This window comes from Bacteroides sp. OF03-11BH (assembly GCF_003604005.1).
In the GTDB taxonomy this organism is placed as follows: domain Bacteria; phylum Bacteroidota; class Bacteroidia; order Bacteroidales; family Bacteroidaceae; genus Bacteroides; species Bacteroides ovatus.
In genome coordinates, this window is sequence record NZ_QTMW01000015.1 from 57,672 (window position 1) to 115,342 (window position 57,671).

General features: G+C 41.9%; 37 protein-coding genes and 3 tRNA genes (1 of these 40 only partly in view). 4 read left to right on the plus strand and 36 right to left on the minus strand.

Features of this window, described 5'->3' with window-relative positions:
* The 17 genes from DXA54_RS13155 to DXA54_RS13245 all read right to left on the minus strand — a co-directional run.
* Positions 1–499, minus strand: partial view of a RagB/SusD family nutrient uptake outer membrane protein gene (locus tag DXA54_RS13155; protein ID WP_120079674.1) — the 5' end (the start) only. Its footprint begins 1,196 nt before the window's first position; 499 of the gene's 1,695 nt are visible here — the first part of the coding sequence; it begins with the start codon at positions 497–499; the stop codon falls past the left edge of the window.
* 21 nt (positions 500–520) lie between these two features.
* Positions 521–3,736: a SusC/RagA family TonB-linked outer membrane protein gene (locus DXA54_RS13160; RefSeq protein ID WP_120079676.1), complete on the minus strand. Its 3,216-nt coding sequence runs from the start codon at positions 3,734–3,736 to the stop codon at positions 521–523.
* A 40-nt stretch (positions 3,737–3,776) separates the two neighbouring features.
* Positions 3,777–6,323 (minus strand): DUF4962 domain-containing protein, encoded by a 2,547-nt coding sequence (locus tag DXA54_RS13165; protein ID WP_120079678.1) that lies wholly within the window; start codon positions 6,321–6,323, stop codon positions 3,777–3,779.
* Between the two features lie 130 nt (positions 6,324–6,453).
* Positions 6,454–8,007 carry a hypothetical protein gene (locus DXA54_RS13170; RefSeq protein ID WP_120079680.1) on the minus strand — a complete coding sequence of 518 codons (1,554 nt, stop codon included), beginning with the start codon at positions 8,005–8,007 and terminating at the stop codon, positions 6,454–6,456.
* A gap of 48 nt (positions 8,008–8,055) precedes the next feature.
* Positions 8,056–9,066: a DUF6562 domain-containing protein gene (locus DXA54_RS13175; RefSeq protein WP_074559875.1), complete on the minus strand. Its 1,011-nt coding sequence runs from the start codon at positions 9,064–9,066 to the stop codon at positions 8,056–8,058.
* A gap of 37 nt (positions 9,067–9,103) precedes the next feature.
* Positions 9,104–9,841: a DUF3575 domain-containing protein gene (locus DXA54_RS13180; protein WP_120079682.1), complete on the minus strand. Its 738-nt coding sequence runs from the start codon at positions 9,839–9,841 to the stop codon at positions 9,104–9,106.
* Between the two features lie 26 nt (positions 9,842–9,867).
* A complete protein-coding gene (locus tag DXA54_RS13185; protein ID WP_008650434.1) occupies positions 9,868–12,471 on the minus strand; it encodes a DUF4962 domain-containing protein in 2,604 nt (867 codons plus the stop codon).
* A gap of 910 nt (positions 12,472–13,381) precedes the next feature.
* Entirely contained in the window at positions 13,382–17,479 is a 4,098-nt protein-coding gene (locus DXA54_RS13195) for a hybrid sensor histidine kinase/response regulator transcription factor (protein WP_120079684.1), read from the minus strand.
* A gap of 195 nt (positions 17,480–17,674) precedes the next feature.
* On the minus strand, positions 17,675–18,883 hold the full coding sequence (locus DXA54_RS13200; RefSeq protein ID WP_120069194.1) for a glycoside hydrolase family 88 protein: 1,209 nt from the start codon (positions 18,881–18,883) through the stop codon (positions 17,675–17,677).
* Between the two features lie 257 nt (positions 18,884–19,140).
* Positions 19,141–19,632, minus strand: coding sequence for a DUF4488 domain-containing protein (locus DXA54_RS13205; protein ID WP_004305582.1), 492 nt, complete (start codon positions 19,630–19,632; stop codon positions 19,141–19,143).
* Between the two features lie 139 nt (positions 19,633–19,771).
* A complete protein-coding gene (gene asnS, locus DXA54_RS13210) occupies positions 19,772–21,175 on the minus strand; it encodes an asparagine--tRNA ligase (RefSeq protein WP_008776681.1) in 1,404 nt (467 codons plus the stop codon).
* A 105-nt stretch (positions 21,176–21,280) separates the two neighbouring features.
* A complete protein-coding gene (locus tag DXA54_RS13215; protein WP_120079686.1) occupies positions 21,281–22,774 on the minus strand; it encodes a pseudouridine synthase in 1,494 nt (497 codons plus the stop codon).
* A gap of 74 nt (positions 22,775–22,848) precedes the next feature.
* On the minus strand, positions 22,849–24,195 hold the full coding sequence (gene purB / locus DXA54_RS13220; RefSeq protein WP_049701810.1) for an adenylosuccinate lyase: 1,347 nt from the start codon (positions 24,193–24,195) through the stop codon (positions 22,849–22,851).
* Between the two features lie 142 nt (positions 24,196–24,337).
* Positions 24,338–24,442: transfer RNA gene (locus tag DXA54_RS13225), tRNA-Val, on the minus strand.
* A gap of 221 nt (positions 24,443–24,663) precedes the next feature.
* Positions 24,664–25,089: a hypothetical protein gene (locus tag DXA54_RS13230; protein ID WP_048697546.1), complete on the minus strand. Its 426-nt coding sequence runs from the start codon at positions 25,087–25,089 to the stop codon at positions 24,664–24,666.
* A gap of 576 nt (positions 25,090–25,665) precedes the next feature.
* Positions 25,666–26,301 carry a recombinase family protein gene (locus DXA54_RS13235; RefSeq protein ID WP_060451305.1) on the minus strand — a complete coding sequence of 212 codons (636 nt, stop codon included), beginning with the start codon at positions 26,299–26,301 and terminating at the stop codon, positions 25,666–25,668.
* Between the two features lie 283 nt (positions 26,302–26,584).
* Positions 26,585–27,610 carry a DUF3871 family protein gene (locus DXA54_RS13245; protein ID WP_117611317.1) on the minus strand — a complete coding sequence of 342 codons (1,026 nt, stop codon included), beginning with the start codon at positions 27,608–27,610 and terminating at the stop codon, positions 26,585–26,587.
* Between the two features lie 761 nt (positions 27,611–28,371).
* Between DXA54_RS13245 and DXA54_RS13250 the strand changes: the two genes are divergently transcribed.
* Both DXA54_RS13250 and DXA54_RS13260 read left to right on the plus strand, forming a co-directional pair.
* Positions 28,372–28,566, plus strand: coding sequence for a hypothetical protein (locus DXA54_RS13250; protein WP_120079688.1), 195 nt, complete (start codon positions 28,372–28,374; stop codon positions 28,564–28,566).
* A gap of 258 nt (positions 28,567–28,824) precedes the next feature.
* On the plus strand, positions 28,825–29,643 hold the full coding sequence (locus DXA54_RS13260) for a helix-turn-helix domain-containing protein (RefSeq protein WP_120079690.1): 819 nt from the start codon (positions 28,825–28,827) through the stop codon (positions 29,641–29,643).
* Between the two features lie 150 nt (positions 29,644–29,793).
* On the opposite strand, the gene DXA54_RS13265 is transcribed toward DXA54_RS13260, so the two are convergent.
* The 9 genes from DXA54_RS13265 to yaaA form a co-directional block, all read right to left on the minus strand.
* A complete protein-coding gene (locus tag DXA54_RS13265) occupies positions 29,794–31,611 on the minus strand; it encodes a DEAD/DEAH box helicase family protein (RefSeq protein ID WP_120079692.1) in 1,818 nt (605 codons plus the stop codon).
* The gene (locus tag DXA54_RS13270) at positions 31,608–32,063 is read right to left on the minus strand and encodes a hypothetical protein (protein ID WP_128131327.1); all 456 of its coding nucleotides are present in this window, start codon (positions 32,061–32,063) and stop codon (positions 31,608–31,610) included. Before DXA54_RS13270 ends, DXA54_RS13265 begins: the two co-directional genes overlap by 4 nt.
* 55 nt (positions 32,064–32,118) lie before the next feature.
* Entirely contained in the window at positions 32,119–32,628 is a 510-nt protein-coding gene (locus tag DXA54_RS13275; protein WP_060451281.1) for a hypothetical protein, read from the minus strand.
* A 188-nt stretch (positions 32,629–32,816) separates the two neighbouring features.
* A complete protein-coding gene (locus DXA54_RS13280) occupies positions 32,817–33,665 on the minus strand; it encodes a hypothetical protein (RefSeq protein WP_131797394.1) in 849 nt (282 codons plus the stop codon).
* 67 nt (positions 33,666–33,732) lie between these two features.
* Positions 33,733–34,941, minus strand: a complete 1,209-nt coding sequence (locus DXA54_RS13285; protein WP_060451283.1) for a site-specific integrase — start codon at positions 34,939–34,941, stop codon at positions 33,733–33,735.
* Between the two features lie 119 nt (positions 34,942–35,060).
* Positions 35,061–35,135 (minus strand) — tRNA-Val (locus DXA54_RS13290).
* Positions 35,136–35,169: 34 nt separating this feature from the next.
* Positions 35,170–35,244: transfer RNA gene (locus DXA54_RS13295), tRNA-Val, on the minus strand.
* Between the two features lie 186 nt (positions 35,245–35,430).
* The gene (locus DXA54_RS13300; protein ID WP_004305590.1) at positions 35,431–35,976 is read right to left on the minus strand and encodes a sugar O-acetyltransferase; all 546 of its coding nucleotides are present in this window, start codon (positions 35,974–35,976) and stop codon (positions 35,431–35,433) included.
* A gap of 3 nt (positions 35,977–35,979) precedes the next feature.
* Positions 35,980–36,753, minus strand: a complete 774-nt coding sequence (gene yaaA, locus DXA54_RS13305; RefSeq protein WP_120079694.1) for a peroxide stress protein YaaA — start codon at positions 36,751–36,753, stop codon at positions 35,980–35,982.
* A 138-nt stretch (positions 36,754–36,891) separates the two neighbouring features.
* Here yaaA and DXA54_RS13310 point away from each other — a divergent pair, with 138 nt between their 5' ends.
* Positions 36,892–38,874: a family 20 glycosylhydrolase gene (locus tag DXA54_RS13310; RefSeq protein ID WP_120079696.1), complete on the plus strand. Its 1,983-nt coding sequence runs from the start codon at positions 36,892–36,894 to the stop codon at positions 38,872–38,874.
* 101 nt (positions 38,875–38,975) lie between these two features.
* Here DXA54_RS13310 and carB read toward each other — a convergent pair whose 3' ends face one another.
* Positions 38,976–42,197 (minus strand): carbamoyl-phosphate synthase (glutamine-hydrolyzing) large subunit, encoded by a 3,222-nt coding sequence (carB, locus tag DXA54_RS13315; RefSeq protein WP_004297184.1) that lies wholly within the window; start codon positions 42,195–42,197, stop codon positions 38,976–38,978.
* Between the two features lie 428 nt (positions 42,198–42,625).
* On the opposite strand from carB, the gene trpS reads away from it, so the two are divergent.
* A complete protein-coding gene (gene trpS / locus DXA54_RS13325; RefSeq protein ID WP_004297181.1) occupies positions 42,626–43,720 on the plus strand; it encodes a tryptophan--tRNA ligase in 1,095 nt (364 codons plus the stop codon).
* 90 nt (positions 43,721–43,810) lie between these two features.
* Here the strand turns inward: trpS and DXA54_RS13330 are convergent, their stop codons facing one another.
* The 9 genes from DXA54_RS13330 to guaB form a co-directional block, all read right to left on the minus strand.
* Positions 43,811–46,156, minus strand: a complete 2,346-nt coding sequence (locus tag DXA54_RS13330; protein ID WP_120079698.1) for a DUF2339 domain-containing protein — start codon at positions 46,154–46,156, stop codon at positions 43,811–43,813.
* Positions 46,157–46,874: 718 nt separating this feature from the next.
* Positions 46,875–48,062, minus strand: a complete 1,188-nt coding sequence (locus DXA54_RS13335) for an OmpA family protein (RefSeq protein WP_004305595.1) — start codon at positions 48,060–48,062, stop codon at positions 46,875–46,877.
* A 103-nt stretch (positions 48,063–48,165) separates the two neighbouring features.
* Positions 48,166–50,067, minus strand: a complete 1,902-nt coding sequence (gene mutL, locus DXA54_RS13340) for a DNA mismatch repair endonuclease MutL (protein WP_074559962.1) — start codon at positions 50,065–50,067, stop codon at positions 48,166–48,168.
* A 17-nt stretch (positions 50,068–50,084) separates the two neighbouring features.
* Positions 50,085–50,384 carry a hypothetical protein gene (locus tag DXA54_RS13345; RefSeq protein ID WP_004297174.1) on the minus strand — a complete coding sequence of 100 codons (300 nt, stop codon included), beginning with the start codon at positions 50,382–50,384 and terminating at the stop codon, positions 50,085–50,087.
* Between the two features lies 1 nt (position 50,385).
* On the minus strand, positions 50,386–52,149 hold the full coding sequence (locus tag DXA54_RS13350; RefSeq protein ID WP_004297173.1) for an OstA-like protein: 1,764 nt from the start codon (positions 52,147–52,149) through the stop codon (positions 50,386–50,388).
* Positions 52,150–52,171: 22 nt separating this feature from the next.
* Positions 52,172–53,554 (minus strand): peptidylprolyl isomerase, encoded by a 1,383-nt coding sequence (locus DXA54_RS13355; RefSeq protein ID WP_004297172.1) that lies wholly within the window; start codon positions 53,552–53,554, stop codon positions 52,172–52,174.
* Positions 53,555–53,563: 9 nt separating this feature from the next.
* Positions 53,564–54,409 (minus strand): hypothetical protein, encoded by an 846-nt coding sequence (locus tag DXA54_RS13360; protein ID WP_004308632.1) that lies wholly within the window; start codon positions 54,407–54,409, stop codon positions 53,564–53,566.
* Between the two features lie 54 nt (positions 54,410–54,463).
* Positions 54,464–56,008 (minus strand): peptidylprolyl isomerase, encoded by a 1,545-nt coding sequence (locus DXA54_RS13365; protein WP_120079731.1) that lies wholly within the window; start codon positions 56,006–56,008, stop codon positions 54,464–54,466.
* Positions 56,009–56,111: 103 nt separating this feature from the next.
* On the minus strand, positions 56,112–57,590 hold the full coding sequence (gene guaB, locus DXA54_RS13370) for an IMP dehydrogenase (RefSeq protein ID WP_004297169.1): 1,479 nt from the start codon (positions 57,588–57,590) through the stop codon (positions 56,112–56,114).
* Positions 57,591–57,671 lie beyond the last annotated feature (81 nt).

Sequence of the window (57,671 nt, forward strand, 5' to 3'; positions counted from 1 at the left end):
AATAAGATGTTTTGAAAGGCACATCTCCCCAATATCTCACCAAATCAAATGCGAGGAAAGCACGCAGAAAGCGAGCTTCTGCTTCCAATGCTTTCAGACGGGTATTTTCTGCGTATCCTGTCATGCCACAGATTCCGTCAATGGTGAGGTTAGCCCGGTCGATTCCCTCATATTTCAGTTTCCAGATACTTTCAATCCATGTGTTCGTGGAGTTTAGCTGATAATGTGCAATATCGTGAACCTGATTGTCAGACTGCGTACGAGCCGTATAATAGGTATCGTCCGATGCGGGAGAAGCCATTTCGTACCAACCGTAATGATTAAAGTCCGACAATGAACTATATATTCCCATCACTGCCATTTCCGCTTTATCTTCCGAATCGAAATAGCGGTCCCGGTCATATTTTGAGTTAGGTTCTTCCGTTAGCAAATCCTCGCAAGAGGAAAATCCTGTTGCCAACAAGGCGAATACGGCATATAATAGATGTATCTTTTTCATGATTACTATGTATTTGAAGAATTAAAATGCTACGTTGAGACCAAAAATAAAAGAACGGCTAAGCGGATACGCTCCGAAGTCAACACCCGGTGTCAAACCGCTTTTCATCGTAGAGACTTCCGGATCGAAACCTGAATACTTGGTCCAAGTCAACAGATTATTACCAGTGGCATACAAACGCAAGTTTTTCAATCCCACCCTTGCAATCAGATTTTTAGGGAATGTATATCCCAAAGTCACATTACTTAGTTTCAAATAGGAAGCATCCTCCACTGCCCATGAATGAATATAATTATCTCCTTGTTGAGCATCATGATAAGCGGCTACGGTTTTACCAGCATTCAGAGCAGCCAGTTCTCCGGGATCTGTCACTTTCTGTCCATCCGAATTGATGGTCATCCAGCGATTGGAACTACTCATCACATCCAATGCATTGTAGTTCTGACTACCTACCTTGCTAGCGACCATCTTAGTTGCATTCAGAACTTCATTGCCATAGCTGAAAGTCAGGAATATACTTAAATCAAATCCTTTGTAAGTAAAAGAATTGTTCAAGCCTCCGTAGAATTTCGGTTGAGCGTTACCAATGACCGTTTTATCATTTTCATCAATCACATTATCATCTCCGGTCAAGTTCTTAAACTTCCACATGCCCGGACGAATCTGGCCTTTATCACCATGATAAGGTATACCATCTTTCAGGGTATAGGTCTGCGTAGAAGCATCATAATTGAAATCATCTACCTGATACAGCCCCTCGGTGATGTAACCATAGAACTGTCCTAATGGTTCTCCGACAGCAATACGATGGGTATTTTGATTAAAGCCGAACTTGGCTTCATAGAGTTGCACCGCCTCACCGGTCAATGCTTTCACGGAATTTTTATTGTGAGACAGCGTCAGTGTAGTATTCCAACTAAACTTCTTTGTAGAGAAATTCACAGTATTCACAGTCAGTTCCACACCTACATTCTTCGTTTCTCCGGCATTAATCAACATACTCTGATAACCGGAAGAATAAGGCAACTGGGCGTTAAGCAGCAAGTTACTACTCCTATTTATATAGAATTCAGGCGAAACAGTGATGCGTTGATTCAGAAATCCTAAATCGACCCCCATATTAAAAGTCTTGTTCGCTTCCCATTTCAGGTCGGGATTCGGTATCTGCTTGGAAGCATAACCGGGAGTAAGCTGATCTCCCATAGCTGTGATGATGGAAGACATCAAAGCAAGGCTGTTATAGCTACCGATTCTGTTGTTCCCCGCCAAACCGTATCCGATACGGAATTTCAAGTCGGAAAAAACATTCAGTTTCTTTATAAAATCCTCTTCACCTACACGCCATGCTGCCGATACAGCAGGAAAGTATCCCCATTTATTATTCTTTCCGAATTTAGAAGAGCCATCCGCACGGAACGTCGCAGAAAACAAATACTTATCCGTAAAGTCATAATTGAGACGAGCAAAGAAAGAGAGCAGATTATCATCATAGTTTTCATCGGACGAAGCAACGGACGGAGTACCCAGACTCATATCTCCCAAAATGAACTCATCGGTAGGCAACCCACTGACACCGGATTCGAGCACACGAGTCCAGCGTTTTACAAATTCCTGTCCCAATTGTACCACTACTTTATGTTTTTTCTGAAAACGTTTGTCATAAGTCAGGACGTTAGAGGTCTGAAAACTTCCGGTCTCTGTATTTCTGATAGAGCCGTAAATACCGTTGCGTCTTCCCATTATAGATTGGTCGCCATAGAAAAGCTCCCGGCGATAAAGTTGATAGCGCATACCCGTATTGTTGCGGAAGGTCAATCCTTTGATGATTTTGAAAGTCAGTCCGCCATTGGCTTGCAAAGTGCGTGTTTCCTTATTATCCTTTTCTTCAGCGGCGGCAATCAATGGATTCTGCATCACGTTTCCATCCGCATCGCTTAATACAGGATCTTCTCCTGCCAACAAATCCGAATCACTACCACGTATACCAATAGTAGGACGGTATTGCAAAATCTGAACCATTTTATTAAACTTTGCATCTACATTGCTTCCGCCCTCATTCGTACCATTTCCGGCAACACCAGCTCCATACACTTTCAGATAATCGAAGTTGATACGTCCTGTAACGGAGAGCCGCTTATTCACTTCGCTTTTCACGCTAAGCGCAATATTATGTTTGTCGCTGCCGCTATATACCATCGCACCTTCATCCTTGAAGTAACCATAAGACATATTGTAGTTCAACTTATCATTACCACCGTTGACGCCTACCCGGTAATTTTGCGTAACGGTAGTGCGTCCCATCGTACGATCCAGCCAATCGATACCTTTACGATTGCCATAGTTCTCATGAAGATCGACAAAACCACCATAACGATTCTGCCATGACCGCATACTTTCCTCGGGATCAGTAGCATCTCCTAATGTTCTTTCATAATCCGCCAACACAAATTCCTCTACACTTAATACATCCAACCGCTTGGCAAGCGTACGCACACCTACATAAGAATCGAAAGTAAGTGTTGCTTTTCCTTCTCCTTTCGCACCGCTTTTGGTGGTGATTACCACTACGCCATTCGCTCCCCGGGCGCCGTAGATGGCTGTTGCCGAAGCATCTTTCAACACGTCGATACTTTCAATATCGGCAGGATCAAGGCTGGACATGCCATCTTCCGTCGGAAATCCGTCGATAATATAAAGCGGTTCGTTGCTTTGCGTAATTGATATACCGCCACGAACACGCACTGACATCGTAGCACCGGGCTGACCGTCTGTTTGTATAATCTGCACACCCGCCATACGTCCCGCTAAAGCTTGGGTTACATCAGACGAAGGAACTTTGAGCAAATCGCCGCTTCTCACAGAAGCTACAGAACCGGTCAGGTCTTTACGCTTTACTGTTGCATAACCGATAGCTACCACCTCATCCAACAATACCGACGCAGCTTTCATGGTCACATCAATCTGTTTCCTTCCTTTCACGGCTACTTCCATATTTTCCAATCCGATAAAAGAGAAGACCAAGACATCTTTCTGCGGATCACTAACGGTAATGGTGTATTTACCATTGATATCGGTAATGGTACCCGTGTTTTGTTTTCCTTTCACGGTTACATTTCCTCCAATCACTTCCAAGCCTTCGTTGTCCACCACCTTACCGGTAACGGTCAAACTCTGGGCATAAATGCCGGATACACCGACAAGAAGCAACAAAATGCAAATAATTCTACTTTTCATCATATTCTGTTTGTTATTTATATTCACTATGTTTCATTGTTTATCATTGATTTACTACCCGAGTAGATATAGGACTCCGGTCGGTCATTTCAACCACCTGATAAACCCCGTCTATCTCATCGTAAAGCAACGAGGAACCCGTATATTGTCGAGAGTAAAAATTGCCATTCAACGCAGGATTGTCTGTTCCATAACTAAATACTGCTTGTTCGGTGCGATGATTCACTGTCAGTTCCGGTGCCTTGGAAGCATCCAAAACCGCTTTGATCGTCCAGTCGCCTACGTTAAAGGTATCACCATCACGGTTAATAATAGAAACAGCCTCATCTCCTACCTGAATTATAGCCAAGAAACGGGTGGCAGAACAACCGTCAACCCGTGCAGTCAAATGCCACTGGTTGGGATACTCCGCTCCGGTGATGGCGGGCGGCACTACAAAACGGTCCGTTTGGGACAGCGTAAAAACATGTCCTCCAAAAAGTTGTGTCACAGCCACCCATCCTTTGGCCTTATTATCTGTAGACAACGTTTTCTTTACCGCATCGATCTTAAATTCCGTAGGACTATGCAACAGCCACTCCCAGCGGACAGCCTCCGATGCCTCCAGCTCATCATACACAATCACCGTATGAGGATGAAGCATCAACACATGTCGGCGGTATTTAGTCAACGGGGTGGCACCGAATCCATTTTCCGGTGTCTGCTCAATACCTGCCTGCTTGAAGTAGCCAACCCACATCGGGTCATTGCTGATACCTCTGTAAGCATGTGAAGCATCTCCCAAACAGTAACTGATATGCTGCCCGCCCATAGCACGCATCACACTGCCGTAACCTTCGGTAGAATAAGGTTGTCCGATACCGTTTACCAACAGTGAATTATGTGCCCGCGTATGGCGATAGGACATCAGATTATGAGCATCGCTGAAATTCTGATAATAACCCGTGCTGCGATACACATCGACACCCTTATACAACAGGTTAAAAGCATTCTGACTGGCAGTAGTGTGACTGCCGGACCCGAATGTACTGGAACGGAACGAGAGTGCAAGATCCCTTTCTGTATCTTCCGGGGCACTGTGCATGGCTACTTCACCAGCGTCTTTATACCAAACCATTTTATCAGCCCCGGCAGGAAAAGTTGTATTGTAATCCTGATCGGTACACATCCGGTAAAGACGCAATTCATAATCCCGACGCAACAGGTCCCGACATTCTCCGGCATACCATCCGGCATAGGAATTACCCGTTTCACACGCCAGATAGTCAGCAAAAGCGGCAATCAGCCGGTTGGGTTCGCTCCCCTTTTCACTACTGTCACCAAAGCCGTTACTTTTCGATCCCGGCGGGCAAGTATAAACCAACGAACGTCCAACATTCTGATACCACGGATGCGATAGAAAATCGTACTGACTGATGAATGAAAGAAGAGACGGCATATACGCCAAAGTCAATATATTGGCACTGAAATAACCGGTGCCATTGTGCCATATACCATCACGATTGAAACCGGAGGCAGGAGCTCGGGCTGTCCACAATTCATAATAATACTCCATCATGGGCAGCACTTCGGAAGAATAGGTCGGTTTATCATAAAGCGACAAAGCCACTTGAAAGAGGACGCGCATATTCTGCTGCCAAAAATGATTATCAAAGAGATGGTTTTCCTGAAAACCGCAATTTACCTTGTAATAGTAACGTGCCACACGCATCATCAGTTCTTCGGCAGCAGTACGATCGGAAGCAGACAAGTTATTATAAAGCAGATCGTAGGCTGCAACAAGACACCATGTGATGTTGCTGGCAGTAAAGTTGGATGCAAAAAGTTGTCCATCGGCAGGGGGAGCGACAATCAGAGCTTCGAGAAGCTGACGCAACTTTTCGGCATAAATTTCTTTTTGGGTCAGGTGATAAGCCTGATAAAGATAAGTGGCATGTTGCCGGAGTTCTTCTGCACGACTATACAAATCAGTCATTCCAGTGTATTCGGCGTTCAATGCCAGAGAAGCACGACTTTGTAGTTCTTTATATTCAGGGTGTGAAGTGACACGGTTACGAGCCCCCTCAATACGGTCGTCTAAAAAACAGTAAATACGAGGATGCAGACGGGGAGCATTTGCTAAGAATGTCTGAAAAGAAGGTGTTACAAATTCCGGTGTATCATTCTTCACTTCGAAACGATAGATAGCACTCCATTCACCGGGCATCGTCCCATTAAGATTAGTGGAACGAAAGCGCCAATACCATGTGCCAACTTCCAAGCGGCGATGAAGATTATACATACACCATTCCTGCGGTTCGGAAAGTAGCGTTTCGGAACTGTTGAAATCTTCAGTACGTGAAAGGGAAAATTGCAGTCTTTCGCCCGTCTTCATGGCTTGAGGAACAATAAGAGGAGCAGGATTCAGATACAATTCATTATCTCCTTTGGGATAAGGTTGCGTCCGTATCTTATCCTGATAGGCATCGGGAATTCCGGCAGGCGTCTCTGGCTGCGTACTGTCCGGTTCGGGCAGCGAGTCAGATGTACAGCTACAGAACAACTGTACTATGAACAAAAGAAAAACCGATAGGCGAAATGTGGTGTGCATATTATTTTCTTTTCTAGGTATAAGATTAGAGGGCTATTTTCAAAAGTTTCAATGTAAGAAGAAGGTAAAGCGGGACGGGGGAATCCCACTTTCCTTGAATTTCTATTGAGTAAGGTCGAATATTCAGTGACTATTTAAAGATTGTAATCATGGGGCGGCAAAGAGCTTGTTGGTTAGCAGCTGTTTTAACAGCAATACCCGCTTCTTGTGCATTAGTTACGGCACCACTGGGCACATTAATACGTACACCAGAAACATTACCTTGGTTATTGATAGTACTAGAAGCATAGTTTACCGTAGCAATCGGTTCTCTATCAAACATTTTACCATTGACAAACTCAAACTCCGACATGTTTCTGAAGTCCTCACTACCACTAGCAGGTACCTCTTTCATAGTAAACAATGTACCCATAAACGCACTCAATTGCGACAATGTAGGAATATACCATGCACTCAAATTCTCACTATCAGGAGCATGTTCTCCCACCCATTTCTCATAAGTTGTTTTAAACGCAACATCTCCAAGACCTGTTAATAAAACGTCCGTAGTCTGTGTTCCATTTGTCATACCTGCAGCTGTTTCAGCCAAAGTAGTCAATAATTCCGTATTAAGAGTTTGACGAGCAGTCGCTACATTCTCAATCGCTACCGCATATCCGGCAATTGTCTTGCCCTGAAGTGCTACAGGATAATTAGCCGGCACATCACTACCGATAGCCTCCATTTTGAAAACAATACCGACAGCATCCGCTGCATCACGTACCACTTTACCTTCAGCATTGATATAGCTACCAACTTTCATTTCCAATGCTTCATAATCCGGATCCACTCCTACTTCAATGTCAAAGTTTCCATCTCCGATTTCAAATTTAGCCATAATCTGCATATTAGCATCCAAAGGTAATGTATTTGCCGGTATTTTAATCTCTTTACTATATCCGCCACTCAATGCCATGGTTATTTCTTCTGTAAATTTACCTACATTTGAAGGAGCAAAAAAGAAATTAGCGAACCAATTGCCATCCGCAGAAGCAAAACTTGCATTTGTAAAAGTCACAGGAGCCGTAGCAGAACATTTACCCTCTAAAATATCATATCCGCTCAAAGCGTTATATTTTATTTCCAGTTTATTAGCTGCCGCAGCTACTTCCGGATTCTTCGGTTTTACGCTCACATTAGCGAACGGGCGTTTCAATGTCACACTGGCATTACCAATCGTTTCCAATTTTCCGCAAAAAGCGTCGCTGGCTGCCATCAACGCTTCATTTGTCAGATCGAATGATGCAGTATTATATCCTACTGCTCTCAAATCAGCAGTGTCATATACTTTATTAGCAGCACCACTTTCCGGTACGTATTCAGCCCAAAACAATGCTTTCGACACTTCTTTTTGTTCATCTACGGAAATGGTGAAAGATACCTTACCATCCGTAATCGGTTTAGTTACCTGATCGCCTATCTTATCGCCATCAGCATTCAGTAATTGCATGATACATTGCATCGTATAACCGGTAGGGATGGTAACACCCGCACGGCTAAAGACGTCATTTACAGGAGCCTGTACAGAGATAGTAACAGGAGCATTGATTTCTGTTCCGTTGTCCGAAACGATTTCTTCTTGTCCACAGGATGCGAAAAGCACTACGAACAAAGCCATTAGCGAATAAAATAAGTTCTTTTTCATGATCTTAATTGTTTTATGGTTAAGCTATTTTTAATTGATTTGTCTATTTTATAATTCTCCAAGATCTACCTCCAGATCACCTTCATAATCGGGGTCGATCCCTATTCCTCCATTGATATCGGAAGTCAGGAAGTTACCGCGTACCGTTGTGTTTTTACCCCGTTCACAAGGAATACGGAAAGCAGTACGTGCCAGCACTTCATTCTTCTCATTCAAGATTTCCAGTTCTACAGGAATAGAAACGGTTTCTCCGGCATCGGTTAATACATAGTCGAATCCCAGTTTCAGCTCTTTCGTACCATCGGCAGGGCGTTCAAAGGCCACTTTATATTCCATGTACATGAGCGAGTTCTTAGGTACATCGTCCCACAAATTGTAGCCGGTAGGCAAATAATCACTGTACTTCACACGAGCGGTAAAACTTTCACCTTTCAGTCCGCCTGTGGACAGTTTATTGAGGAACGTTGCCACATCTTTAGCCACCAGTTCATAGCGTGCTACGGGGCGATACAGTTCAACGTCAAGACTTGTTTCAGCTCCCCAATGATTGCGGAAAGAAGTCAGGTCTGCCATAGCAGAAGCAGCAAAAACATCTTTATAACGGCTATTCCCTATATACTTTCCGGCAGGAAGGATAAAAGCTAGATTCTTGGCATCGTAAACAAGTCCCTGTTCAGGTGTCTCCGCATTCACATAATCGGCCCACACCAGGATGCGGTAATTACGGGCGTGCAGCTTCATACTAACAGACAGACTGGCACGGTTAAAATCCTCTTCGTATACCGTTTGCCGTGCCGCCACCTGTCTATCCAGATAGGCTTCTACGATGAAACGACGCAGATAGTTGGTTTCCGACGCACGGGTGATAGTCACCGGTGCTCTTTCTGCCAAACTTAGATTCATTGCAAGATTAAGGTTGAGTGTTACAGCTGTCGGGTCCACTCCCAGTTCTCCTTCGGGAGTCATTTCCGGTTCTTCGTGCAGGCTGCATCCATTCACCAGCAGGGTGATGAACAACAGGAAAGTGCACTGTGCCAGTATATATAAATTTCTTCTCATATTGTTATCTTATTTATATGTATGTTCCTATCTTAGGTTAGAAGCGGTAGACCAACGATGCTCCCACACGGGTTATCCCCCAGTAATGACGGACACGCGTATCCAGCAGTGCGCCGTTGTCTACATTATAATAGGTGTTATACTTCATGTTGGCATATCCCACTCCCAGATTAAATTCCGCTCCCCAGTGTTTGGAAAGGGGGAGTTTGTAACCGTAGCTTATTCCGGCTCCCAACAGCGGACGATCAGTATCTTGATAACGGTCATCGTTCCACTTTACGTTAAACCATGCCACGTGGGCGTGTAGTCCGACAAAGTGTCCCCGTCCTGTCTCATTTCCTATCCACCAGCGGGCTTCAGGTTGCAATGCTACCGTACGCACGCCGTGCTTATCTCCCAAGTCCCACAAACTGCAAGTCAATGGCAACTCTACTGTGATCTTTTTATGTACCTGCATTTCCACGGCAAGGTTCAGCAAAGCACAAGCATCATATATTACATTCGTTTTCAGTGCCAGATAGCGTTGACCATCAAAGGCAGCCGCTTTCTTTCCTGTATTCTCTTTGCCGGATTGGCGTTTATCCTCCTCCTTTTTTGAAGAAGTCGCAACTGCTGTTTCCTGCTTTTTTCCGCCGGACTTGTAAACCGTAGTTTCCTCCGGAGCTGCCGAAGTCTGTACACGGGGTTTACCGGGAGTCTGTGCCGACAAGACGGTTATGCCCGATAATGCAGCCAACAGACATATAGTTCTCATATTAAAAGTAGAGTGTCTCATATATTCGTATCTTTCATGTTCATTGATTAGATTTCCAGTTCGGGCACTGTATCCCTCATTACCGTTTCGTACCCATCCTCATTGATGACAGTAGCTTCACCTTTATAAGTGATATTCACCTTCTCTTGAGTGCTGCGGATAAAGAATGAAGGAGCACCGTCGGATTTCAGGTTTACACTAATCAGCCATCCGCCTACTTTGATACGTCCGTCGGACAAGATTTCGGGATCTTTGGCAGGATATTTCAGTGCATGTGTATTGATGACAGTGGCAAAACGATATACTTGTGCCTTTTCCGATGTAGCGGTGAAATGCCAGTGATTAGGATACTTCTTGAACACCCCTTTGTCATCAGCACGTAGCCAGTTGACTGCCGGATAGAAAAAACGGCTCGTCGTATCAGTCTGCAATGTTCCGGTGGAGAAAAGATAAGCGTCTGATGCTCCTCCGCGGTTCGTGGCTTGAATATGCACGAAGCGATGATTCGATTTATCCACTGTCATGGGATTTTCTGTGGTATGCAGCAAATAACTCCAGTTTACAGGTTCGTCTGCCACTAGTTCGTCATAGATAAAGATGAGTCCTGTCTTTCCCAAATTGACAATGTGACGGCGGAAAGTTTTCACATGATTCTCATCCCAGCCATTTTCGGGCGTATAATGCACCTCCGACTGTTCGCCGCGTGTCAGCCAAAGCGGTGAAATCACTTTTCCGTAAGCATTGGAAGCATCACCCAGCACATACCCGATCTTCTCGCTGGCATAATAACGGGGAATCCATCCATATCCTTCCGTACCGATACGTTGTCCCATACCGTTCACCAGAATCGTATTGTGAGCACGTGTGGCACGATGGCACAACATACTATGTACGTCGGTAAACTCAATGTGGTGTCCGCTACTGTAAAATAATGGTTTTCCACCATAGAACGTATTGAAAGCATTCTGATTGGCAAGTGCATGAGAGGTAGAACCATAAGGGCTTGACCGGAAACTCCACATCGCATTTCCACCTACTCTATCCCAGTTCGTCTGGAAAGAGGCAAGTCCTGTTGCGGGGAAGACGTATCCTGCAGGGAGTGCAGTCAATCCTTCACCTTCCGGCAGAGGTTTATCACATTGCAGGCGGAACCAGGCAAGATCACCGGGCTTATTCAATAAGGCTTTCTTCATATAATCCGGTTCCACTTTCAATGTGCGGCGGACGAAATCAGCGGCATAAGTGTTTCCGGTAAGGCGTGCCAGCGCATCCAAATATCCTATACGGATACTGTTTGGACGTCCCACATTCTGATGAGAACTTCCGTTTCCTCCGGATTTGGAGAAAGGAGGTTGCTGGAAGATGGTATACATGATATTTCCCTGATACCAAGGATCGGAAAAGAAGTCGTAACCGGTCAGTTTGCTATAATAGTAAGGTACTTCTACTAATGTACGGGTATTGACCGTAAAGTAAGAATCGCCATTGTGCCAGCCACCGTCTTTGTTCAATCCGGGGAAACGTGCCAACCAGACGTTATAGCAGTAATCCACCCATGTGTTGGCTTCGGGCAGATCGCCATATACACTGAATGCCGCCATTGTAAGGATGCGAAGTGTCATCTGCCACACATGATTGTCGGCGATGTGATTTTCCATCCGGTTATTAAAGTTCTCATACATTTCACCACCTTTATTTTTGATGGCTTCCAGCAATGCTTTCTTTTGTGATGTATTCAACCGGTCGTAGAAAGAATCATAAGCCATAGAGCAGAGAGACAATAAGCTAGAAGCATTAAAATCTCCTTTCACATTCTTATCTTTATCCCAGTCGGCCATGATAAATACCCGTTTGATGGCTTCGTCAGCATATTTAGTATCCTGCGTCAGCAACCAGGCCCGTATCAATGCTTCGGTGTTGCCCTCTTCCGCATCGATGATGCGACGGCTTTCACGAGTGAGGTATGAATTTATCTGCATCTCGTTCTTCAGATTCTTCACCTGCGAGACATTAATATCTTTCACTGATTTCATTGGAGTCTGAAGTACCTGATCTGCACGCTCAAGATACCATTGTCTTTCTGCCTTTTGTTTGCTGTGATTTATAAAGTCCTTCCATTCGTTCTTCATGATCCACACACGCGGATGGTCGGCTGGTAGTTTTGCCAACACTGTTTTCAATGAAGGAGGACAGAATTTGCCCGGACGATCTTCTACGGTGACTTGCTGTGTGCTTCCCCAAGTCACTTGTCCGTCTTCTACATAACCGAACTGCCAGTACCATACACCCGGCGCAAGCGGTTGTTCCGGATTATAGAACGGCCAGCGAGTTTCCACTTGAACAACTCCCGACTTCAATCCGGCATCCTGCGAATAACGTAACCGATAGGTAATCTTTGTTTTATCTACCTTCTTTACTTTGTGTTCGAATCCATCCAACGGACTGTCCTGCGAGTTCATGTCCGAACGGAGCGGCCATTGGAAAGAAACCGCGCGGTCATTAACCACCGCTTTATCAAGAGGATAAGGAGTGGCACGCATTTCGTGCATCAATGTCTTCTCCGTCAGCTTAATAACTGCTTGTTTTTGCGCATGTGTCATCTGTGCAGTCACAGACAAGATTACGAATGAAATCAATAATACTTTTTTCATGATATCAAATGATTGGTTTTTCTGTAGGCAAATGTAGATAAACCGTCCGAAACGGAACTTTCAATTCATTTCTTCCTTCTCTGATACTGTCTAACAGGACTTTATTTTCGTTCATTTCAACTTAAAATTCGTCCAAAACAAGCGTTACAGGAAGCTACAAAGAGGGTAAAAGGGTAAAATAGCCCCCAAAACGGAATGACTGGAATTGATAGAAAGATGAAGGTTATTAGTTCTTGTTTAGGTTTTCACCACAGAGGACGCGGAAGACACAGAGGTGAATTTGGTTTATGACTTACAGTGGTGACCCTAATTTTGATGCGTAATCCTCCTACCATAAAGTTGAAAAAATATAAAAACATCTGCCACCTGCAACCAAACGCGTGTAACACACTAATTGACAAATAGTTGGAGCGTTGCAGATACCTGCGACAGATAGGTTGCAGATAAAGTATCTGCAACACAGTATAAACCTTGCATAAGCCAATTCTCCAGGAGGGCAAAAGTTTATTGTATGCATTAACTTCCCGTTTCCAGGCGGGGAACTGTCGTTTCCGGCATTAGAAATTACAGTTTCCACGGCAGGAAACGAGAGTTTCTAAGGCGGGACACTACAGTTTCTACGTAAGGATACTGTCGTTTCCCCGTAGAGACACCACAAATTATCCATAGAGTCACCCCAATTATCCCATAGCTTTGCATAAAGGAATCAAGGCTTTTTCTTTGATTATATAACGCGTTGCAGATACTTTATCTGCAACCTATCTGCCACAGTATCTGCCACGTTCCAACTATTTATCAATTAGTGCATTACACGCGTTTGGTTGCAGGTGGCAGATGTTTTTATGTTTTTCAACTTTATAGTAGACAAAAAAATCTCATTCATTTCTGCACCTGCATGAACAAGCAACAACTACTTAGTATGCTGCTTCACATACTCCGATGGCAGACAACCGACATACTTCTTGAAACTGGTAGAGAAATAAGAAGAAGATCCGAACCCTACCATTCCGCTAATCTCCGAAATGGAGTAGCGCCCTTCAAGCAACAATTTACACGCCTTATTAAAACGGATGCGCCGGATAAAGTTGGCAGGCGGTTCACCGGATATGGAATTCATCTTGAGATACAGTGATGAACGGCTCATACAAAGCTGGCTTGCCAACTCATCAGAGGTGAAGTCTTCATTACTGATATTTTCTTCTACTACCTGAATAGCTTTGCTCATGAATTCCTCATCCAGATTATTCGAAGTCATTTTAGCAGTATCTATATCAATCGTATTCGAATAATAGTGTTTCAACCGCTGGCGTGCTTTCAGTTGATTAGCAATTTTTCCTTTCAATAAATGAATCGAGAACGGTTTGGCAATGTAATCATCCGCTCCAGCCTGAATACCCTCCGTCTGTGCATCGACACTTCCTTTGGCAGACAACAGCAGGACGGGAATGTGACAGGTTTGCAGATTTCGTTTAATAAGCTGGCAAAGTTTGATACCGTCAATACCCGGCATCATCACGTCGGAAAGGACAATATCCACACGATGCTCTTTCATAATAGCCAATGCTTCTTCGCCGTTTCCGGTGGTAAGTGTCACATAGTTCTGCCGGAAATTATCTTTCAGGTAATCCACCATTTCTTTATTGTCATCTACCAACAAGATAGTAGGCCGTTCTTCCTCACTGCCGGCTTCTATCTGATCACCGTCCGATAGTTCTTCTGCAACTATAGCCGACGCATCACCAGAGAAATATTCATCAGCCACCGGAAGCTCCCGGAGAGAAGTAGATGTTTCGACTTCATGTGCCGGCAATTCACGCTCTTTCTCTGTGAAGGCAGCCATATCAGCAGGTAGCGTGACTTTAAATTCGGTATATTGAGCAGGTTCGCTTGCTACCATAATAGTGCCGTGATGCTTTTCTACAAGCATCTTCACCAATGACAGCCCGATACCCGTCCCCTTTCGCTGACCGTCTACCTGATAGAAACGTTCGAAAATGTGGGTTAGCTGTTCCGGAGACATACCGATTCCGCTATCTCTTACCGTGAAGCCATAGGTATCTCCCTCTGTCCATAAGGAAAGCGAAATACTTCCGCCGTCCGGTGTAAACTTAAAGGCGTTAGACAACAGGTTCATCAAGATAGTCTCTACATACGTCCGGTCCGCCGGAAACAATCGTCCTTCCAGATCGGATTTTATATGAAAGCTGATAGCACGCTTCTGCGCATTTTCTTTAAACAGGGCAAAAGCATCTTGCAACAGTCCTTCTACATTCACCTGCGCAACATGAATGGGCATTGCACCTGCTTCGGCTTTACGGAAATCCAGCAACTGGTTGACAATGTGCAACAACTTACGACCGTTCTTATAAACGTAATCCAGTTTCTGCTGTACCGGAGTTCCTTTCAGATTGCTCTGCCCCAAGAGTTCCTCCAACGGAGCCAGTATCAGACTCAACGGAGTACGCAACTCATGAGACATATTCATGTAAAAACGTACTTTCTCCTGACTGATTTCTTCTATCTTGTTTCGTTCTATCTGTTCGATCCGGACTTGCATCTTCATTTTGGCACGGGCAATAAAGAAATAAATCACAAAGACGAGAAGCCCTACAGAAAAGAAGATGAAAAGTGTCTTTGCCCACCAGGTCTGATACCACATCGGAATGATATGCACAAAAAATTCAGTGGTCGCCTCACTCCACTTTCCATTGTTGTTACATGCCTTCACCTTGAATACATACTCACCGGGCGGGAGATTGGAATAACTTGCCCGTGCAAAGGAAACATGGCGGGAGTAGTTCCACTCGGTTTCAAAGCCTTCCAATTTGTAAACGAACTGGTTCCGTTTGCCAGCCAAATAGTTGATAACGGCAAACCGGATATTAAAAAGTTTCTGATCGGAAGGGAACGACATACCCAGCATCCGCCCTTGCTCGTCCTGATAATAACGTACCCGTTCACTTTTCATATCCGTAATCACCTGATTTAAGACAACGGCTCCTGTCACTACCGCATCCGGGGAATATGGATTATCACCCAATTCGTATGGCTTGAAATAGGCAACGCCCCCAAGAGACCCCAGAAAGAATGTACCATCGTGCGCTTTGCAAGCTCCGAAATAGTTAAACTGATCGTGAGGCAATCCGTCCTGCTTCGTATAGTTGAGGAAAGTACCCTCCTCCGTATTGAAGCAAGCCAGTCCCTTGTTAGTTGTCAACCATAAACGCCCCCGTTCATCTTCCAGTATATTATAAATAAAGTCGTTTGGCAAACCGTCTTTCATCGTATAGTGTTTCCAGGCAGTCGGTGCTCCTTCCTTATAGCAATATAATCCTGTGGAAGAACCGATCCAGATTTCATGACGGCTATCCTCCTGTACACAGAAAGCCTGTATCAACCCATGCAGATAAGCCGAAGAAGAAAGATGCAGTTCTTCCAGTTTCCCGCCGGCATACAAAAACAGGCTCTCTTCCGTACCAATCCATATTCTTCCTTTCGAATCGCGAAACAAGGTATATATCAATACATTCTCCAACTTTTTATGCTTTTTAGCCAACGGATGCTGTGAAAGTTCGCCGGTCTGTTTGTCGAAAAGGTAAAGCCCGCTCATGCCGCCTACCCAAAGCGTTCCATCCGTTCCGTCCAATAAGGAGTAACAACTGTTAGTCAGGGAAGTAGAATGGGGAAAGGAATATGTTTCTATCCTGCCACTCCGGTGATGCAGACGACTCATTCCCCCTCCATGAGTGCCGATATAGACACTTCCATCCTTGTCCGTCCATATACATTTTATATTGTCCGACTTTAAAGCATTGGCGGAAGTACCCGTCCGGTAATACGAAAAGACTCCGGTTTTCCGGTTATAATAATTTAATCCGCCGTCGTTCGTACCGATCCAGAGATTGCCATTATCCGGGTCTTCGGCAATACAACTCACCGTGTTATCACTTAACGAATTCCTCCAAGCGGAATGTTGCAAGCGTCCGAATGCCGGAGCGAGAGGATGATAATAATTAAGCCCGCCGTAAAATGTACCGATCCACATTCCCCCTTGATTATCTTTCAAGATAGAACGGATGGAATTATGCCCCAAGGTAGTCGGATCTTCAGGAGAAAAACGGCAGATACGGAAAGTTCCCGTCTCCGGTTCAAGGATAAGCAAACCTTCCATGGTTCCTATCCAAACCCTTCCTTTATCATCTCCGGACAATGTCCTGACCGAGTTCGTAAGGAAATAAGCAGGAGTATTTTGCTTGTTATAATGATGTTTTATTTGAAAGTTGTTATCCACACAATACACCCCGTTTGTCAATGAAGCCAGCCAACAGTTGCCGGTTTTGTCGTCATAGAGCATATCGGAGATGGTTTCTCCTTTCAATTGGAGAAGAAGCCGGGTCACGTTTTCGTTGCGTACATAATAGAAATAGACACCTTCCGAAGTTCCCAACAGGAAACCGTCATTCATCCGGCAAACAGAATAGATCGTTTTTCCGGCAAGTTCCGGCTGCACTTTCATCCGCCCGGTCTTTTTATCAAAAATCACCAGACCGATATTGGTAGCAAGCAAAAGCCGGTCGCCTTCCTCCGGTTCTCCGATAGCCAATACTTGCATCGGCTGATTGTCCGGTGAAGAATAATTGGTGAAATTATTCCCTACTATATTATAACGGGATAAACCGACCTGTGTGCCTACCCATACCGTACCTTTCAAATCGGTATGAAGTGAATAGACATGATTGTTTGCCAGACTGGTCGTATCATCCGGCGCTTTATAATACGAAACGAAACGGGAACCTTCATACCAGTTCAGTCCGTCTATGGTGCCTACCCAAAGCTTATTATTATGATCTTGTGTCAGAGCGAGCACAGTATTTTGCGACAACCCGTCATCCACGGATAATCGCTTAAAATGAATGAAGCTGTCGGCGGCCGATACAGCCAAAGGAAAAAATAAAATGCAAACGGTTAATCCGAATAGGTATCTAAATAGCAAATGTCGGTCTTTCATGAGCTAATATTGAAGAATTTATCGTAAAGATAAGTATTTTCAATTCAATCTGATAAATGAATCCCGTTTTTTAACTCATATAAAGGACCGGTATCGGCTCAAAACAGGGTAACCGCGCCAAAGTCCGACAGTTACGAATTCATATTTTAGACGCGGTTGCCCTGAATTTTATTTTTTTTACGGTTTCTCTTCAAGTTAGTAAGACGGATTTTCTGATTTTTCTTTCAGATCTTTATAACGCTTCAAGGCTTCCAGATAATAATAATCAGCATAATTGAGCGGAGTATCAATTTCACTGTCGTGCGGGAAACTGCCAACCGAATGTAACAGGATGAAGCCATGATTTTCTCCTTCCTTGGCCAAATAATCATCAGAGGATAACTGTTTCAGGATATGCTCCGCATAACGGAAATATTCTTCCCCTTGTTTCTTGTCGCCATAACCACTCAACTCCAGCAATGCAGAAGCTGTTACGGCAGCTGCAGAAGCATCCCGCGGTTCATTCGGAATATTGGGAGCATCATAATCCCAATAAGGTACATAGTCATTTTCGGACGGACGGTGATCGATAATGAACCGCGCTATTTTATGAGCGGCATCCAGATAGTTCTGCTGCTTAGTGAAGCGATAACACATGGTATAACCATACACTCCCCAAGCCTGTCCACGCGCCCAAGCGGAAGAATCGGCATATCCCTGAAAGGTTCCTTTCGACTCTACCTCACCGCTATCTGCCAGATAGCTCACCACATGGTAAGAGGTCATGTCCTCCCGGAAGTGATTCTTCAACGTTTTGTCAGCATGAGAGATGGCTATTTCACGATATTTCGGATTATTGGTTTGCTCCGAAGCCCAGAACAGCATTTCAAGGTTCATCATATTATCAATAATCACCGGATAACTCCAATCGCCGAAATCCCACGAACGAATCAGTCCGACTTCCGGACGAAAACGGGAGCACAAGCTTTCTGAAGAATGAATCAGAATCAAACTGTCCGTTGGCTCCGGTTTCAAACGGATGCCCTGCCCATAACTGCAAAACATCATAAAACCCAAATCGTGATTACCTGTATAATATTGCATATCCTGCAGACGGTCCGTATATTTACGCGCCTCTTTTGCGAGAGCCTCATCACCGGTCAACTCGTATGCCAGCCACATGGAACCGGGATAGAAACCACTCGTCCAATCTGTGGGGTGCTCCAGTCTGTACTTTCCTTCTTTGATAGAACGGGGAAAACAGGCGGTATCCGGTTCATTCTTCAATTGTTCTGCCATATAGAGCAACTGATGTCCCGATGTTTTCACTGCATGATCGAACCATGCCATCTCATTTCCTTTTGAAGCATCGCAAGCAGTCAGGAGCGCCATACTCCCTACCGCTAGTAAAAGTTTGTTTTTCATTGTTCCACTTTATTTTGTTACTGTATTCTATTACTGGCAACAAAGTTAGAGCAAGTCGCGGACAAACCCTTTGCAAATCTATTTTTTCATTTTTGTTTCTATTTCTACGGACTTTGATTTTGTCCAAAAGTGCTTTGTTTTTATCTTTTATAGAAAAACAGGCACGGATTTTACCAAATAAGCTGTTGTCAGGCATAACCAAACAACTATGCAGCCTTTTGCAAAATCCGTGCCTCCACCAAAAAGTACGCGCTCTTCTATCTCACAATATCTTCCGGAAATTTAGCCGGCATCTCCACCCTCTTCCAGGTTTCATAATACCAGGTGTTCAACTCATTTCCATTCAAATCATTCTTGATAAAATATTTCAGATGGAGATAATCATTGTCTTTAATCTCAAATTCCAAAATATTGTCCTGATTGTCCAGCATCGGGAGATGAATGTTCTTCTCGATACTTTCCTTATAAGAATCGTCCGTGAGTTGTTTATAAGTACCATATCCAGTAATAATCGCATCCGCACCGGGAATAATGGTAAAGTTAACGATTTGTCCGTCATCACTCAACACTTTAAATGTATTACTGGGTTTCAACGCTCCCGGAACATCGGGAGACTCGGATACATAATGGCAGAGCTGCCAAATACCTTTCAAATCGGCCGCTTTGAATTTGGTTTTCTTCTGGGCCGTCGCACCTGTTACCGCTAACAACATTATTGAAAGCATGGTAAAGAAATAGAGCTTTTTCATTGTTGTATTATTTTAGTTAACACTCTCGAATGCGTATTTCCAAATATAAAGATTTATTTTGAGAATACAGCAATTCAGAGCATAAAAAAACTCGCATAACCTGAAGATTATGCGAGTTTTACATAAATATACCGAAATATTAGAAATCAGCATTTCTTGGTGTACGCGGGAACGGTATCACGTCACGGATATTCGCCATACCTGTTACAAACAATAACAGACGTTCGAACCCTAATCCGAAACCGGAGTGAGGACAAGTACCGAACTTACGGGTATCCAGATACCACCACATATCCTTCATCGGGATGTGCATTTCTTCAATACGGGTCATCAGCTTGTTATAGTCGGCTTCACGTTCGGAACCACCGATAATTTCACCAATTTTCGGGAAAAGAACGTCCATGGCACGTACAGTCTTACCGTCTTCGTTCTGCTTCATATAGAAGGCCTTGATTTCCTTCGGATAGTCAGTCAGAATCACCGGACGTTTGAAGTGTTCTTCCACTAAGAAACGTTCGTGTTCGGAAGCCAGGTCCACTCCCCAGTAAACCGGGAATTCGAACTTATGTCCTTTCGCAACAGCTTCTTCAAGAATCTTGATACCGTCTGTATAAGGCAAACGTACGAAATCATCTTTCAATACACCTTGCAGACGTTCAATCAAGCCTTTGTCGAACATATCGTTCAGGAACTTCACATCATCCGCACAGTTATCCAACGCCCATTTCACACAATATTTGATGAACTCTTCTGCCAAGTCCATGTTGTCTGTAATGTCGTTGAAAGCCACTTCCGGCTCAATCATCCAGAACTCTGCCAAGTGGCGGGGAGTATTGGAGTTTTCGGCACGGAACGTAGGACCGAATGTGTAGATAGCTCCCAAAGCAGTAGCTGCCAACTCACCTTCCAGCTGACCGGAAACAGTCAGACTTGCCTGCTTACCGAAGAAATCATCTTCGTATGAGATAGAACCTCTCTCGTCTTTCTTCAAGTCATACAGGTTCATGGTAGTCACCTGGAACATCTGTCCGGCACCTTCACAATCGGAAGCCGTAATGATCGGCGTATGGAAATAGAAGAAGCCCTTTTCATGGAAGAACTTGTGAATAGCAATCGCCATGTTGTGACGGATGCGGAACACTGCACCGAATGTATTGGTACGCGGACGCAAGTGAGCAATCTCGCGCAAGAATTCCATAGAGTGGCCTTTCTTCTGTAATGGATATGTATTATCGCAAGTACCCAGCACTTCGATTTCACGAGCCTGTACTTCCACTTTCTGACCGGAACCTACTGATTCTACCATTTCTCCGTTCACGCTGATACAAGCGCCGGTAGTAATCAGTTTCAGCATCTCTTCATCGAAACCAGCCAAATCTACTACGATCTGCAAATTATTTATTGTAGAACCGTCATTCAGTGCGATAAAGTTTACTTGTTTGCTACCTCTACGGGTGCGAACCCATCCTTTCACATTGACCATAGCGCCAATATCTGTGCGCTTCAACAGGTCAACAATTTTTGTTCTACCAATCTTTTCCATTTAACTTTTTCTTTTTAGATACAAGAAGACGAGGTTTCAAATGCAGGATGAATTCTTTCCTGCTTTCTTTCCCCGTCCTCTGTCAAGTTGTTATTTATTGACTTATTACTCAAACGAACCCATGCGGAGGTAGTTTACTTCTGCTTCCGACAGGTAACGCCAGTCTCCGCGACGCAGACCTTTTTTGGTCAGCCCGGCGAAGAATACACGGTCGAGTTTTACTACTTTATAACCCAGTGATTCGAAAATACGGCGAACGATACGGTTCTTACCGGAGTGAATTTCGATACCTACCTGGTCTTTCTTGAAATCATCTGTATAGCTGATTGCATCTGCATGGATTTCACCATCTTCCAACTGGATACCAGCTGCAATCTGCTCCATATCTGCTTTAGTCAGGTTCTTGTCCAGATGAACATGATAAATTTTCTTCTTCAGGAATTTCGGGTGTGTCAGCTTGGAAGCCAGATCACCGTCATTCGTCAGTAACAGTACACCAGTCGTGTTACGGTCCAGACGTCCTACCGGATAAATACGTTCGTTGCAAGCGCCTTTCACCAAATCCATTACTGTACGGCGTTCCTGCGGATCGTCCGATGTAGTAACGGTATCTTTCGGTTTATTCAGCAATACGTATACCTTGCGTTCGATGCTTACCGGTTCGTCGTGGAACTTAACCACATCCGAACGTTTGATCTTCGTACCCAATTCCGTTACCACTTCACCGTTTACAGAAACCACACCTGCTGTGATAAATTCATCAGCCTCACGACGGGAGCAAACACCTGCGTTAGCCAGGAACTTATTCAGACGAATCGGTTCATTCGGATCAACGAACTGTTCCTTGTACTCGATCTGTTTCTTTACGCTATACTTAGCGTTCGGATCATAATCGCCGGTACGCGGACGAGGACGATATCCTCCTTGACGGTCGTTATTATATCTCGGACGATAACCTCCACCGCCGTTGTTGCTGCGATAGCCGCCACCTTCACCGTTATTGAAACGGGGACGATACGGACGATCACCACCTTCACGGTTGTAAGAAGGACGTTGAGGACGGTCGCCACCTTCACCGTTATTAAAGCGGGGACGGTAAGGACGGTCGCCACCTTCACGGTTGTAGGAAGGACGTTGAGGACGGTCGCCATAAGACGGACGCTCACCACCTTCGCCGCTATTGAAACGGGGACGTTGAGGACGGTCATAAGAACCACCTTCACGATTGTAAGAAGGACGTTGAGGACGATCATAAGAACCACCTTCGCGGTTGTAAGGACGTTGCGGGCGTTCGCCTCCTTCATTGTTGTTATTGAAGCGAGGACGATACGGACGATCGCCACCTTCACGATTGTAAGAAGGACGTTGGGGACGGTCGCCATAAGAGCGGTCACCGTACGAACGCTGCGGGCGTTCGCCTCCTTCACTGTTGGCATTAAATCGCGGGCGATACGGACGATCCCCGCCTTCACGGTTGTAAGAAGGGCGATACGGACGTTCTCCACCTTCTCTGTTGTAAGACCTGTTACCATCACGGCCGGCACCTGTATTCTCTTCATTGAAAGAATTTTCGCGCCATTCTTCGTTTTCTGTGCTCATTTTTTTATTCGAATAAAATTAGACTTTGGCCTCACGGCCTATTTAAAAAACACGTTTATTATATAAGTAAACAATTAAAGCCCCGTATATGTATGGGGAGTGATTGCTCTTAACTCTTTTTTAATATCTTCGCTTACATTCAATTCTTCGATAAACTCTTTAATAGAACTTTCTGTAATAGCTTGGTTGGTGCGGGTTAACGCTTTCAAAGCTTCATACGGATGCGGATAAGCCTCACGGCGCAGGATTGTCTGAATAGCTTCTGCCACTACACTCCAGCAGTTATCCAAATCACGATAAATAGCCGGTTCGTTCAATAACAGTTTGCGCAATCCCTTCAAAGAACTCTGGATGGCAATCACGATGTGACCGAAAGGTACACCGACATTACGCAACACCGTTGAGTCTGTCAAGTCACGCTGCAAACGGGAAACAGGAAGCTTCACAGCCAAATGTTCCAGAATAGACGTTGCTATGCCCAGGTTACCTTCCGCATTTTCAAAGTCAATCGGATTCACTTTATGCGGCATGGCACTCGAGCCTACTTCTCCGGCTTTGATCTTCTGCTTGAAGTACTCCATAGAGATATACTGCCAGAAGTCACGATTCATATCCACCATAATGGTATTGATACGCTTCATAGCATCAAAAACAGCAGAGAGGTTATCATAGTTCGAAATCTGCGTTGTATATTCTTCGCGTTCCAGTCCCAGCTTTTCTGCAACAAACCGATTGCCGAATTGTTTCCAGTCATATTGAGGATAAGCCACGTGATGCGCATTGTAGTTTCCGGTAGCACCGCCAAACTTAGCAGTAAGCGGACATGCTTTCAACATAGCCAACTGACGTTCGAGACGGTAAACAAATACCATCACTTCTTTACCCAGACGGGTAGGAGAAGCCGGCTGACCGTGAGTTTTGGCAAGCATCGGAATGTTAGCCCATTCTGTCGCATAGGTTTTCAACTGTGCAATCAGCTCTTCAATCAACGGGTAATAAACCTGCTCCAATGCCTCTTTGATAGAAAGAGGAACAGACGTATTGTTAATATCCTGAGAAGTCAGTCCGAAGTGGATAAACTCTTTATAGTCATCCATTCCGCCCATTTTGTCAAACTCTTCTTTCAGGAAGTATTCTACGGCTTTCACATCGTGGTTAGTTACACTTTCGATATCTTTAATGCGTTGTGCGTCTGCTTCGGAGAAGTTACGGTAGATATTCCGTAAAGTTTCAAACACGCTACTATCGATTCCTTTCAATTGCGGCAAAGGAAGTTCGCACAAGGTGATAAAATACTCCACCTCTACCTGTACACGGTATTTAATCAGTGCAAATTCAGAGAAATAAGCTGCCAAAGCTTTAGTTTTGCCTCTATATCGACCATCAATCGGGGATATGGCCGTTAATACATCAAGTTCCATACGTTTTCTTAGATAATTATCAGACTGCAAAATTAACTCTTTTTCCTGAGTTATAAGGTAAAAGGAGAAAGAAAGTTTGTATAAAAGAGGTAAGAAATAAAAAAAGTCTCACGAATTTCTTCGTAAGACTTCCTTTTTTGTGTGGGCGTTGACGGATTCGAACCGCCGACCCTCTGCTTGTAAGGCAGATGCTCTGCTTCGGCTTCGAAGGCTAACGCCTTCAAAGCTACCAGCCAGCTAAACGCCCTTTTCGCAGTTTTTATACGATAGTCTTACGACCTCTTTTTGCCACTGGTTTACATATTGGTTTACACCGCCATGCAATCAAGATAGATTAATACTAAAATTTATCGTTAATTACTATATGCAAAGATAACTCTATTTCTCCGTGTTTGCACATAGAAATCAATAAAAAAACAGCAAATGAATTTCTTCAAATGCTGTTCTTTCTATGCACGATAGGATGATTTACCTTTTTATCATCTCATAGTTTTCTTCTGAATTCTCATCTGTAGCAGTAATATGTAACTCTGTCTTAGTCAGTTTAGTTATCGTTATCGACTTACCCGCTAACCAACCAGAATCTCTCAAAATAAGCTTATTACCATTAATAGAACTTGCAAAATAATAAGTATGGCTACCGTCACTATATCCTCCATTGCCGTCTGTATCTTCAAAGAAGATATATTCTCCAGAGACATCCTCTGTCCAATTCTCCTTTTGATTATTGTCATCATACTCCCAACCATAACATTTAATCATATCCCAAGTACCTTGAAGATTAGCCAAAGAAATTTCGACTGAATTTTCTTCTTCATCATCGTCGCTACAAGAAGTAAAACCTGCACATAAAGCAATAACCAATAAAGTTGCAAAAAATCTAAATGTTTTCATATTCTGTAAATAATCTTTTCGTTAATAATTTAATTTGTAGTATAAGCTGCTCAAAAAATGAGTTGGCTACTTAAAAGATAGTAGCAAAAGTTGTTTCTTAATGTCTGATTCGTAGTTATATATCGTTTTATCTACCCTGTTCCCTTTGGATAGTATTATACAATGAGAAAAGCGTGGGAACTTGAATATCACAGTTCAGAGGTATCGCCAAACACCCACAACTCAATGATAAACAAGCCCACGCCAAACGATATATAGACTATCTTAACAAGATAGGTATATAACATTGACGTGAGCGTTCTTGCTTATCACCTTGAGTTGTTCATTAAATTGGCGATTTTCTGAACAAGGTAATATCTTAAACGCTCTTCGTTAACTAATATGTCCTTTCAGCCCCAACACATTAGGTATCTGAAATTGCCACAAAGTTACGAAAAGCGTTTGTAATAGCAAGAACTATTGTTTATTAAAAGTTGAGAGCTGTCTCTTCTTAGTAAATCCAAGTAGGTAGAAAATTTGTGATTGCCTATATAAGAGCAAAATCTTAAAATTTTCTACCCAACTGATAATTTATACCTATGGCTTTATAAACTGATTTTTTATCCGTTGAACGGTGGAAATACCAATACTTTGTAGCTTAGCTATATTTCTGATTGAATAGCCTTTTCTTAGTAAAGCAATGACTTCTTTATATTCCTCTTTTTTCTTATCATCCGTTTTGGTTGAACCTGTCTTTCTGCCAAGTTTACCACCTTTGGCAATATAATTTGCCCTACCACTATTCAAACGGTATTGGATATTACTTCTTTCGATATTTGCCATTTCCGCAAGTACTGTCACCATGATAGATGCTATTGGATTAACTTCTCCATTTGCTTGCAAAGTATATAAGCCCAAGTTCTGTATGTAAACCGATACTTTCGATTCATGCAATATATCTAAAGAGCGAAGAACCTGTAATGTACTTCTTCCTAGTCTTGACAATTCAGACAAAAGTAGAATATCCACAGATTCACGTTTACAGTATTTCAAACATTCTCCTAAAATCTGTCTTTCCTCTATTTTCTTTGCACCTGAAATATGCTCCTGGAATATGTTTACTATTTCTATATCCTGTGAGATAGCATATTTCTTTAAATCCTCTATTTGTCTGCTCGTGTCCTGTCTGTCATTACTTGACGAAACACGAGCGTATATTACGGCTGTTTTCATTTTATTCTTTGATTAAATTGATAACATGAAAGAATGTGTTCAAACCACCTTTGCAGATTTATTTGAACACATTCCAGTTTTGAACACTAACGAGGTTTATTCGCTTCCTCAATATCCCATAAGCCAACTAAAAGAATAAGCAAGATTAACGGAACACAACCTGTTATAAAAGACAATACCACCCAAAAGAGCCAAACAAGTATCTTATAATAAAACATGATTTTTTGTTTTACGTAGTTAATAAAATAGGAGAATACCCATTTCTGAATATTCCCCTGTTTAATCAATCAATAAACCACTTATATTTAGTGTCTCCATGCAAAGCGGCATTTATTCCCGTTGCTATTTCGGTTGCATTTACCGCTCTATCCAAGAATGAATCTATATAACTGCTCTTGTTTGCTCCTGTCAATAGATTGTACAATTTCCACATACTAATATCATTCCCCAAGCTCCCAAAATTCTTATCATTGATATATGCTTTTGCAACTGTATTTATTTGTGAATCAGTGATAAGCATTTTAGGAATATCTTTTTGATAACCTTGTGGTAATGATTGATAAAGTCTCATTCTACCAAGTAATTGGCAAAATTGATGTTCTGTGAGATATGAGTTACCAAGTGTTTGCATTAAGTGTAGATGTTTTGCAGGTTGGTAACTCTGAAACATTTCCAATACTGCTTGATATAAATCTTTGGTATTAGTAACTTCCAAACAACTAAGAAAACCGTCTGTTGATACACACAAGTTTGTACAAACTTTACAAGTAAAGCCAATAAATACCTTAAACCTTTCTGCTCCTTTCTTTGAATACAGATTTGTGTGATTATAAGCTCTCACACCACCAATAGTAAGAGTTAGCTTATTTCCGTTCACCGTTTCGTAAATCGTAGGAATCTGAATAATAAAAGCACATCTTTCGTAGTAGATAGTCTTGTCACTTTCAAGAAGTTGATTTGCAGGTTTGTGTATTGCTTCGGGGATTCTTCCCTTGATAATGTGACTTACACGAATATCGGGCTTATCAATGCTTTCACCACTGAAAAATGCATTTGCAGCGTCATAAACAGTATCAATAAATGCAGGGTGAGGAATTGTAAGCTCATTGTCTTTGGCAAATACGGGTGTAATACAATCTTCTTTTAAATGTTGCATTGTTACCTCCAGCGTATTGGCTTCCAAGAAATGAGGATTTTCTTTTTTAACTTTTGGTTGTTCTTCGATTATTACCGCTTCTTCTGCATACTCACCAAAGTTACTTTCTCTTCTTACCTGTGGCACATTGCCAATAATTTGTAGATTTCTCATAACGAATAAAATTTTAAATGATTTATAAATTGATTACGTGGATTGAAATATATTTCATTTCTCTCCAACTACCCTCGGGGGGCGTAAAAGTGTACTCTTCACGTGTTCATGTAACTTTCAATTCAGTAAATCATAGGAGAAATGAGCTGATATATATTTAAGCTCTTATTTTTATAGGTAGGGGGGATTATATATAAGTACCTGTACTTTATTGCACGCATATCTTTCTACTCTCCACAAATGGAACTACTTTAGACCATTACAGAATGTGGCATAACCATATAACCAATGTTTGAAGAATGAGTATCATTCATTTTTTAGCTTCCCCAATTATTCGTAAATTTGTGTATCCCATGAAGGAAGGATTACCGTATTACATTGAGGGCTTTTTATCTCCATTTCCCAATTACTATCAATGTGGTAAATTCATTTCTTCGCAGTCTTTCATAGATAAAGCCATGTCTGATAGATTTTATTGCAGTCGCCTATATACTAGTATTAGACGACCTTTTTCATTTTTGTAGCATAACCATAAAAAGTAGGGCAATTTGACGTCTGCCCTACCGCTTGTGGTTATGAAAATTTCTTCTTATTACCTACCATGTCAGAAGTATATACCTATCAAGAATTACGTGAATTAGCCTTGAAACACGGAATCAGAGATAATAAAGTCCATATCGGTGTATGGTTACAAACACAAGGCTATCAAAAACAGAGAATACAGATTAACCACATTAGAAAAACATTTTATTTAAAATCCCATGATTGAGACAAGAATCCCAATAGTACCTGACACAAGTACCACCCTTACAGATGAAACAACAGAACACATTGTAAATCGCAAGGTAACAATCAAAATAGACAGAGATTATTTAAAAAAGAAGTATGCAGAACTATACGAGCAACTGGCAAAAGTTGCAGAAAAATATCCTTATACTCCGAAAAACAACTTGTAAAAAAACAGGGGCACGCTCATGTAAAAAAACAGGGTGGACTATACTACTAACCATTGGAAAATAACTAATAAGCATTGCCTTCTTTCAGAAGTCAAAAGCACATTCTAAATCTTATTTTTTTCATGTATGTAAATCAGCTAACCAATGAAACTTATATAGACAGAAAGGAAGCCAAAATAAGTCTCGGAACTTCCAATTTCAACAGATTATTAAAAAAGAAGATTATTTATTTTATCAACGGACAACCATTTGCCAACTATGGGATACAGAATAATACCAGCAAGCCTAGCCATAGGGCTTACAACAAATGAAGCATATACTTATTTTTGTTTATTAGCGAAATCTGATTACAACACTTACATTTCACACGTAAAGCTTGAAACGCTATCCCAATTGACAGGAATAAGCAAGACCGAATATATATCCAAGCATATCGAGAAACTAATAAAGAAAGGGTTACTACGGAAAGATACACAACAGAACATTGGCAACAAAGGTGTGTTCAATACCTGTACGTATTATCTATACAAACCACAAACTGACTGGATTAGAATTGACTTGGATTTATTGGAAGAAAACATTCCTAACAAACTCAAAGCTTTCCTCATCTTATTAAAATGTATCTGCCTAAACAACACCAATTACACAGGATACAACAAAAGTGAAATCTGCAAGAAACTAAATATATCCCGACCGACCTTAGATTCTTATCTCAATCAGTGTATCGACAAAGAACTGATAAAAGAAGAACAAGACGGATACACACTTACAAATACACATTTATTCAAAATAGATATTGTCAAAGGAAAGGATGATGACGAAGTTTATACAAAGGTATATATACCAATGGCTGATTTTTTCGCATCACAAAACATTACAATACCACCATATAATAAAAAAATAGTAGGAAAAATCATCGACCATTATAGCGCATTACCATTTTTAGCAGCAGCACTAAAAAAACGAAAAATACCGGAAGGAACTGTTTGTACTTGGAAGTATTTAACTAAAGTCTTGAAGGTAAATATCGTGGAAAAACCTCGTCCCATACCACCAAAGGTTACTCTTATCATGTAAAAATCAACCTTTACAAAAAGAGATTCGCTCCGTGATGAGTAAATCTCCTTTTTGCTACTAAGTTATTCTTTTAGTCGCTTATTTCAAAGTAAGGGACATTTTTCGAACAGGGTCTATAAAAGTGTTTTTCTTCAAAAAATGTCCTTCGCATTATAATATTTCCTCAATCAGCAAATAACATCTTTCACCTCTGACTTTGCATTCGGACACCATAAAAAAATCGCTTATAGTCTTACTTGTTATGGCTTTAGGGGGATGTATATTCAATAGAGCATAAATTCTCTTTATTTCTTCTTTGGTATATTTACGAGTGTATTTTTGACCAACAGTAAATGAGTTCTTTATTAAGCGAATTACCTCTGTTCCGGTTGCCTTCTCACTGTATTGCTTCTGTATCATGGCTTCCGTGATTTTCTTTTTGGAATATTTGAGTTGTTCAATCACTTCCTTACCTACTGTATCATAAGCTTCAACAATAAATGAATCAGCCGCAATTAAATCCCGCTTGTATTCCAGTTCCATTTCAGTAACACAATCTCCCAACATCTCCAACTGGCGGACTATCTCTTTACGCTTGTCTTTAATGGATTGAGATTTATTTTCCCTCTTTAGCCGTTCAAAGTCACCTATCGAATAGTAAAATCCATGTTGATAAGAAATAAATGAATCACAATTATCGTATGCCTCGTTTAGAGAGCCTTTATCGTAATAATAATTTTTCATCAATTCCTCATCTATGTAGTTGTCTATTGCAAACCAATTCTCTCTCCCGTTCCTATCAAGCATCTTATTAAAAGGAAGACTTTCCAGTGCAGCACGGTAAGCATCACGGGAAGCCCTGTCTGCTGCACAATCATAAAAGTTCTTCATTGTTCGATATATCTCCTTGCTGCAAACAATATATCCTTTTATTTCTTCTTTGCTTCTTTGGGGCAATCCTTTTTTGGTATTACTTATATAGGTAATTGACGAAACTCCATTTCTGAATCGTCCTACTATCTGAATTGCGTCTGTATATGGGTCTATCATAGTATGTTCCGCAAAATAGACATCGGTCAGCATTATAACATGAGGTTGCTCTTCCAACTCCATATCCACAGCATTGAAAAAGCGGCTTGTGAAAAAGTTGTACCGCTTCATTTTATCCTTGTTCCACTCTTCATAAACATTACAGAATCTATTCTTTTTTAGTTTATCAACACTTTTTGGAGCACAAAAGACTGCGGAATCTTCCAACAGGTCTAGTTGCTTCATCAATGAATATATAATATCGGTTGAATTGATAAACACACAAATGGGAAGTGGCGCAGCTTCCTCATTGTCTAGTTTGGATAATACAGTTTTTAATGCTTGCAGTGTATTATTCGTATGATGCAGCCAAAGTTCCTTTTTATAATCGAAGGTCGGCTGTATTTCTATCATTTTAAAATTCTGTTCCTTAAATCGAGGGTCATTCAATTCTATTGGTGTGGCAGAGACCAATGCTTTTTGGTCAAATTTAAAGAAATCATCTATCGGTAGTGTTATGTTATTCCGGTAATCCGCATCCTTCACTAGCTTATGACATTCATCAAACAGAAGAAAACAAGAACAATGCGCACTCATTTCCAGTTCTTCAAATGCGTCCTTTACTTTCTGAAAACTTTCAGGAGTAGTAAGTATCTTATAATACTTCTTCTTGCTCTTCTCCAAGTAGTTTACAATATCGTCAGTATATACACCTTCATATACTCCGAACAGATTATCATCTTTATGTTTAGGGTCATTGCACTTACCAATTATAACAGGAACATTCGGCTCAATGATAATCGAGTTACGTTTTGCTGTGATTTCTCCATAGGTAGCACCAAGTCCGGTCAACTTCTTATAAAGAATAGTATTCGTGGGAATTTCGGGAAGAACTTCGGTAAGGTATTGCACCTTATCGAGTTCATTCTTGCTTACTTGAATCTGTTTCGTTGTTGTCATGCCACTGCTTTTATCGTTTCAATGTAATTCATTATTATATCCGTTCGTCTCATCCGGAAGAATATTTTTCCATTGTTTAGAGATAGTAATGCAGAAACGAAACAGAACGTTTCTCGCAACGTGGGAACAAATTGTATTGCATACCCCATATCTATCAGAGATTTCAATGTATCAAATTGAAAGTCAAAACCTTCATACGGATTGACCTTCATCGGAAATATCCCAAAATCCTCATCATCTCCATTCTTCAAATATTCCCACAGCCATTTCCATGACTGTGGAGAAAGCTGATACATGAAGCGTCGAGTATTAATAGTTTCAACCCAAACGCTAGGGATATTATCACTGTTTTCCATAAATTCGATATTGATTCGTAAACGACATTTCATCATAAGTTTTATTTGCGAATGAGCCGCCTCATTGTCGTATGGTAACCGGAAATTTATTTTCATATAAAAAAGAATTAGGAAAGGGAGAGAATAAACTCTCCCATTGGATTCAACATTATTAGGCAATCAACTTGAAGGTTACAAGATTATTCTCTGCAAGGAATTGTTCAATCTCGTCAGTACGCTTCACATAGTAGTTCACTTCCCCTCGGAAAAACTTGGATACAACATGCAGGTAGCTTGCATCTTCTGTTACAAAATCCTTAAGAAAAATCAACTTTCTACCTGAAAGAGCATCTTGCTTGAACATTTCCGTTTCCAGTGCTTCAATCTCCAATGCGAGATGTTCTGTCATTAGATACTCATCCACCTTCATTTTTCCGTTCAAAGCGTTCACCACAATTTCGAGTAATGCTTCGTCAGCCCATGTTGTTATTTCCTCTTTTCTATTCCCGAAATCTGCCATGATTCGAACCTGTGCCTTGCCAGCAACTGTCTTAAAACGCACTTTCAGCTTAGCATTTCCAGCCCATGCATTAGCAAGACGTTCCACTGCGTTGCTATCCACTACTGCATTATTATTCACTCCGTTTTCAGTTTGTAGTTTAATTTCAAAAAAATTTTTCATTGTTTATTATTTTTATTCCGCCTTCTGTTCTGTTCGGGCATTCAGGCAAGGCATCACTTAGTGCACATCAGTTTTGCGCTTACACCGATAAAGCTGCAAAGGATATGCTCATGCCACAAAAAAAGGGAACAAGAAAAATACGATTTCCTGTCCCCTTTTTATCGGTCTAAAATAAAATGAATACTATATCACATATAAATGCTATTAAATGTATTTATTGGAGTATCTTTATATCGCCTCAAAATGACTTTTATATAATCACAACTATCTAATAGACTTTTATTTACGAGTATTCCGGTATAGTATATAAGATTAGATATTAATCGCTTCTCTTTATCTGATATTCCTTTGGTCTTTTTCCCTCTTTTTGCTACTATATTTTTCCGGGAATCAAGAAAGCGAATTATCATATTAGCAAAGAAATATGCCACAATGGCAGAAGAAAAGCTAACATTTTTACTTGGGGAAATATGACTAGTTGTCAGTCGACTATTACATTCAACAGTATCAAGCCGTTCATGGCACAATGACGCTAAGTATGAAATAGTACGGTTATTTTGCATCGTTATCACCTTCTTCCCCCCTATCTTCAATGTCAGTTCAACGGGCACATCAAATACAGTATCCATTGGTGTTTCTTTACTATAAACTTCAAGGATTGAATCAGAAAAGATTTGCAGTTCTTCTAGTGGACTTAATGAACACTCCCACCCATTGGCAAACTGCCCACGACAATAATCATGTACAAATAGAAGTAGATACCAAAATTTATCGCAATCAAGTTGTAATTGATGTAACAAAGAAACAATCTTGCTACTCTTTACATAAGATGAATAAGTAAATGGAATTTTGAGAAGTCCGTTATTATATCGTACCTTAAATATCTCCGGTGCAGACGAAGGAAGTTCATACGTTTGTTGACTTTCCTCGTCAAAATCAAAATCCGGTGTATATATCTGTGCAAGTAGAGAAACATACTCTAAAAGTTCGTATTCCTCTTTCACATACTGGTAAAGTGTGAATTTCTGAATTGGCATATCGTAATAATTATGCTGTAAAGATAAAAAATGCCGCTTCACCATAAAAGTAAAGCGACATTTTATTTCAAAGAAGATTCTTCATTGCTTCATCTATCTGCTCATTTTCAAAACTATCCAAATAAATCTGTGTCACCCGTTCGGAGCTATGTCCCAAAGATTCACAAATAATAGATGTTGGCACACCCGAACGTTTCAAAACAGTCGCATAAGAATGGCGGGCAACATAAGTCGTTAAATTCACATCAACCTTCGCAATTTGGGCGACAATTTTCAAAGACTTATCAACTTGCCCCAAAACTTTATGCAGCCTATTTTCCCTTTGCGTAGCAGTTATATGTCGAGTTACATCTAAAATAGGAAAAAGAAAACCTTTACCACCCTTATAATATTTATCAATAATCGCGCTGGCATTTTTCGTAAGGCACAGATTTATCTGTTTCCCTGTTTTTTGTCTGACATAAAACAATCTACCATTTAATATATTCTCCTTTGTTAAACTAGCCACATCACAGAAGTTTATTCCACCACACAAATAGCTAAAGACAAAAATATCTCGGCTGAACTTTACATATTCACTCTTACCTGTTAAATCAGCAGAGATAATCTTCAGTACATCATTCTTCGAAATAGCCCTTTTATCTGTATGAACATTAAACTTATTGATATGAAAATCTTCAAACGGATAATACTCCTTTCCCACACATTTTCTTTTTATAGCTTTATTATACACACTTCGCAAAGTACGAAACTGAATACTTATAGTTGTCTCCTTGTTGCCTTTCGCACGCAACCAACTTTCATAATTCAAAAGCCAACCTTGCGTTATATCCTCAAAACAAATATCAAGATTATCCCCCGTAAACGAATTTAAAGAGTTATACGAGCCTTTATAAGCACGTCTATTACCAAGTTTACCATTTCTCTCAAATTCGTCTATCAAAGCCAAATAAAACTCCCCCACAGTCATGTGCTGGGTTCTTTCGGTCTCCTTTAATAAAGAATAAACAGAATATTCTCTTTGCCTACTATTAAACTCCAGTACCTTTCTTTGCAATTCTTCTTTCTTAGCTAAAATAATTTTCAGAATATAATCACGATTAGGACACTTAGGCTTAGGTTCACCCTTCAAAAAGTTCCAATGTTTGGGATTCACAGAAATACCAAGACTCTGATATTTTCTCTTTTTATCTTTAGTGATTTGAAGCATTAATGGGCTCTCACCATTAGAAAGTGTTTTGGATTTGTAGCAAACTACTGAAATTGAAGCATTCATGTGTCATTTTCCGGTTTACATCTCGGTTTACATCACCGTGCAAAAACCATTCATAAACCAAGTTTTGACGCATAAAAAAAATCAGATAGCTAACAGTGTAACTATCTGATTTCCAGTAGTGGGCGTTGACGGATTCGAACCGCCGACCCTCTGCTTGTAAGGCAGATGCTCTGAACCAGCTGAGCTAAACGCCCTTGTTAATGAGCCGGAAGTGTTTCGTTTTTTGTGTGGGCGTTGACGGATTCGAACCGCCGACCCTCTGCTTGTAAGGCAGATGCTCTGAACCAGCTGAGCTAAACGCCCGTACACTTCCGTTTCAAAAGCGATGCAAAGGTACGGCATTTTTTGAATTCTGCAAACATTTCATGTATTATTTTTCAAGAAAGTTTTTGCGCAATAAAGAAAAGCTCTGATTATCAACAAATAATACAAAAAAGTTTTTTTCTCACAACTTTCACTTCGTCCAGTCTGTCTACCAGATAAAGCAACTTATTTACGAATCACCCGTGCCGGATTCCCGACTGCAACACTGTCGTCGGGAATATCTTTCGTCACAACACTCCCCGCTCCTATCACACAACGATTACCAATCGTCACACCGGGACAGATAATAGCTCCGCCACCAATCCAGCAGTCTTCGCCAATCGTCACCGGATAAGCATATTCCTTAGAGCCTCTTCTTTCCTGATAATCCATCGGATGATGAGGCGTATAAATCTGCACACAAGGACCGACCAGTGTATGAGCACCAATTGTGATATATCCTCCATCCAGGAAAGTGCAATTGGCATTAACAAACACATGTTCACCCAACTTGATTCCGTCTCCGTGATCGCAATGGAAAGGCGGGCATATAATGGAAGTTTCAGGAATCCCCGGTACCAACTTATCCAATAATTCTCTATAACCCTCATCGTACGTACTCATTCCCCGCATACGTGCCAATAGTTTTTTGGCATGTTCAAAACGTACCTGCAACTCCGGTGCAGACATATCAGCCAACTGGCTACTACGCATCTTCTCAACTTCCGTCATACCTTATATTTCTTTGCCGTTAGTAAATACAAACTTCTTTTCGTTCGAAAGAGATTCGTTAAATTCAAACCCTTCCCAAGAGAAGCTTTTCAGATCCTCCGGATTTTCAATTCGATTCTTCAGAATGAACCGTGTCATTTCACCACGGGACATTTTGATATATATCACTATCGAAGCCAATTTTCCATCCTTCCATACTTGAAATTCGGGAGTGATGACATGCACCTCTTTTTCCACCCGCTTCCAATCAAACAAGCTTTTCATCTCGTCACTGGCCAAATTGCAAAGTATGCCGCCGGCTTTCTTGATGTCTTCAATGAACACATCCGTCAAACGGGACTGCCAATAAGAAAACATCGTCTGATTACCCAGTTCAGGCAGCACTACATCTCCTTCCAACCGATAGGAACGAATAACGTCCAAAGGCCTCAACAGTCCATAACAAAAAGAAGTCAGCCGCAAGTGTTCCTGCGCATATTCAAATTCTACTTTCGAGAAATCTTTTGCATTCAACCGTTTGAACACAATTCCGGTATAAGCCAATAAAGCAGGCAGTTCCGGTGTACCCTCCGCATGAAAAGCCTGATAACGCTTGTAATTTTCCACAGCTATTTTAGCATTCACACGCAACAGGCGTTCCAGTTCGTCCACCGAAAACTGTGACATCTGCAAAGCAATCCCGGAAGCTTCTTTTTGAAATCGTGGAACCGTTTTCAAAGGAACTTTCACCTTTGAAGTTTCACTCATAGTCTTGGCACAAGATAGAAGTACTAACATTGTTAAATCTGATTTTATCTTTTCGAAAAACAAAAATAAAAAATAAATCGCTTCTCTTGCTGGCTAATAGACAGATTATCCCTAAATTCAGCCAATAATTAACTTTAATCATTTATTAATAACAAAAACACCCCCATTATGACACACACACTAATCCCCCTGAAAGTGTTATGCTTATTGACAATCTTCTGTTTGTATGGCAGTTTATCCTATGCCAGCGTAAACTCTAAACCTTTTGTTGTCCCCGAACTCAAACAATGGACAGGAAAAGATGGTAATTTCACTCCGGGAACAAATGCGAAGATAGTATGCACCTCTGCAAATCCAGAATTGCTGAGAATAGCCCAAATGTTTGCCGACGATTATCAGCAAATGTTCGGAAAAACATTAAGCGTAACTCAAGGCAAAGCCACACCCGGAGACTTCATCCTATCACTGTCAGCTGACAAAAAGCTGGGAGAAGAGGGTTATGAAATCAAGATTACCGATCGGATCACGACTTCTGCTCCCACCCCGACAGGGCTTTACTGGAGCACACGTACCCTCTTGCAAATAGCAGAACAAAGCCAGGAGCACTCATTTCCCAAAGGAATAATCCGCGACTACCCCGACTACTCCATCCGGGGATTCATGATAGACTGCGGTCGTAAATTCATTCCGATGAGCTATCTTCAGGATCTGGTAAAAATAATGGCTTATTACAAGATGAATACCCTGCAAGTCCATCTGAATGATAATGGATTCAAGCAATATTTTGATAACAACTGGGACAAGACTTATGCTGCTTTCCGTCTGGAGTCCGAAACTTATCCGGGACTCACAGCCCGCGACGGTTCTTATTCTAAAAAAGAATTTATTGATTTTCAAAAACAAGCTGCAACCAACTTTGTAGAGATTATACCGGAAATTGATATTCCGGCACATTCATTAGCATTCACTCATTACAAACCGGAAATTGGGAGCAAGGAGTACGGAATGGATCATCTTGACTTATTCAAACCGGAAACCTATCAATTTGCAGACGATCTGTTCAAAGAATACCTGAAAGGTGACGACCCTGTATTCGTAGGCAAGCGTGTGCATATCGGTACCGACGAATACTCGAATGCCAAGAAAGAGGTAGTAGAAAAACTCCGGGCTTTCACCGACCATTATATCCGGCTGGTAGAAGGCTTTGGCAAACAAGCCGTGATATGGGGCGCTCTCACTCATGCTAAAGGAGACACCCCTGTCAAATCAGAAAATATCATTATGAATGCCTGGTATAACGGATATGCCGACCCAGCAACCATGATAAAAGACGGCTACCAGCTAATCAGCATTCCGGATGCAATGGTTTACATTGTTCCATTAGCTGGTTACTATCAGGATTATCTTAACGAGGTATTTTTATATAAAGAATGGACACCGGCACATATCGGGAAAGCCGTATTCGAAGAAAAGCACCCTGCTATTCTCGGTGGCATGTTTGCCATCTGGAACGACCATGCAGGTAATGGAATTTCCGTGAAAGACATTCATCACCGTGTATTCCCTGCGTTACAAACTCTAGCAGTAAAGACATGGACAGGGAAAGAAACCAGTCTGCCATTCGAAGTGTATAATGAAAAGCGTAGTGCTATCAGTGAAGCCCCCGGAGTCAATCAATTGGGAAGAATCGGCAAGAGTCCGGCATTGGTATATGAGCGTTCTACCGTTGCTCCCAGCAGCACTTCCACTTACCCGGAAATCGGCTATAATTATACAGTCAGTTTCGACATTACCGGAGCACCAGAGAAAAGCGGAACAGAATTGTTCCGTTCACCCAATGCCGTATTCTATCTAGCAGATCCAATTCGAGGGATGATGGGTTTTGCACGCGATGGTTATTTGAATACGTTCCCATATAAAGTGAATCCGGGAGAGAAAGCGACCATTCAGATTGAAGGCGATCATCGTAGTACCACACTCAGAGTAAACGGAAAGGTTGTTGAAGAAATGAACATACAGAAATGTTATTTCAATGCAGGAAAAGATTCTATGAGTTATATACGCACATTGGTTTTCCCGCTCGAGAAAGCCGGAAACTTCAATAGCCGGATAGAGAATCTGAAAGTACACAATTATCGTGTAAGCAAATAACAGAAAACATCTATTCGCAACAAGACAACTTAAACAAAAAACTCCCCCTTTGGCATTCCAAAGAGGGAGTTCTTTTTATTTTGATAAACAGCTAAAGCAGTTTATTTATATTCCTGCCAGCTCTTGATCTGAATATCACCCAATTTCAATTCACAGAATGCTTCGATAAAGGCACTTGCCAGACGAGCATTTGTAATCAATGGAATGTTGTGATCGATTGCACCACGACGGATACGATAGCCATTCGTTAATTCACGTTTGCTATGATTCTTCGGAATGTTTACGATCAGGTCAAACTTATGGTCAGCGATCATCTTCATTACATTATTCTCTGCACCTGGTTTCTCATCCGGCCAGTAAACCGGAGTCGCGTCTACTCCATGAGCATTCAGGAATGCAGCAGTTCCGGCAGTAGCATAAATCTGATATCCCTTAGCAAACAGCATACGGCTGGCATCCAGCAAATCCACTTTCGACTTCATAGCACCGGAAGAGAACATTACTGCTCTTTCAGGAATCTTGAATCCGGTAGCGATCATTGCATTCAGCAATGCTTCAGAGAAATCATCACCGATACATCCAACTTCACCTGTAGAAGACATATCCACACCCAATACCGGGTCAGCCTTGTGCAGACGAGAGAAAGAGAACTGAGATGCTTTTACACCAATCCAGTCGATATCAAATGCAGATTTATCCGGACGTGAGTACGGAGCATCCAACATGATGCGGGTAGCTGTTTCGATGAAGTTACGTTTCAGTACTTTAGAAACAAACGGGAAACTACGAGAAGCACGCAAGTTACATTCGATTACTTTCACTTCGTTGTTACGAGCCAGGAACTGGATATTGAACGGACCGGAGATATTAAGTTCTTTAGCAATCTGACGACTGATTTTCTTGATACGGCGTGCCGTTGCAAAGTAAATCTTCTGTGCCGGGAATACCAGTGTAGCGTCACCGGAGTGAACACCGGCAAATTCCACATGTTCAGAAATTGCGTATTCCACCACTTCACCATTCTGGGCAACAGCATCAAATTCAATTTCTTTTGTATTTTCAAGGAATTGAGAAACAACTACCGGGTATTCTTTAGAAACTTCGGCAGCCATCTTCAGGAAGTTTTCCAATTCTTCGTCATCGTAGCAAACATTCATAGCAGCTCCCGAAAGAACGTAAGAAGGACGAACCAATACCGGATAGCCTACTTTTTCTACGAATCCTTTCACCTCTTCGAGACTGGTAAGTTCCATCCATGCCGGCTGGTCGATACCCAGTTGGTCAAGCATAGCAGAGAACTTGTTACGGTTTTCAGCACGGTCGATAGAGATCGGAGAAGTACCCAATACAGGAACCGACTGGCGGTAAAGTTTCATAGCCAGGTTGTTCGGAATCTGTCCACCTACAGAGACAATCACACCGCGAGGTTGTTCCAGATCGATTACGTCGAGTACACGTTCGAACGAAAGCTCGTCGAAGTACAGACGGTCGCACATATCATAGTCAGTAGAAACCGTTTCAGGGTTGTAGTTAATCATGATAGATTTGTAACCCAATTTGCGGGCTGTCTGAACGGCATTTACCGAACACCAGTCAAATTCTACAGAGCTACCGATACGGTAAGCACCCGAACCCAGTACGACTACTGATTTTTCATTCTTATAATAGTTTACATCATAACCTTCCACTGCATAAGTCATATACAGATAGTTAGTCAGTTCCGGATGTTCGGAAGCAACTGTATTAATACGTTTTACAGCCGGGAGGATACCCATAGATTTACGATGAGCACGCACTGCCAGGTTTTCTTTCTCCATGTTTCCGGTTGGATTCAGTACGAAACGGGCGATCTGGAAGTCGGAGAAACCTAACACTTTAGCTTCACGCATTACATCGGCAGGTATATCTTCTACCTTATTATAGGTAGACAGTTTCGCTTTGTAGTCTACGATATTTTTCAGTTTGCCAAGGAACCATGGGTCAATCTTTGTCAGGTCATGAATACGTTCGATGGTATAACCTTCTTCCATTGCTTGTGCGATAGCGAAAACACGCAAGTCTGTCGGACGAGAAAGCTCTTTATCAAGATCGTCAAAGTGCAGTTCGTCGTTACCTACGAAACCGTGCATACCCTGACCAATCATACGAAGACCTTTCTGGATGATTTCTTCGAAAGAACGGCCGATAGACATGATTTCACCTACCGATTTCATGCTTGAACCGATTTCACGGGATACACCGGCAAACTTCGTCAAGTCCCAACGAGGGATTTTACAGATATAGTAGTCAAGTTGCGGAGCTACGTATGCAGAATTCGGAGTCCCCATCTCACCAATCTGGTCGAGTGTATAGCCAAGCGCTACTTTAGCAGCAACGAATGCCAACGGATAACCGGTAGCTTTAGACGCCAATGCAGAAGAACGGCTCAAACGGGCATTTACTTCAATCACACGGTAGTCGTCCGTATCAGAGTTGAAAGCATACTGAATGTTACACTCACCCACGATACCGAGGTGACGGATACATTTAGTAGAAAGTTCTTTCAACAGAGTCAATTCTTTATCATCCAGTGAACAGGTAGGAGCCACTACGATTGACTCACCGGTATGGATACCCAGCGGGTCAAAGTTTTCCATGCTGGCTACTGTGAAGCAATGGTCGTTAGCGTCACGGATCACTTCAAATTCGATTTCTTTCCAGCCTTTCAACGATTCTTCTACCAGAATCTGTTTAGAGAAAGCAAAGGAGCTTTCAGCCAATTTCAGGAATTCTTCTTCGTCGGCACAGATACCGCTACCAAGACCACCCAATGCATAAGCAGAACGTACCATGACAGGATAACCGATTCTGCGTGCAGCAGCAATGGCATCTTCCATGTTTTCTACTGCCTGGCTAACCGGAGTCTTCATCTCGATTTCGTTCAGTTTCTTCACGAACAAATCACGGTCTTCTGTATACATGATAGCTTCTACCGATGTACCAAGCACCTTTACTCCGTATTTATCAAGAATACCCTGTGTGTAGAGTTCCGCACCGCAGTTCAACGCAGTCTGTCCGCCGAATGCCAGCAAGATACCATCAGGACGTTCTTTCTTGATAATTTCTTCTACAAAATAAGTATTTACGGGAAGGAAATACACTTTATCGGCAATACCTTCAGAAGTCTGAATGGTTGCGATGTTCGGGTTTACCAATACTGAGCTGATACCTTCTTCTTTCAAAGCTTTCAGTGCTTGTGAACCAGAGTAGTCGAACTCTCCGGCTTGTCCGATTTTGAGTGCTCCAGAACCCAAAACGAGAACTTTCTTGATTTCCTTTTCCATTTCTTTTGTTGTTATAATAAGTTGTTATTTCTAAGTTCGTCCATAAAAAAAAATGCGTTACCCTCAAAAAAGGATTAACGCATTACCAAAGAACTAAAATATCGTTTTTGGAGAAAAGAGAAGAAGTCTGCCGTTTCCGGGTGCAAAACATCCGAATGTAGATAATACTTACTTCTGATTTCCTGTTGATTCATTGTTAATATCAAAATTTGTGCAAAGTAACGACATATTTTGCAAATGACAAAAAGAAACGTTCATTTTTTACTGAAATAGTTTACCGCGTCAATGAAACGGTTGTTTTTTCCGTTAGCTTTTTAATGAATACTTTTTTATCATAGTAAGCACAAATCATGAAGTAACTACATTTTGATGTATCTTTCAGTTTTTATCCTTATCTTTGTCGCCATTATATAATAAGGTAATAAAATATGGGAAAAGAAAAAATCATATTGACGGGCGACCGTCCTACCGGAAGACTTCATATCGGTCACTATGTAGGCTCGTTGAAACGCAGAGTTGACCTGCAAAATGCAGGTGATTATAGCAAGATGTTTATCTTCATTGCCGATTCGCAGGCATTGACAGACAATATAGACAATCCGGAGAAGGTGCGTCAGAATGTAATTGAAGTAGCCCTTGACTATCTGGCTTGTGGCATAGATCCGTCTAAAGCTACCATCTTCATACAGTCGCAAATTCCGGAATTATGCGAGCTTAGTTTCTATTATATGGACCTTGTAAGCGTATCTCGCCTGCAACGTAACCCGACTGTGAAATCGGAAATCCAGATGCGCAACTTTGAAGCAAGTATTCCTGTAGGTTTCTTCACTTATCCTATCAGCCAGGCAGCGGACATCACAGCATTCCGTGCAACAACTGTCCCTGTGGGTGAAGACCAGGAACCAATGCTTGAACAGGCTCGTGAAATCGTTCGCCGTTTCAACTATATATATGGTGAGACATTGGTAGAACCGGAAATCCTGTTGCCGGACAATGCAGCCTGCCTGCGTCTTCCGGGAACTGACGGTAAAGCTAAAATGAGTAAATCACTCGGAAACTGTATCTACCTTTCGGAAGAACCGGAAGAAATCCAGAAGAAGATCATGAGTATGTATACCGATCCGGGACATCTCCGTGTACAAGACCCGGGAAAGATTGAAGGTAACACCGTATTCACTTACCTTGACGCCTTCTGCCTCCCCGAACATTTCGAACGCTACTTACCGGATTATCCGAATCTGGCAGAATTGAAAGCACATTATCAACGCGGCGGACTGGGCGACGTAAAAGTGAAACGTTTCCTGAATTCTATTATGCAAGAAATACTCGAACCGATTCGTAATCGTCGTAAAGAGTTCAGCAAAGATATTCCGGCTATCTATGACATGCTTCAGCAAGGATGCGAAGTAGCCAGAGCTGCTGCTGCCGAGACTTTGGCAGATGTGAAAAAAGCAATGAAGATTAATTATTTCGATGACAAGGAGTTAATCGAGGAACAGGTAAAACGTTTCTCACAGGAATAAGGAAGTTTGCATAAAAACGTATCATATAAAGTAAAGGCTGCCTACTCTAAGAAAGAATGGCAGCCTTTATTATAATATATAATTTAAGATTTAGCTAACTTCATCTTCATCATTCTTGAATAATACATCCTTTAATTTCTGATAAAGGAATGAAAGTATCAGTAATATCAGTCCGAGAATGATGAATACAATGATCTTACCGATAGTAGGCATTGCCCACAAATCATCAAATACAAGTTTAAGCAGAACGATTCCAAAAGTCGAAAGGCTTATCATGCGCATGACTTTCTGATGCAAACGCATCCCTAGTCCCATCTGAACAAATCCGGCAATACTTAATGAAAGCGAAAGTCCGGCACTGAAATCATCCACTCCTACCTGCCAGAGGAAAGAGCGTACCATTGTCACCCAAAGAAGAGTGACCAGAATATTGAGATAAATAGTGAAACGACTCTTGATGCCGATTAATAGATAGTATTGGCGTGCCACATAGCATATATTCGCTATTACAAATGCTGCCGTGAACCATCGTAGTACAACAGGCACAAAAGCCATGTTCTCCCATTGATCTCCCCATATATTTATGATATATACAAGCGTATTTATCCCAATAGCTAACATATAGAAAGTCAGACATTGGGTGATCGGGAATCGTTTTCTAGAAGCATAACAAACACTCGAAATGGCAATGGCAGTAAACAAGAACATTGCTCCGCTCCTCGTAGCTCCCTCAAAATGCAGGTGAAACTCCATCATAAATGTATAATAAAGTATGGCTACAGAGACAAAAAGCATGAAAGGATTCCAGAAACCATATTTCAGTTGACGGGCTGTAGAGAAGAATGGTCTATAATACCCCATCAACAGAGCAAATGCTCCCATAGCCAGCCCTACAAACAAAGAGGTGGCAAATGAACTGTTCAGGAAAATAGTGCTGACAGCATGATGCTCATGCATTACTACATTATATATATCCATCAGGTAAGAAATAAAGGTGAGTCCCACCAGTATCTTTGCCGCATATTCATATACCCGGATTCTCGACTTGATATAAAGCCATAATAATAACACCATTTCTGACGCCCAAACTAATGTTATATAGTTTCCATCCAACTGAATCGGAACGGTAATAGAGACAAATGTCAACACAAGCCCCAGAGTGGTATACACCAGGAATTTATAGTCTTTCCGGCTCTTCCATAACCAAAGCACCAGTCCTAAATTAACAAGAGCAATGAACAGGCTCAACAAACCGCTTGCTTTGAAAGACCATCCCATATTCCGCAAGAACAAAGCTCCCGAAAGCAGATAAATAAAGTTATTCGTTATAATGACGAATACCAGCCCCCGACTCATTGTTCGCATATCTTCCCCACGAAGAATAGAGAACACCGGAAGTAGAAAGATAAAATAAAACAGAGTGGTAAACAAAAACAAGTGCCCCGAAATAACTGTAGAACTGGAGGTATAGCTAAATAAAAGAAAGATTCCCATTATCAGCCAGGTAAAGACAAATGAGATCATCGGAAGCTCACCCCACTTCTTATAAATGGAAAGTCCGAACATACCGAGATTCAGGATACTTACATAAGTGAACAGTACCAGATAACTTCCCTCTCCACTGCTTACGATGAAAGGTGCAAGAAATCCTCCGACAAGTGAAATGATGGCCAGTTCGCGCCGATTGTATACCACAGACAGAACAGACATAAATACAGTGACGCCTATCAGAATGATAAACGCCATAGTCTGCGAGAAGATATGATAATAATGGAATGCAATGGCAACCGTAAGATAGAATACAGCAAAAGCGCCACCCGCAAGCAACGAGCTAAATGTACGATACTTCTTTTGCAACCGTTCGGCAACGGCCAGTAATACAGCTCCCGTCAGGAAACCAAGTACGGTACGGAAAGTCTCATTGATCCAATTCTTATCAATAGCATACTTCACAAAGAAGCCTACACCGATGACGAATATTAGGATACCGATCTTTCCGAAGAGATTCTCACCGATGAACTTCTCATAGTTCACTTGTTTCTTTTGTTTCGGAACAGCCTCAACACAAACATCTTCCAGTTCTGTTTCAACCGTCTTTTCACGTGTTCCTTCCAGTGCCTCACGGATAACTGTTTCAACAACCGGCTTCTGTTTTTCCGGCACAGTTTCTTTTTGCAGTTTAGTCTCTAGTGTCGAAGTTTTTTCTATTATTTGAGGTGATGCAGAGATATCTTCGTTTTCCTTTTTCAATGCTTCTCCTTCAGGCTTTACCTTTTCAGTAACCCTTCTTTGCTGAACTTTGAGATAATCATCCATCCGTTTTTTTATCTCGTTCAGTTCTCTTTCTATCTTCCCAAAACGATTATCCAGCCTACTCAATAAAACAAAAAACATAATTAAAACGAGTAGTGCGTATACGGTATTTATATCGTCCATAATATTTTAGATTTGAGTTCCATATCACAAATATATAAAATATTGCTACACAGAGCGATTATTCCAGTAAGAATGATTCAAATCAAGAGTGAATTAACAGAGATTCAAGCCCTTTCACTTTGCTTTGTATGTAATTTCATTATAGCTAATCAGAATATCATTATAGCTAAAAGGAAGATGCTAATAGCAAAAACAAATATGCTAATAGATTATTTTTTTCATTGGGATGATTAAAAAAAACATTGCAGTGTTTGCCACAATTAATGCAATGACTTTAGAAAGCACTGTAATGACATTTTTCGATATGTAATGTGATGAATACGGTAATGAGAAGCCCTCCCTTCACCCGCAAACAGTTTATTCATCGAGAGTTCAGAAGAAAGGTGAAGAGGATTGAAAAAATAGCTATTTGCAGGGGAAGTGTGGAGTACCTCTTATTCCCCCTCTAAAGCGTAGCTTTAGGTAGGCAAAAGTTATGCTTTACGTTCCCTAAAGCTATGCTTCTTCAAGGTAAAACAACCTACATTTATAATCAGTGTAAGCGCTTCCATATACCTCAAACTCATAATCAAAAGCCCAGGCAAGTATTAATGGTCCTAAAATAAGAAAAGAAAAGGCAGCTGAAAGCGAAAATACCTTATTTCAGGATTCGCTTTCAGCCGCCTTCTCTCTTTCAGCAGGCGATCACAAAGAATCGCCGAATACTGAAATTATATGATTACTGTGCTGATTCGACCAATACTACACGGTTCAGAATCGGTTGACCGAATTTGTCAACACCACCACCGGCTGCAACTTTCAATCTATCGGCAGAGATGCCATACTTCTTAACGAGCAGGTCTTTAACAACTTGTGCACGTTCCAAACTCAACTTCTGGTTGAAAGCCGGAGTACCTGTTGCAGAGTCTGCATATCCGTTGATTGTGTATGTAGCGTTCGGAGATTCTTTTATCTTGCTGGCAAGATATGACAAGTTCATTTCTTCCTGCGGAGACAATTTATCAGAACCGATCTTGAAGAATACAGTACGTGGAGCAATATTAGTATCTGTTATAACAACTTCTTCAGTATCTTCTACTTCAACCGGTTGTTGTGCATTTGCCAACTGCTGTTGTAATTGCATATTAGCTGCTGCCATTGCATTCATCTGGTTACGCATCTGGTTCAATTCAAGTTCAGAGATAATCTGTGGAACCGGACGTTGGAATCCGCGAGTCGGGAAATAATAAGTTACACCAATAGTAGCACCTAAGATACCATCGTAGTCAGGTTTACCTGCGTGCTCTCCATCAAACTTACCTTCCAGACCTGTTGCACTCAATTCCAGATTCAAGTCAACAGCATTCGACAAACGGAAGCGGTTGATAATACCTGCATTGAAAGTAGCGGAGTTAGTGTGAGGACGAGAATAAGCATGAGCCCAACCGGCACCAATATAAGGGATAATTTCATATACACGGTTCGGATTGTATCCACCGAAAAGTGCATTCAGGTTAATCATCAAATCACCATGCAAGTTCATGTAGTCCCATCTTTGTTTGTAAGAACCATCTTCTCTCGGACCGCCAACCACATAATTAGCATTTTCGCTGGTGGTAAATCCTTTGGCTTGTAATCCGCTGTACTGCAAACGCAATCCGAATCCCGGAGTTACCCATTTACCAACAGACACGTTAAATGTGGGAGCAACACGATCTCTGAACTTACCGATATGGTCATTGTTTCCATACAATACCTGGGCACCTCCTCCTACAGAGAAGAACCAGTTACTCCAGAAAGGATTAGTTATTACTTGATATTTATCTTGCACCTGAATCACTTCGTATTCAGTTACAGTCATTGTCTGCTGCGCAGAAGCGACAGACGCAACGCCGGCAAATGCCAGCAACATCAGAATCTTTTTCATATACCTAATAGTTAAGTGGTTATTTAAATCTTTTTCTTTGTTGAACTATTTAAATAACACGAACTGAACTAAAAGGTTTTAGGAAAAGATGAATTTATTTGTTTTATTTGAATAATCTTTCGATGTCCTCCTCCTTAATGGTTGTCAAAACGGTTTTCCCATCGGGTGTGTAATTCGGTGAGGGACAGGCAAAAAGGTTGTCTACAAGGCTTACCATTTCTTCATTACTCAACACCTGTCCGTAGACAATAGCCGCTGCCCGCGCCAATGTTAATGCCAGAATATTTTGGATTTCTTCCTTAACGTCATTCCCTTTTTCCATCGCTGTATGTAGCATATTACGCACCAGTTCGACCGGATTCAGTCCTTCAATACCCGAAGGGATGCCATTGATGGCATAGCTACCGCCTCCCAGATTGCTCAAATCGAAGCCGACTGCCGACAAATCATCCATAATGCTTTGAAGAACAGCAGCTTCTGAAGCCGGTAATTGTAATATTTCCGGGAAGAGAACGCCTTGAGATACTCCCTGTTTCTGTTGAATCTGTACCATATAGCGATCAAAAAGCACCCGTATATGTGCCCGGTGTTGATCGATTAGCATCAGACCCGATTTAACTGAAGTCAAAATAAACCGCCCTTTAAACTGCAAATGCTGATTTCCTTTTTCCATCACCGGTTCGTTGGCATACAAAGTAGAAGAAGCGGCGGATGTCACCGTCTCTATCTTTTCTTCCACGAAGGCCGGTTCGCCTCCAATAGAAGAATCCTCCCAATCCATTTCGGGTTCCGGCTGCGGATTATTCATCTTACTGGCTTTTGTCAGCCCTCCGTACAATTCCTCCCATTCTACTTTCGAACGACTATACGATCCGCCACCACCGCCACCGGCAGAGACTTTAAACGGATTATAATCTGTATTATAATGTACCTTCGGAGGTTCGGAAGATATCTTTTCCTCAAATGCCGGAATATCAGGCATATCCTCCGTATCAAAATCAATGGAAGGGATAGCACTGAACTTACCCAACGATTCCTTAACGGATGCTGAAAGTATCTGCCAGATAGCCTGCTCATTCTCAAACTTGATCTCGGTCTTTGTCGGGTGAATATTCACATCAATATTAGCCGGATCTACATCAAAATAGATAAAATAGGAAATCTGTTCACCGGCGGGAATCAACTGCTCATAAGCCTCCATGACTGCCTTATGAAAATAAGGATGGCGCATATAACGTCCGTTGACAAAGAAATACTGATGGGCTCCTTTCTTACGGGCAGTCTCCGGTTTGGCTACGTATCCGGAGATTTTCACCATGGTAGTGTTCACGTCTATATTCAGTAATTGCTGGTTGAGCTTCTTACCGAAAATAGCAAGAATACGCTGGCGTAACTGTGATACCGGAAGATTGAACAGTTCCGAATCATTACTATAAAGCGAAAAGGCAACTTCCGGATGCACCAAAGCGATACGCTCAAATTCGGCAAGGATGTTGCTCAATTCAGTGGAATTAGCCTTTAAAAATTTACGACGGGCAGGCACATTAAAGAACAGGTTCTTTACAGAGAAGTTACTTCCTTTAGAACAGGATATAGCCTCCTGGCTCTCCACTTGAGAACCCGCAATCACCAGTTTCGTTCCCAGTTCTTCCGATTCCGGACGCGTCTTCAGTTCTACCTGCGCCACTGCTGCGATGGATGCCAATGCTTCCCCACGAAATCCCATGGTACGCAAAGCAAACAAGTCCGCAGCTTCCCGTATCTTGGAAGTAGCATGCCGCTCAAAAGAGAGACGGGCATCCGTTTCGGACATTCCTTTTCCATCATCAATCACCTGAATACAGGTTTTACCCGCATCAGTCACTAACACATGTATATTTTGCGCATCTGCATCAATCGCATTCTCCACTAGCTCCTTGATAACAGATGCCGGACGTTGTATCACTTCACCGGCAGCAATCTGGTTAGCTACCGAATCAGGTAACAAATGAATGATATCGCTCATACTTCGTAAATTAACAATTAAAAACTCCAGCTTCCTGTTGCTAAATAATGCCACAGATAGAGAAGGAAGGCAATGATTATCAGTATAATTCCGAAAGAAACCGGTTTGCGGCCACTTGCTTTTCTTCTTTTCAAATGTGTAGTACCTTCGACGAATTTACCGCGAATATCTTCCGGATTAAATTCTTTCTCCGGCAGCATCCCCAAGTCACGTTTGGCGTTCTCCTCCATCTTAGCGAGCTTTTCTTTCCGCTCGTCTACATAAATGTATTGATGATTAAAGCCCCGGGGCTTTCTCATTGAGTTAAACATTCCCATACTACTTCATATTTATTAAGTTTCGCTTTTCTGTCTTTGGTCGCCGGTCGGTAGTCGGCTTCAATGTTTCTCCCGCACGCTTGCTGCGCCAGTTGAAAATATCGTCCTTATTTAGCGGACGGACATAGTCGAACCAGGCAAAAGTGGGAAGACGCAGTTTATCAGGCGGTATCTGGTCCATCGGATACATCGTTCCGTTGGATTTACCGATAAAAAGTCCTTTTTCCATTCTCTTATCCTTCATATAAAGATGCAGCATACTACCTTCCAGACAATTAAATCCGGTCATCGTACTGTCTTTCTCTTCAGGATAAAAAGCTGTCAGCACATTACCGATCACTTCAATATGGCGCATATCTCCATTAACGAAATAGGCTTTCATCTCCTTGCCGGACACTTGATTATAGTGAATAGAGTCTTTCATCTCCACTGTCAACGCCTGGTTGATAATGTGCGCCCAGTCAATCGTGCTGTCATTCATATAAATCTTGATCTGCTCACCAAGCAGTTGCTGTCCGTCATTCCAAAGAATAGGGTCAGTATACATGGTCATACAAGAATCTTTCGAATTATAGACCAGTGAGTCACATACTCCCTGAACATCTGTACGATACATACGTACTTTATGGTAAGCCTTCATCAACCGGTACAAAGAATCGGTATTCAGATTATAGGACACCATCTGCAAAGTATCCCCATGCATATAAAGACTGTCTCCCTGTGAATAATCGATAGCAACAGCACGTTTTGTTGCAAACGCGGAGTCCGTCAATTCATTATAGAAACAATAATCGCCCGTCAGCATATTCTTATTGATGGAGTCTGTCATCTTCACATTATCGAATGCTTCTCCGTAACCGATTATCCGGTCATAGAACAGACTGTCGCCTACAAGTTTCTTCCCCTGATTGGTCAGGACCGAACGGTCCAACAATTCCGCTTGTTCGGTCAATGTGTTATAGAATCCCCGTTCCGAATAGATATGATTATTATCACTGACAATATTGGAAGGTCCGAGAATCACTGCTATTTTGTTTTCGGTATTATACCTCAATGTATCGGAGGTCAACACAAACTTAGGGTTCACCAACTTCACATCATGGTTGAATACCGACTGTTTTGTTGCAGGGCTATATTCGCCCCAGTCAGAAGTCAGTACATTCTCTTCATCCATCAAAGTTCCCCCCTCGAAATAATATCCGAGATCATAGAGACGGTCGTAGTTCAAACTGTCCGTCAGCAGGGTCGTGTTCCGATTAATCATCTTCACATTTTCACGAAGTTGCGCAATTTGCGTCATTCCGTCATAATAAAGATAATCACCATAGATGAACAAGGTGTCTCCCTGTTCCATACGCACATTGCTGAAGGCTTCTACGGAGTTGGTTTTCTCAAAAATCAGTGCACTGTCACAGTACATATACATACTGTCATGGCGCAACTTCACGTTACCAATCAACACCTGCACATCCGGACGTGCCAGCTTATCCGCCTGTCCTTCGTCAGCATGGAGCAAGTAAACTTTGGTCTTTTTATTCTCCGGTTGCTTCTTGTTGTCCGATTGTTTCTTATTACCCGCCGGCGTTTTGGTTTTGGGAGCCGTCTTAGACGTATCCGCAGTCGATTTTGTCGAAGCCCCTGCCGTGGGTTTCTGTCCCGTCGGCCTCACTTGTGCCACAAGACATACACCAAACAGGCATAGAAAGCCTATAAGGAGCCATCTATGCCTGTCTTGTTGTTTATTTTTCTTATTCTTTTTCAGCATATAAAGTCAAAGCAAGGTTATATCAGTCATTCTTGACCCAACCCGGATACTTGAAGTCACACTTCTGCCAGTTTTCGTTGATGCGTACATAAGTGTGTTTTTGCTTGTTCAGAATCCATTTCTGCAACACCTCTTCGCGACGCTTATCCATTACGATTTCTTTCAGATCCTGATAGTCTTCCGCGATGGTTGCTTTATGACCATTGATTTTAGTTTTCAATTTCACGATAGCGCATACTTCTTTTCCATCTTTCTCATTAATCATTGTAAAAGCCTTGGAAATCTCGCCAACATTCATCTTATCCACTACCTTAGCAACGTCTTGAGGAAGATCCTGCATCTGGAACTTAGAAGTAGTGATACCTGAATGTTCATTGATGTTCACCATGATACCGTGATTGTTGCGGGTATCCTTATCTTGTGAGATAACGGCAGCGGCATCATCAAATGTGAATTTGTTAGCACGAATATCATCTGCAATAGAATCCAGACGGGCACAAGCCTCGGTCAGTTCTTTTTCCGAGACTTTCGGACGCAACAGGATATGGCGGGTATTAACACGGTCACCACGCTTCTCAATCAACTGGATAATATGGAAACCAAATTCCGATTCTACAATTTTGGAAACTTTCTTCGGGTCCTGCAAGCTGAATGCCACATTCGCATAAGCGGGGTCCATCATACCACGTCCCATAAATCCACATTCACCACCTTTAATGGCAGAAGCCTTATCTTCAGAATACAAACGGGCCAATGTAGAGAAGTCGATTTCTCCTTTTGTCACACGATCCGTATAATCACGCAGTGTCCTCTTTACATCCTCGATTTCCGAAACGGGTATTTTGGGTTGCAAAGTAATAATCTGCACTTCCACCTGTGTAGGAATGTAAGGGATACTATCCTGTGGAAGATCTTTGAAGTAACGGCGTACTTCTGCCGGAGTCACTTTGATATCTCCTGCCAGTTTCTGCTGCATCTTCTGAACCGTCAATCCGTCACGTGCATTATCACGCAAAGTTTCACGAATCTGGGTGGATGTTTTATTGAAATACTCCTCCATTTTCTCTCTGGAACCGATCTGCTGGATGTACATATTGGTCATCATATCCACACGCTGGATGATTTCCGCTTCGGAAACCTCGATACTGTCCAACTTTGCCTGATGCAGGAATAACTTCTGCACAGCAATCTCTTCAGGAATTACACAATAAGGATCGCCTTCGAATCTGCGTCCATTATACAAGGCATCCATACGGGCCTCTTCTACATCTGATTTTAAAATAGCTTCGTCACCTACTACCCAAACTACTTCATCAACCACATTATCTTGTGCATAGGTTGCCACATTAGCAAATATTGCCAGGACAAGGGTAACAACAAATCTAAAGTTCACAAACTTCTTCATTCTTTGTATTTAATAATTATATATAATCTTCTTCTTACTTACCGCCTGCTGATACAAGTCGTTCTTTACCTGTTCCATAAAGCTCACCCGTTTCTGATTTACCAGTAAGTCTTTCACTTCCGAGCGGGCAAATTCATACGGTTTCTCCTCACCAACTCCGCGATAATCGCTCACATTCAGGAAATAATAATAAGCCGTATCTTTCAATTCTACCTGACGGTGTTTGTTTACGTACTCTTCCGGTGCCTCTACTTTCAACGGAATCATGTCCAGGACATCGGTCACGGACACCCATTTATCATAGAAATATTCATATTTCACCGCATTCTGCAAACTATATTTTTCCAGGCTCTCGATAGCATCCTGTTTTTCCGACTTATACCATCTGCGCACATTGTTCAACTGGGGAGCTGTCAACGGCACTTTAATAAACAATCCCTTAATCAACGGACCTTCCAGTTTAAATAATTCCTTGTTTTTGCCGTAATACTCTGCTATCTCGTGTTCGGAAATATCATTCGCCAACTTCTGGCTAATCAACTCCTGCTGATAAGTATGCATTATCAACGCTTTCCGATAATTCTCCACCAGCTTGTCTACATCCACATTATCGGGGATATTGTTCGCAGCTTTCTCATACAATAAAATCTCTTCCGCCCAACTACGAATATAGTGCTCGGTGAAGAGAATGCTATCATCTTTTGACAATCCGACCGGAAGCACGGACATCAAATCTTCTTTATATAAAAAATTACCGTCCACCTCTACCAAAGGAGTCTTTCCTTTGTGGTCGTGCTGTTCCTTGCACGCTCCACAACCAAGAAGGGTAATCAGTAAGAGGACTAATATTCGCATCGGCAACTAAAATCTACTTATTTAAGGTACGAAGATAGTGAATAATCGGTTACATCAGTTATTATTAACTGTTTTTAAAACCTCTTGGTTTATTTCAACCTTACCGGACTCACTCAATTCCCGCATCCAGCACGTGTCAAGATAGCTTCGATAATCCTTTCGAACCCGATCAATTACTTCCCGATAATCATCCGGACCTTTCATTTTTTCGCCTACTACAATAGTAAAAGGATAAGACATCAAAGGATCAAAATCACCCTTCTTAAAAACCAGTTTATCTATATATTTATTGTCTCCGTCGGCAAAAATTCCTTGTTCAACTTGTATCTTTTCCTCCCCGGATGTATTAAAAGTTTGCCGAAGCTTGTCCGCCCACTCTTTTTCCGGCACTTTCTTCAGCATTTTTTTGGCTTGCTTTGCCGTCTTTTTATCAACGCAATGAAGTACGACTCCTCTATACCGGGGGCTCTCCCACCGATAATCCGACGAATGAAATTTAAAATAAGTAGCCAATCCCGCCCAGTCATTAGCTGCGGGCAAATCTATTTTCTGACGTGTTATCTCTTCCACCAAATAGTTTTCATCAGATTCCCGCAAGGCATAAGGAATTTCCGGATGCTTTTTATCGATATTCCGGCTTTCATAATCCAGCAATGACTTAGCTATAAATCCTTCCAACTGCCGTTTGACAGCTTGAGGATGAGAAGAGGCAAAATGCGTGAACATAGTTCCGGTGTATGCTTGTCCGTCAATCGTAAACAGGGTTTGTTCTGTACGGCCTTTCGCCAGCAGTTCTTCCATTGCCGCCTGATTGGGAGCATACTGCCATGCTTTTTTCAAGCGTTCGAGCACCGCGCCTGTACCTTTGTCCAAAATCTCCTTGCGCCGTAACCGTTCCATTAACCTGGCACTGACATTTTCGTAAGCAGCTGTTTCCTCCCGATCCATCACTTTCAAGATATGAATCCCTTCAGGAGTGAAAAAGGGCCGCGATGCCATACCTTTTGCCAGAGAGAAAGCAACATTCTCAAACTCGCTCGTTGTTTCCAGACATTCGATCCATCTACTTTGCTTATCATCCGAGTATATTTCGACCAAACGGTTAAAGTTCAAATCCGGCTGATTCTGTATCATCCGGTATATAGAATCCATCCGCGTTTTTTCTTCTTCTAAATGCCGGGAAGTGATTGTCTGTGGCAAACGTTTGAAAATCTGCATCACCTGTACCCTGCCGCTACGTGCTTTCAACCCCATCTTCTGATAGATAGCACGGGCACAACTATCCATCACTTGCCTGTCTATCAGATAAGATTCCACCAACTCGGTCCGGCATTTCTCCTGTTGTTTACGAAAAATAGAGGTCGTATCAAGTCCGGCAGCCCTGGCTGCTTCCACTTTCAACTTCGATTGAGCGAAAAGTGCCGCATACTCTTTGGACGAAAGTCTGGCATTTGAACGTTCCGCATAACGGCGGTATGCATATTCAAATTCCGAACGGAGTATCTCTCTTCCGTTAACACGCATCAATACCGGATCTTCCTGTGCAAAGACCGCGACTACAAAGAGAGAAATACATCCCAACAACAGGCTTCTTTTCATCATCAACTTTTATTTTTCAAACAACAAACGGTTAGCAGTGAACACCCTGCTGATTATACAGCCTGTTCACCGTTCACCGTTAATAGTTCACCGTATCTATCTATTATTCCGGACGGCTATAGTTAGGCGATTCACTGGTAATCGTCACGTCGTGCGGATGACTTTCCATTACACCTGCATTGGTAATGCGGGTAAACTTAGCGTCATGAAGTTTCTCAATGTTAGCAGCGCCACAGTATCCCATACCTGCACGCAAACCACCAGTCAGCTGATACACAACTTCGAAAAGCGTACCTTTATAAGGAACACGGGCAGCGATTCCTTCGGGAACAAGCTTCTTCACATCAGCAGTTCCACTCTGGAAGTAGCGGTCTTTCGAACCGTTCTCCATTGCTTCCAATGAACCCATGCCACGATAGGATTTGAATTTACGACCATTGAAGATAATAGTGTCACCCGGAGATTCTTCTGTTCCGGCAACCAATGATCCGATCATTACGCAATATCCTCCGGCAGCCAATGCTTTCACCACGTCGCCCGAATAACGCAAACCACCATCGGCAATCAAAGGAATACCTGTACCCTTCAACGCTTTTGCTACATCATAGACAGCCGATAACTGTGGAACACCTACACCGGCAACCACCCGAGTGGTACAGATAGAACCCGGGCCGATACCTACTTTCACAGCATCTGCACCAGCTTCCACCAAAGCTTTGGCAGCTTCTCCGGTAGCAATGTTACCTACCACAATATCAATATTCGGGAAGCGTTTCTTTGCTTCTTTCAGTTTTTCAATCACAAACTTAGAGTGTCCGTGAGCTGTATCAATCACGATTGCATCTGCACCGGCATCCACCAATGCCTGCATACGTTCCAGCGTATCGGCAGTAACACCTACACCGGCAGCTACACGCAGACGCCCTTTGGCGTCTTTGCAAGCCATCGGTTTATCTTTTGCTTTTGTAATATCTTTATAAGTGACAAGACCGATCAACTTTCCGTCCATTCCGACAATCGGAAGTTTCTCAATCTTATGTTTCTGAAGAATCTGTGCAGCAGATTCCAAGTCAGTAGACTGGTTAGTAGTCACCAATCTTTCTTTCGGAGTCATGACAAGATCAATATGTTTTGCCATGTCTCTTTCGAAACGCAAATCTCTGTTGGTTACAATACCCACCAAATAACCTTCATCATCTACCACAGGGATACCACCGATTTTATATTCCGCCATGATGTCCAGTGCATCCTGAACAGTAGAACCTCTTTTAATCGTTACAGGATCATAAATCATACCATTTTCGGCACGCTTTACGATAGCAACTTGTCTTGCCTGTTCTTCGATAGACATATTTTTGTGAATCACACCGATACCACCTTCACGAGCAATGGCAATCGCCATTTTCGCTTCGGTAACTGTATCCATGGCAGCCGTCACAAAAGGTATTTTTAACTCAATGTTTTTTGAAAACTTAGTCGAGAGATCGACAGTGCGCGGTAAAACTTCAGAATAAGCGGGGATCAACAATACGTCGTCGTAAGTCAACCCATCCATTACAATCTTATCAGCAATAAATGACATAGGGCTATGCGTTTAAAAATTATTGCGTGCAAATATACGGTTTTTATTCAAAATGCGCAAACTGTGCGCCAGAATATTTAA

Excerpts from the sequence above, each read along its gene's own strand:
- DXA54_RS13160 (WP_120079676.1), bottom strand. The coding sequence starts at position 3,736 with ATGATGAAAAGTAGAATTATTTGCATTTTGTTGCTTCTTGTCGGTGTA.
- DXA54_RS13165 (WP_120079678.1), bottom strand. The coding sequence starts at position 6,323 with ATGCACACCACATTTCGCCTATCGGTTTTTCTTTTGTTCATAGTACAG.
- DXA54_RS13170 (WP_120079680.1), bottom strand. The coding sequence starts at position 8,007 with ATGAAAAAGAACTTATTTTATTCGCTAATGGCTTTGTTCGTAGTGCTT.
- DXA54_RS13175 (WP_074559875.1), bottom strand. The coding sequence starts at position 9,066 with ATGAGAAGAAATTTATATATACTGGCACAGTGCACTTTCCTGTTGTTC.
- DXA54_RS13180 (WP_120079682.1), bottom strand. The coding sequence starts at position 9,841 with ATGAGACACTCTACTTTTAATATGAGAACTATATGTCTGTTGGCTGCA.
- DXA54_RS13185 (WP_008650434.1), bottom strand. The coding sequence starts at position 12,471 with ATGAAAAAAGTATTATTGATTTCATTCGTAATCTTGTCTGTGACTGCA.
- DXA54_RS13195 (WP_120079684.1), bottom strand. The coding sequence starts at position 17,479 with ATGAAAGACCGACATTTGCTATTTAGATACCTATTCGGATTAACCGTT.
- DXA54_RS13200 (WP_120069194.1), bottom strand. The coding sequence starts at position 18,883 with ATGAAAAACAAACTTTTACTAGCGGTAGGGAGTATGGCGCTCCTGACT.
- DXA54_RS13205 (WP_004305582.1), bottom strand. The coding sequence starts at position 19,632 with ATGAAAAAGCTCTATTTCTTTACCATGCTTTCAATAATGTTGTTAGCG.
- asnS (WP_008776681.1), bottom strand. The coding sequence starts at position 21,175 with ATGGAAAAGATTGGTAGAACAAAAATTGTTGACCTGTTGAAGCGCACA.
- DXA54_RS13215 (WP_120079686.1), bottom strand. The coding sequence starts at position 22,774 with ATGAGCACAGAAAACGAAGAATGGCGCGAAAATTCTTTCAATGAAGAG.
- purB (WP_049701810.1), bottom strand. The coding sequence starts at position 24,195 with ATGGAACTTGATGTATTAACGGCCATATCCCCGATTGATGGTCGATAT.
- DXA54_RS13230 (WP_048697546.1), bottom strand. The coding sequence starts at position 25,089 with ATGAAAACATTTAGATTTTTTGCAACTTTATTGGTTATTGCTTTATGT.
- DXA54_RS13235 (WP_060451305.1), bottom strand. The coding sequence starts at position 26,301 with ATGAAAACAGCCGTAATATACGCTCGTGTTTCGTCAAGTAATGACAGA.
- DXA54_RS13245 (WP_117611317.1), bottom strand. The coding sequence starts at position 27,610 with ATGAGAAATCTACAAATTATTGGCAATGTGCCACAGGTAAGAAGAGAA.
- DXA54_RS13250 (WP_120079688.1), top strand. The coding sequence starts at position 28,372 with ATGATTGAGACAAGAATCCCAATAGTACCTGACACAAGTACCACCCTT.
- DXA54_RS13260 (WP_120079690.1), top strand. The coding sequence starts at position 28,825 with ATGGGATACAGAATAATACCAGCAAGCCTAGCCATAGGGCTTACAACA.
- DXA54_RS13265 (WP_120079692.1), bottom strand. The coding sequence starts at position 31,611 with ATGACAACAACGAAACAGATTCAAGTAAGCAAGAATGAACTCGATAAG.
- DXA54_RS13270 (WP_128131327.1), bottom strand. The coding sequence starts at position 32,063 with ATGAAAATAAATTTCCGGTTACCATACGACAATGAGGCGGCTCATTCG.
- DXA54_RS13275 (WP_060451281.1), bottom strand. The coding sequence starts at position 32,628 with ATGAAAAATTTTTTTGAAATTAAACTACAAACTGAAAACGGAGTGAAT.
- DXA54_RS13280 (WP_131797394.1), bottom strand. The coding sequence starts at position 33,665 with ATGCCAATTCAGAAATTCACACTTTACCAGTATGTGAAAGAGGAATAC.
- DXA54_RS13285 (WP_060451283.1), bottom strand. The coding sequence starts at position 34,941 with ATGAATGCTTCAATTTCAGTAGTTTGCTACAAATCCAAAACACTTTCT.
- DXA54_RS13300 (WP_004305590.1), bottom strand. The coding sequence starts at position 35,976 with ATGACGGAAGTTGAGAAGATGCGTAGTAGCCAGTTGGCTGATATGTCT.
- yaaA (WP_120079694.1), bottom strand. The coding sequence starts at position 36,753 with ATGTTAGTACTTCTATCTTGTGCCAAGACTATGAGTGAAACTTCAAAG.
- DXA54_RS13310 (WP_120079696.1), top strand. The coding sequence starts at position 36,892 with ATGACACACACACTAATCCCCCTGAAAGTGTTATGCTTATTGACAATC.
- carB (WP_004297184.1), bottom strand. The coding sequence starts at position 42,197 with ATGGAAAAGGAAATCAAGAAAGTTCTCGTTTTGGGTTCTGGAGCACTC.
- trpS (WP_004297181.1), top strand. The coding sequence starts at position 42,626 with ATGGGAAAAGAAAAAATCATATTGACGGGCGACCGTCCTACCGGAAGA.
- DXA54_RS13330 (WP_120079698.1), bottom strand. The coding sequence starts at position 46,156 with ATGGACGATATAAATACCGTATACGCACTACTCGTTTTAATTATGTTT.
- DXA54_RS13335 (WP_004305595.1), bottom strand. The coding sequence starts at position 48,062 with ATGAAAAAGATTCTGATGTTGCTGGCATTTGCCGGCGTTGCGTCTGTC.
- mutL (WP_074559962.1), bottom strand. The coding sequence starts at position 50,067 with ATGAGCGATATCATTCATTTGTTACCTGATTCGGTAGCTAACCAGATT.
- DXA54_RS13345 (WP_004297174.1), bottom strand. The coding sequence starts at position 50,384 with ATGGGAATGTTTAACTCAATGAGAAAGCCCCGGGGCTTTAATCATCAA.
- DXA54_RS13350 (WP_004297173.1), bottom strand. The coding sequence starts at position 52,149 with ATGCTGAAAAAGAATAAGAAAAATAAACAACAAGACAGGCATAGATGG.
- DXA54_RS13355 (WP_004297172.1), bottom strand. The coding sequence starts at position 53,554 with ATGAAGAAGTTTGTGAACTTTAGATTTGTTGTTACCCTTGTCCTGGCA.
- DXA54_RS13360 (WP_004308632.1), bottom strand. The coding sequence starts at position 54,409 with ATGCGAATATTAGTCCTCTTACTGATTACCCTTCTTGGTTGTGGAGCG.
- DXA54_RS13365 (WP_120079731.1), bottom strand. The coding sequence starts at position 56,008 with ATGAAAAGAAGCCTGTTGTTGGGATGTATTTCTCTCTTTGTAGTCGCG.
- guaB (WP_004297169.1), bottom strand. The coding sequence starts at position 57,590 with ATGTCATTTATTGCTGATAAGATTGTAATGGATGGGTTGACTTACGAC.